This window comes from Enhygromyxa salina (genome assembly GCF_002994615.1).
GTDB classification, from domain to species: Bacteria; Myxococcota_A; Polyangia; order Nannocystales; family Nannocystaceae; genus Plesiocystis; species Plesiocystis salina_A.
Window position 1 is genome coordinate 1 of record NZ_PVNK01000166.1, and the last position, 57,671, is coordinate 57,671.

The following is a 57,671-nucleotide window of genomic DNA, read 5'->3' on the forward strand; positions in this document are numbered from 1 at the left end:
GCCCGACGTGGCCACGGCCGCGTGACCTGCGGCGAGGGACTCGATGTTCCCCGTGCGTTGCGCCTCCCATGGACGCAGCAAACAAGCGCCCGAACACGCGTCTCGAGCCCCCTTCTAGCAGCCCGGGCTGCTAGGGGGCCACGCATGCCGCCGCGCGGCACATACCAGCCCACCGAGAGAGGGAGCGCAGCGACCGAACGACCGGCCGCGCAGCGGCCGTGCGTGGCGAAGTTGCTGCCGCCCGTGGGGGTCAGGCAAACTTCCGGTACTTGATGCGCTTGGGCACCATCGCGTCGTCGCCGAGCCGGGCCTTGCGGTCGCTCTCGTAGTCGGCGTAGTTGCCCTCGAACCAGGTCACCTTCGAGTCGCCCTCGAACGCGAGGATGTGGGTCGCGATGCGGTCGAGGAACCAGCGATCGTGGGAGATCACGACGGCGCAGCCGGGGAAGGCGAGCAGCGCGTCCTCGAGGTGGCGGAGGGTGTCGACGTCGAGGTCGTTGGTCGGCTCGTCGAGCAGCAGCAGGTTGCCGCCGCGCTTGATCAGCTTGGCGAGGTGCACGCGGTTGCGCTGGCCGCCCGACAAGGTCCCGACCTTTTGCTGCTGCGAGGTGCCGTTGAAGTTGAACTTGCCGACGTAGGCGCGCGAGTTCATCTCGACCCCGCCGAGGTCGACGGTGTCCTTGCCCTCGCTGATCTCCTGCCACACGCTCTTGTTGGGATCGAGGGCGTCGCGGCTCTGGTCGACGTAGGCGATGTCGACGGTCTCGCCGATCTTGAGCTCGCCGCCGTCGGGCTGCTCCTGGCCCGTGACCATGCGAAACAGCGTGGTCTTGCCGGCGCCGTTGGGCCCGATGATGCCGACGATCCCGCCGCGCGGGAGCGTGAAGTTGAGGTCGTCGAAGAGCAGCTTGTCGCCGAAGGACTTGCGCAGGCCCTTGGCCTCGACCACGACGTTGCCGAGCCGCCGCGAGAAGGGCACGTGGATCGAGGTCGTGTCGCGCTTGCGCTGCTCGGAGCTGTTGACGAGCTCCTCGTAGGCGCGGATGCGGGCCTTGCTCTTGGACTGGCGGGCCTTGGGCGACATCCGGATCCACTCGAGCTCGCGGGCGAGCTCGCGCTGGCGGGCGCTTTGCTTCTTCTCCTGGTCGGCGAGGCGCTTTTGCTTCTGGTCGAGCCAGCTCGAGTAGTTGCCCTGCCACGGGATCCCGCGGCCGCCGTCGAGCTCGAGGATCCAGCCCGCGACGTTGTCGAGGAAGTAGCGATCGTGGGTGATCGCGACCACGGTGCCCGAGTACTCGTGGAGGTGGTGCTCGAGCCAGGCCACGGACTCGGCGTCGAGGTGGTTGGTCGGCTCGTCGAGCAGCAGGATGTCGGGGCGCTCGAGCAGCAGCCGGGTCAGGGCGACGCGGCGGCGCTCGCCGCCGCTGAGCTTGGTCACGTCGGCGTCGCTCGGCGGACAGCGCAGGGCGTCCATAGCGAGCTCGAGGGTGTGGTCGAGCTCCCAGCCGTTGCCGGCGTCGATCTTGTCTTGCAGCTCACCTTGCTCGGCGAGCAGGGCGTTCATCTCGTCGTCGGTCGTGACCTCGCCGAACTTCATCGAGACCTCGTTGAAGCGCTTCAAGATGTCGCGCATCTCGGCCACGGCCTCTTCGATGTTGCCCTTGACGTCCTTGTCGGGGTCGAGCTCGGGCTCCTGGGGCAAGTAGCCGATCTTGACGCCCTCGGCCGCCCAGGCCTCGCCGATGATCTCTTTGTCGACCCCGGCCATGATCCGCAAGAGCGTGCTCTTGCCGGCGCCGTTGTTGCCGAGCACGCCGATCTTGGCCCCGGGGAGGAACGAGAGGTGGATGTTCTCGAGGACTTTCTTGCCGCCGGGGTAGACCTTCGAGAGGCCCTGCATCGTGTAGATGTACTGGTAGGAGGCCATGGCGCGCGGATGGTACTCTTTTTTGCCCGCGCTCGCCCGGGCCTTGATGGTGGCGGGTCGTGCGGTGATGACACTCCGGGCGCGCCCAGCGGGGCCGCGAATCCTGGAGCGAGACCGGCGAGTCCAGCAGCGACGCGGGGGCCCCGTGCGTTGACAGGGCAATCGTTGAGACGTAGTCGTGGGCCCATGGCACTTGAGAGGCCATCGACTGCGCTGCTCTTCACGATCTGTCTCGGCCTGCTCATCCCCACGGGATGCGACAAGGACAAGGGCAAGGGTGAAGAGGAGGTCGCAGGCAAAGATCAGCGCAAGGATGGGGACGAGGGCAAGGGCGAGGGCGAGGGCGAGGGCGAGGGCGACGATGATGACGCCGCCGTCGAGGACGAGGGCTCCGTCGAGCTCACGATCGGTGATGCCGGCGCCAAGTGGATCGCAAAGCGAGCGACCGCCGAGCCCAACGGCAAAGGTGCGATGCGGATCCAGGCGAGCGTCCACGCGCAAGACAGCGAGAGCGCCAGCGGGGCCCAGTTCAAGCTGCTGCTGTGGGACTTTGAAGGGCCAGGCGAGTACGTTCTCAGGGGGCCGAACTCCACGCTCGCCGGCCTGAAGATCGACCTCGACGAAGACGGTAAAGCCACGAGAGGCGCGGTCAAGTCCGGCATCTCGGGCGGTCGCGCGATCGTGTTTCAAAACGCCAAGGTTCAGGTCACTCGCGCCACCGACGACTTCGTCGACGGCACCCTCACCTGGTCCGGCGTCGCGCTCGGTGGGGCCACGAAGGTCGACGGCAAGTTCCACGCCCGCATCGAGGGTTGAGCAGTTCGACGCCGTGATCGCGGCCGAGTACGGGCGCACTGTCAGCGCGTCCTCGGTCGTCGGCCTCTACGGCAACTTCGGCAGACCAATTACGTTGCCGCCAAGTCTGGGGTCATCGGCATGACCAAGGTCTGGGCCCGCGAGCTCGGGCGCTACGGGATCACCGTCAACGCGACGCGCCGGGCTTCGTCGCGACCGACATGGTCAAGCAGATGCCCGCCCACGTGCTCGAGGGCATGGTCGCGCGCACCCCCGTCGGGCGCATCGGTGAGCCCATGGACATCGCGCGGGCCTACCTGTTCTTGGCCGACCCCGGGGCGGACTTCATCAGTGGGACGGTGCTCAGCGTAGACGGTGGAATGGTCGTCGGCACCTGAAATCCGCGAATTTCTCGCGCGCTTGTTGGCTTGGTGAGCGGGATCGCAGGGTCGTCAGATGAACGTGAATGGGGTCATTCGACTGAGCTACGGCCCGAGGGTGACGACACTGTAGGTCCGTGGATACGCGGACGACGACGGGCCTCCTGACGACGATCACCGCCTTGACCCTGGCCGCCTGCAGTGACGACGGCGTGACTCCAGGCGCTGACCCGGGCGATGCGGACGACGGCATCTTCTTGACCGAAGACGGCGAAGAGGGCGAAGAGGGCGAAGACGGCGGGGACTCGGGCGGCGACGGGCTCAAGCTCGACGTCCTCAGTCCAGGTGACGGGGGCGAGAACATCGGTGATTGTGGTGGGGACGGTGGCGGGTCTGAGGCCGCGTTCTCGATCATCTGGATCGCCAACAGCAGCGAGGGCACCGTGTCCAAGGTCGACACGGCCACGGCCACGGAGCTGGCCCGCTACCGGACCGGGCCTGGGCAAAATCCAAACCCCTCGCGGACGAGCGTCAACCTGTTCGGCGACGTCGCCGTGGCCAACCGCTCGGGCAGCGTGGTCAAGATCGCCGCCAAACTCGACGACTGCGTCGACCTCGATCAAGACGGCGTGATCACGACCTCGGAGGCCGCCGAGGATGTGCTCGAGTGGGGCGAGGACGAGTGCGTGCTGTGGCACCACGAGGTCGGCTTCGACTCCAGCGTCGCCGGGCACCAGGGCGGCCCGCGGGCGGTCGCCTGGGACCGCGGCGAGGACGGGCCCGAGGGCTGCAAGCAAGACCCCAAGGTCTGGGTCGGCTGGCGCGCGCAGCCCGATGACAGCGTGATCGTGCGGCGGCTCGACGGTGCGACCGGCGAGCCCGAGGGCGAGGTCGAGATCAGCGCGTGGGACCAAAATTGGGGCCACGGGACCTACGGCGGCGCGACCGACAAGGAGCGCAATTTCTGGGGCCTCGGGACCGGCGGCTCGCTGATCAAGGTCGACGGCGAGAGCTTCGAGGCCCAGCGCTGGGACAACCCCGAGGGCGGCCGCGTCGTCTATGGCATCGCGCTCGACGCCGCGGGCGAGCCCTGGCTCGCGGGCTGGGACGGCGCGCTGTGGCACTTCGACGTCGACAGCGAGAGCTGGGAGGACCACGGTGAGGTCGGCGAGGCCGGGCGCCTGCGCGGGCTCGCGATCGATCAGGACGGCCACGCCTGGATCGCCGGCAACCAAGATTGCGGCCTGATCCGCTACGACACCAACAGCGCCACGGTCCTGGCCCCGCACATCGAGCTGCCCGGCTGCGACGAGCCCGTGGGCGTCAGCATCGACGCCGAGGGCTTCGTGTGGGTCGTCGACCGCGGCGCGAACATGGCCTTTCGGGTTGATCCCGACACCCAGACCGTGAGCGCGACGGTCTCGGGCTTCGTCAATCCCTACACCTACTCGGACATGACCGGCGCCGGGCTCGCCGTCGTCGTCTTCCCTGGGGTCGGTTGAGCGGGCTCGGTGATCGAAGCGCTCGGATCAGTCGGTCAGTCGGTCAGTCAGCCAGTAGAACCGCCCCCGGCCGGGATCGGGCAGGCGGAGTCGTGGAGTTGAGCGAGCACTTGGCCCGTCGATGATCTGTCGACCCCGGCCATGATCCGCAAGAGCGTGCTCTTGCCGGCGCCGTCGTTGCCGCGCACGCCGATCTTGGCCTCGGGGAGGAACGAGAGGTGGATGTTCTCGAGGACCTTCTTGCCGCTGGGGTAGACCTTCGAGAGGCCCTGCATCGTGTAGATGTACTGGTAGGAGGCCATGGCGCGCGGATGGCACTCTTTTTTGCCCGCGCGGGGGTCCGACGAGGGGGAGGAGTCAAGGACGCGGCCCGTGGCTGTGAGAACATGGGCTCGACACCGATGCGAGCCTCCGACGAAGTCCGAGCCGCCGCCGCCCGCACGCTTGGGTCCAAGCTTGCGCTGCCGTGGACCCGCGCCTGGCCGGCGCTCACGCTGTTATCGTTCACGCTCGCCTGCCCGAAGAAGGCCCCGGACCCTGGGGCGGCGGCCGAGGCCGAGGCCGGCCAGCCCTCGACGGTCCGGAGCCCAAGGGGCGAGCTCGACGACCAGGCGATCGAACCCGCCGCGGTGACCCCGCTCGAGGTCCTCTACCTCGCAGAGCCCGAGGGCGAGGGCTACGCGCAGGTGCCGATCAAATTCGGGCCCTCGCTGCATTCGGGCAAGTGGCTGGGCCTCGCCAACGGCGACGCCAGTTTCATGGGCCCCAAGCACGTCATCGTCAATCACTTTCGCAGCCGCCCCGACCATCTCGGCGAGGGCGAGCTGATCAACAACGTGCTGCTCGACGTCGAGACCGGCGAGGTCGTCGCCGAATTCGAGTACGGGCGCTACGTCCAATGGCACTACGGCCTCGCGATCGTGTTCAAACAGGGTGACGAGCAGCCCTACCTGCTCGACGCGGAGTCTGGCGAGTTGGTGCTCGCGATCCCGGCCGGCACCCACGACTACGTTTACGGCGAGAACTACTGGCTCCGCTTCAGCCCGATCGCGAAGCGAGTTTGGATCTACGCCCAAGATGGCGAGGACACGGTCCACCTCTACGAGTGGGAGGAGCTCGGCGCGCCGCCCGAGCTGCCCAACAACCCCTTCCCCTTCCTGCCCGAATTCTGGGACCCGATGTACTCCGACGGGCGCAGCCTCGCGGACCACGAGGAGGTCCAGCCCAAAGACCGGTACTGGAACGACTGTCCTCGGGCGATCTTGAAGCCGCCCAAGGGCTACGAGTGCCTCGACGAAGACATCGAGGAGACCCTGCCCCTGACCGACGGGTGGCGCCTGGATGTCGCCCACAACTGGGTGTTCAACCGGCGCGACGGCCGGGCCGCGGATCTGTCCGGGTTGTGTCCCGAGGCCGACCCGGCGTTCTCGCACATTTTGAGCCGCGCTCCGGCTCGGGTGCGGGTGACCTGCGGGGAGGACCCGGACGTGTGGATGCTGTGGACGCCGCCCGATCGCGTGCGACGCCTGGACGCCGAGTACGCGCGGCAGGTGAACGCGGCGGAGCTAAGGACCTACTTTCATGGTGACACCGGGCGGGTCGTACTCAAGAGTCCAAATCCTCCTGACACGCAGACGGAGTTTGACCCCAAGACCCTCACCCGTGAATTGATAGGCACCGACTACGCCTGCTCTGACTTGAACTTCAGAGCCGCCAGTAAGTCCTCTGTCTACGGGATTGGCTGCAAACGTGACGGGGGGCGTTGGATATGGTTCGAGCTGGTTGACACCGACCAGAAGCTGCGCTCGCGGTTTCAGGCGACAGAGATGGTCGTGGGCCAGAATGATGTCGCGGTCGCCATCGTTCGTCGCGGCGGCATCGATCGGGTCGTACGTCTGGGTGTGCGCTCGCGGTAGCTACTCGCAGGCGCCGTCATCTTTGCGCCGCAACGTCAAGCGGATCTCTCCATTAACATGAACGTTCGATCGCGCCGCCCACCATCAGCGCGACACGAGGAGCGTGACGTCTGCGCTGCCACGGCGCGACTGTAGCAACCTGCCCGTGACAAGTGAAGCGCCTGGCTCAGCCGCGCGCGGCTGTTCTTGGCCGAAGCCGGGCGCGCTTCATCAGCGATGCGAAGCTCAGATGACCGGCGCCGGGCTCGCCGTCGTCGTCTTCCCTGGGGTCGGTTGATCGGGCTCGGTGATCGAAGCGCTCGGGTCGGTCAGTCAGTCAGCCAGCCAGCCAGTAGAACCGCCCCCGGCCGGGATCGGGCAGGCGGAGTCGTGGAGTTGAGCGAGCACTTGGGAGTCCGCCGCCTGAGGCATATCGTCTGTATGTCGCGATTTCATCGGTGCGAATTCGCGCTGTGGAATCGAGGGTCGAGGTCGAACGTCAGGCGAGCACATCATGAAGCGAAGCAGTCGGAGTTTGAAGTTCAGCGTTGGGATCGGGGTGACAGCGGGCGCCGCCGCGCTGCTGTGCCTCGGGTTGAGCGCCCAGGCCATCGGTGAGCTCCGCACGGCAAAGGTCGGCCTCGACCGGGGCACGCGGATGCAGGGCCCGGCCGTCGCCAGCCACCGTCGGCCAACCCAGGCCGCGCCGGTCGGCAACCATGGCGGAACCCTCGTCGTCGATGACCACGGCGTGCTGGTCGTCGAGCGCAGCGAGGGCCGCTTGATCCGCGCGAGCAAGGCGGGGGAGCCGGTCGCGAGCTTGAGCTTTGATGGCGCGCTCGGTGAGCTGGTTCACGACGGTCGGGGGCAGGTCTTCCTCGCCGACCGCGGCGGCGATCGAGTCGTCCGGATCGCGGCGGGCGACCGCGCGGGTGAGGGCCTGGCCGAAGCTGGCGCGGTCTCGGTCCGCGAACCGCACGGCCTGGCCTTGACGCCCGACGGGGGGACCTTGCTGGTCACGAGCGTCGCCGAGCACGAGCTCGTGGCCCTCGACACGGCGACCCTCGAGCCTCGCTGGCGGCTCGAGCTCGCGCCCGAGCCCCGCGGCGTCGCGGTCTCGAGCGACGGCGAGCACGCGGCGGTCGGCTTCTTGACCTCGAGCTCGCTCGCGATCGTCGAGCTCGCGCGCGCGGGCAGCGAGCGGCCCGGGATCGTCTGGCAGGCCCTCGATCCGCGCGATCACGTCAAGACCATGAAGGTCCATGACGACTGGGGCGAGATGATCACCGTCGCGCGGATCGGCGAGCCCCGCAGTCGCTTTCAAGTCCCGCACGAGACGGGTCGTCGCTACGCTCGCAGCAGCTTCGCGCTCGCGTACATCGGCGGCGACACGCTGGTCGCCGCCCACCAGCTGGCCACGCCGCAGATGCGCCGGGTCCCCGATCGCGTTCGCCGCGACACCTACGGCGGCGGCGGCGGGACCGAGGAGTCGATCGAGCCGATGGTCCACCGCCTCGGTCTGGTCCAGCGCGCGGGCGCGCTCGACTCTGCGATCAGCTTCGTCGAGCTCGACCTCCACCAGCCCCGCTCGCTCGCCTACGATCTGCAACACGACGTGCTCTACGTCGGCGGCTACGGTGACGACCGCGTCGTCGCCCTGGCCCACGCGACCCAGCAGGCGCCCTACGTCGACTGGTTCGCCGATCTCGGCGACGACTGCGGCATCGACGGCCTCGCGGTCGACGAGGACGGGGTGTGGATCCACTGCGAGCTGCGCCGTCAGCTGCTCCACCTCGGCGGCGGGGCGGGGCTGGGCGCCGACAACCCCGAGGCGCTGCCGGACGAGTGGGTCCAGGGCCCGGAGCTGACGCCGAGCACCCGCGACGAGCTGGTTCAGCGCGGCGCGGATCTGTTTCGCCGCAGCAACCCCCAGACCTCCGACAGCGGGACCCTGGCCTGCTCCAACTGCCACCCCGAGGGCCGCGCCGACGGCCTGACCTGGCGTCTGGGCCAGTCGATCTTGCAGGTGCCGATCCTCGCCGGTCGCGTCGGCGGGACCGGGCCCTACAAGTGGGACGGCCAGGATCCGACGCTCCTCGACAGCTTGCACCACACCATGGAGCGCCTCGGCGGCAACCCGCGCGCGCTGCCCAAGCGAGACTTCGACGCGCTCGTCGCCTACCTCGAGCAGCTGCCCGCGCCCAAGACCAAGACAGCCAAAGACCCGGCCGCGGCGGCCCGCGGGCGGGCGATCTTCGAGCAAGAGGCGTGCGACGGCTGCCACGCGGGCCCGCAGCTGACCGACCGCAGCCAGCACGACCTCGACACCACGCTCGAGCAGGTCGACACGCCCTCACTGCTCGGGCTCGGCCACTCCTCGCCCTACTACCACGACGGCAGCGCCCAGACCCTCGAGGTCCTGCTCACCGACCGCGCGTCGGTCCACGAGATGGCGGATCTGTCCAAGCTCTCGGACGATCAGGTCCTGGATCTGGCCGCCTACCTGGGGTCGCTATGAACACGAAGACAACGACGATCGCTCACCCACGCTGGCTGACCGCCCTGTCCCTGCCCCTGTTGTTGGCGGGTCTGAGCTGCCAGGGCTCGGGCTCGGGCAAGGTGCTCAGCGAGCCGAGCCCCTCGGGCGACCCGACCACGACAAACTCGCCCGACGCGGCCCAACCCGCGGGGCCGCGGACCCTGGCCTTGACCCGCGGCGTCGCCCCTCGCGGGCAGCTGACCGAGGCCGTGCTCGACGCGCGCGGCGAGGTCGCCCTGAGCCTCGATCGCTTCGGCGGCGTGCTCTTGTGGCCCTCGATCCGCTCGGGCGACGCGAGCGCGAGCAGCCCGCTCTCGCTGCCCGCCCGCGAGCCGCTGTGGATGTCCGTCGGCCAAAACGGTGCCGGGCGCTTCACGGTCGCGCTGCTCGACTCGTCCAACGCAGGTCAGTTTGGCCTCGTCGAGCTCGGTCAGGGCGGCGAGGGCCCGCGCTACACGGAGCTGTTCACGACCCCGCCCAGCGACCCCCTGCTCGAGGTCCACGTGCTCGACGGCGGCGAGCGAATCTTGGCGCTCGGGGTCGACCACAGCCTCCGGCTGTACGACCGCGAGGGCGCGCTGCTCTCGACGATCGACGAGCGCGGCTTCATCCCCTGGCAGCTGCGCGTGACCGGCGGGGTCGGTGAAGCGCCGCACATCGCGGTCGTCCTCGCGCAGCCGCTGCGGGTCCAGATGATCGAGCTCGACGAGGATCAGCTGCGCGCCGTCGGCGAGGCCCGAGCCGTCGAGCTCGATCGCGGCCCCAACCGCAACGACCTCGCGCTCTCGCCCGACGGGACCACGGTCGCGGCCCTGCGCCGGCCGAAGGCGAAGACGCGCAAGTGGAGCATCGAGCTGCTCGATCTCGCGACCGGCGCCCGTGAGCTGATCGCCGGGCGGACCGACACCTTGGTCCGACCGCGCATGCACTTCGTCACCCCGGACAAGCTCCTGCTCGAGAGCGGCAGCGGCAAGGGCTTTTGGGTCGACCTCGACGAGGCCGTCACGCCGCCGAAGCCGAGCGACGTCGACCCCGACTCGAAGTTCGCCAAGCGGCTGTCGCTCTCGCTCTCGCACACCAAGATCCGGCTCCCGGGCTCGGCCGAGGAGCTGTGGCAGGGCACCGTCGAGGACGACCGCGGGGCGCGGATGCACGCCAGCGTCGTCAATGGTGTCCGGGTGACCTTCGAGCACGGCAAGGAGGGCGTGCTGATCGTCGAGCCGCTCGACCCCGAGCAGGCCGCGAGCGCGGGCACGCACCTCGAGCTCGGGTTCCCGCCGCTCGAGCTCCACGCCGCTGCGCTCGACGCCAAGGGCGAGCGCGTGGCCTGGGCCAGCGCCGACGCGCTGCACGTCGAGCCGACCTCGGGGGACGCGGGCCTCCGCTCTCTCGGGCACAGCCTCGGCGAGCCGCTCGCGCTCTACTTCGTCGGCGATCGCCTGCTTCACTTCGGCGGCCCCGACAGCTCCCGCGCGGCGACCCTGCTCGCGGTCGGCGAGGGCGAGCTCGGCGAGGTCGTCGCGGCCGAGCGCCTCGACCTCGACTGGGGTGTGCACGCCGTCGACTACCAGGCCCTCGGTCCCGACAAGGGCGTGCTGGTCTACGTCGACGACAAGCCCTCGGCGCCGATGCGGGCGATCGAGGTCGCTGGCGACACCCTGTCCCCGATCCGCAGCGTCGAGGGCGACGCGCGCGACGCCTGGGTCCACCTGCGCAAGCTCCGAGCCGAAGCGGTGACCAAGCTCGTCGAGGACGCGGTCGGGGAGCTGCCGACCCAGTTCAGGGGCGAGGGGATCGACGAGTGGGCCCGGGACAGCCAGGGCCGGTGGTTTTTGACCGAGCACTCGCAGCGCACGCCGCTGTCCGTGCTGCGTCCCGATGGCACGATCGAGGCCGAGGTCGAGCTCCCGGCCGGGCAGGGTCGCAGCCTGGTCCTGAGCCCCGACGGCTCGCGCCTGGCGGTGGTCCAGTTCCGTGGGGACCGCTTCGAGCGTCAGGATCTGCTGGTCTCGATCTACACGACCGACGGCTTCGAGCGGCTGTGGACCCGGGGGCTGTTTAGTCGCAGCCAGCGCAGGAGCGACGAGCTCGTCGACGTGCGCTGGTCGGGCGATGGCAGCCGCGTCGCGGTGCTCAACTCGGGGGACGGCGAGGTCTACGACACGGCCACGGGGGATCGCCTGGCCGAGCGGGAGACCGCGACGCTGAGGGTCGAGGAGGTCGCCGACTGAGCGTCAGAGCCTGCAGCTGGCGCCTGCAACTACTCCTGGGGCTCGTCGAGCCCGGTCGTCACGCGGATCCACCGCGCCAGCTCGTCGAGCACCGCGGGCTCGATCGTCATCTCGATCATCCCGTACTCGTCGGGCATGCCCGTGGTCGCGGGCTGAAACAGATGGTTCAGCCCCGGCAGGAGCACGAACTCCGCCCCCTTGTTGCCCCTCAGCGCGGCCTGGACCGGCGCCAAGTTCTGCTCGACGTCGACCTGAAGATCCAGGTCGCCAAACATCGCGAGGACCGGGACCTTCACCCGGGCCAGGACCGGCGCGGGATCCCAGGCCAGGAAGTGGCGAAACCACGGGCTGTTGAGGACCTCGATCTGCCCAGCGATCACCGCGTCGAGGTCCCCGGCCTTCTTTTGTTCGTCGGTGAGCTCGTTGTTCTCCGCCCGCAGCAGGGCCTCGAGCGCGGCCGGGGCGGCCTCGGCCGAGTTGCCGAGCACGGCCGCGTGGAGCTCGCGGGCCGACGCCTCGGCCTCTTCGATCGTGGCCTTGTCGGCCCCCTTCGCCGCCATCAGCAGGCTCTGCTGATGAATGACGATCTCGGACCCGGTCACGCCCGTGCCCGCGAGCAAGACGATGAAGTCGATGTCGTCCGGGTGCTCGGCGGCGACGAGCGGGGCGATCACGCCGCCCTCGCTGTGGCCGATCAGGCCCACGCGCTCGCCGTCGATCTCCGGGCGCGCGGCGAGGGCCGCGGCCGCCGCCCAGCTGTCGCTCGCGAAGTCCTCGAGCGTGGCCTTGGTCCCGTCGCCGGTCGACTCGCCGAAGCCGCGATCGTCGTAGCGCAGGACCGCGACCCCGTTGCGCGAGAGGTGATCGGCGATGACCCAAAAGGGCTTGTGGTTGGCGATCGTCTCGTCGCGATCTTGCAGCCCCGAGCCCGAGATCATGACCACGGCTGGGTGCGGGCCTTCGCCCTCGGGGATCGTCAGCGTCGCCGCCAAGGTCACACCCTCGGCGTCGGGGTTGGGGATCTCGAGCTCCGCGACCGCGTAGGGGAAGGGCGGCTCGGGGGTCTGTGGGCGCTCGGGGCTGGCGATCGCGGCGAAGTCATTGACGTCAGTCGAGCTGATCGTGCACGGGAACTCGGCGCCCTTTTGCGCGAAGCTGCAGGTCGGCGTCGCGCCGGGCACGATCGTCCACTGGGCCCCGACCGCGGCGAACTCGACCTTCATGCTGCCGTCGGCGCCGACCTTCACCGGGCCCAGTGAGGTCCCCGTGATCATCTGCGCGGGGATCCACAGCTTGGCCTCGCTCAGGCCGTCGCCGTCTTGACTGGGCTGGACCGACACCGCCCACTCGAGGGTCTGACCGCCGGGCAGCGAGAGCGAGCCGACCCACTGACCGATCGTCGCGGGCCCAGCGGCGGACTCGACCTGCTCGTCGGGCGCAGGTCCGTCGGCCTTGGCCTCGGACTTGGTCGCCGCCGGGGCTGCGTCCTTGGCGGGGGTGTTTGACTTGCACCCAGCCGACAGCACACACAGCGAGACGAGGATGAGCGAAGAGCGCATCGCAGGGCTTTACCAGGTCGGGCCGTGGCCCGACAATGCCCCCGCATGGCCGAGCAGGATCCAAGCGGCAGGACCAACCCCGAGGCCTCGACGGTCACAGAGGCACCCGCCAACGGTCGCGCGTTCAGGTCCTGGGCGCTCGAGAACTCGCTCAAGCGCTACGGCGCCGACAAGTGGGGCCGGGGCTTCCTCACCGTCAACAGCCTCGGCCACCTCGGCTTCGTGGCGCCGGGCTTGCCGGAGCTCGATCTCCACGAGCTCGTCCTGCGCCTGCGTGAGCGTGGCATCCACACGCCGGTCGTCGTGCGCTTCCCGAGCATGGTTCAGCGCGCGATGCAGCGCCTCCACGAGGCCTTCTTGCGCGCGGCCGAGGACGCCGAGTTCAGCGGCCGCCACGTCGGCATGTACCCCCTGAAGGTCAACCAACGGCGCAGCGTGGTCGAGTCGGTGGTCGCGGCCCGTGAGGCGTGCGGCTACGGGCTCGAGGCCGGGTCCAAGCCCGAGCTGCTCCTGGCCATGGCCCAGCCCGTGTTCGAGGGCGCGCCCTTGATCTGCAACGGCTACAAGGATCGCGAGTTCATCCGCCTCGCCTACCACGCCGCCGAGCTCGGTCACGAGGTCATCCTCGTGTTCGAGAGCCTGCGTGAGGTTCGGCGCTACCTCGCCGTCGGCAAGGAGCAGGAGTGGACCGCCAAGCCGCTGATCGGCGTCCGGGCCAAGCTCTACAGCCGCGGCAGCGGTCGGTGGCAGAGCTCCGGCGGCGAGCGGTCCAAGTTCGGGCTCACGACCAACGAGATCCTCGAGGTCGTGCGCCAGCTCGAAGCCGCCGAGCAGCTCGACGCGTTCGCGCTCTTGCACTTTCACATCGGCTCGCAGATCACCCAGATCAAGCGGGTCAAGACCGCGGTCCGCGAGGGCGTGCGGATCTGGGGCGCCCTGCGCTCGCGCTGCGCCGGGCTGAGCTACATCGATCTCGGCGGCGGGATCGGCGTCGACTACGACGGCAGCCGGACCTCGTACCCGAGCTCGGCGAACTACTCGGTCGAGGAGTACGCCAGCCAGGTCGTGTTCGAGATCTGCGAGGTTGCGAGCGAGCTCGAGCTGCCCCCGCCGACGATCGTGACCGAGAGCGGTCGCACCCTCGTGGCCAAGCACGCGGTCACGATCGCGGATCTGCGCGAGGTCCAGGGCGAGCTGCTCCCGGTCCCCGCGCCCACGGAGCACGAGGACCGCCTGATCAGCGAGCTGCGCGAGACCCTCGACGGGATCAACGTCAAGAACCTCGAGGAGTACTTCCACGACGCCGTCGACTACCGTGACGAGGCCCTGCAGCTGTTCTCGCGCGGGTACCTGAGCCTCGAAGATCGGGCCAGCGCCGAGGGCCTGTTCCATCGCATCCGCCTCCAGTGCGCGCGGATCGTCCATCAGCTCCAGCACCCGCCCGAGGAGATCGTCAATTTCCTCGACCGCGCGCAGGTCAAGTACCTGGCCAATTTCTCGATCTTTCAGTCGCTGCCCGACACCTGGAGCATCGACCAGGTGTTCCCGGCCGCGCCGCTGTCGGGCCACGGCCACGTGCCCGGGGTCAACGCCGAGGTCGTCGACATCACCTGCGACAGCGACGGCTGCGTGAAGACCTTCGCCCACCCCGACGACAACCTCAAGACGCTGCCGCTGCACGAGCCGCCCGCGCGCGGCGGCGAGCCCTACTACCTGGGCTTCTTCATGACCGGCGCCTACCAAGACAGCCTCGCCAACACCCACAACCTGTTCGGGCGCTGCCATGAGGTCATCGTGCGCGGGGCCGAGGACCCGGCGCTGATCGTGGGCAGCCAGCGGATCGACTACGACGACAAGGTCTGGCTGGAGGTCAAGCGGGGGGCGTCAGTCCAGGACGTCCTCGGCGACATGGACTACGACGTCGACTCGATCACGCAGCTGATCCGCGACCGCCACCTCGGCAAGGACACGACCCTGGGCCGGCCGTGGGCGATGGGCGTGCTGCAGGCCTACCCCTATTTGGTCCGGACCTGAGCCGCTCGAGCTGGGTCGTCGAGCGTCGCGATGGCGGCCGCCAGCAGCTGATCTTCGTTCGCGCGCAGCCGAGCGATCGTGGGCTCGACGGGGACCGAGGGGCGCACGCCCTGGGCCCACAGCCGGCTGCCGTCGCCGCGTCGCAGCTCGCTGGTCGTGAAGCGCAGGCCCCAGCCGCCGGGCAGCCAGGCGTGGGCGATCGCGCCGAGATCACCCGCGCTGGCGCTGCCGACGAGGGTCGCGCCGAGGAGGTCGAAGCCGGCGAGCTCGAGCTCGGCGCGGCCGCGGGTGCGGGGGTCGGCGAGCACGAGGACGCGGCAGCGCAGGCGCGGCCCGTCGGGCTCGACGAGGCGATCGGCGAGGGGCTCGAGGCTGAGCTGGGCGTCGGCGTTGGGCCCGGCGGGCACGCGCTCGGTCAGGACGCCGAGGGGCTCGTCGATGAAGTGGGCCAGGAGTGAGGCCCGCGGGTGCGCGAGGGGGCCACGCAGATCCACGATCACCGCGTCGGCCTTGCGCAGCCTTCGGGCGGCGGCGTCGAGTCGGCGCACGCGGGTCGCGTCGAGGTACCACAGGCCCTCGCGCAGCTCGTCGAGGGCGCGCTCGGGCCGGGGGTCGGCGAGCATCGGGCGATCGCTGCGCTGATCCGCGCTCACCGTCAGGGTGACGGACTGCTCGGTGTCTTTGCCGTCGCGCAGGACCTCGAGCGCGATCGTGGCGCCCCTTTCAGGGCGGGCGAGGAGCCTGGTGACGGTCCGCTCGATCGCCGCGCTCGCGGTCGCCGCGGGGCTGAGGCTGAGCTCGCGGGCGAGCAGCTCGTCGATCGCAACGCCGTCGATCGCCGTGATCACGTCGCCCGGGTGAGCGGCCTCGGACTCCGAGCGACCCACGACCACGCGCTCCTCGACCCAGCGCAGCGCCAGCGCCGGGACAAAGCGGCGGGCGCCCGCGCCCGCGTCCACGCAGAGCTCGCCGTTGCCGTCGCCGAAGTCACGCAGGAGGGTCGAGAGCGCGGCGTGGAGGGTCGTCGGCGAGTCGTCCTCGGCGACGGCGCACATCGCCTCGAGCAGGCCCTGGCGCGGCTTGGCCACGCGCTCGCGGTGGGCGAAGAAGTGACGGAGCAGGGACCAGGTGCGGATGACGGCGAGCAGACGGGTCCCGCGATCGCGCAGGTCGTAGTCCCACGCGCGCCGCTCGTCGAAGGTTGGGGCCGGCTCGAGATCCGGGGTCTCGGACTCGGGCAGGGTCCGACCGTCGCGGGTCCACAGCGCCGTCGGGACCAGCCCGCTGAGGCCACGAGCAAGCTCGACCGGCGCGGGCGCGCCGGGGGTCAGGGGGCGGAAGCTGTCGCCGTCGCAGCGCGAGCACGGCGTGTCGGCGGCTCGCCGACGCTTGGGCTGCGGCGCGCCGCAGTCCGGTCGAGCGTCGGGGGTGTGCCGGATCCGACGCGCGCAGCCAGGTTGCTCGTCGCTGCCGTCGCTGTAGCCGCGGCGATGCCACTGGGTGATCTCGAGCCCTTCGCCCTCGGCGAGGAGCGCGTCGGGCAGCGGCGGTCGGCCCTCGGGCTCGGTCGGTTCGGGGTCCGGCTTGGGCGCTGGCGGGTTGGGCTCGCCCTCGTCCTCGTCCTCGCCCTCGTCCTCGTCCTCGGGGTCGTTGTCGTCGGCTTCGGTCTCGTCGTCGTCGGTCTCGCCCGCGTCGTCGCCCTCGGCCTCGTCGGTCTCGTCCACGTCGAACTCGGGCTCGGCCTCGAACTCGGGCTCGGCTTCGAACTCGGGCTCGGCCTCGAACTCGGCCTCGTCGTCTGATTCTTCGAGCTCGGCCTCGCGCTCGGCCGCCTCCTCGGCCTGCTTGCGATCGCTCGCCGCGCCAGCCTTGGTCCGTGCGGGCGGGCCCGGACGATCGCTCATGAACTTGCCCGCGAGCTTGTCGGCGGGCGGTCGCGCACGGCTCTGTTTGGCGTCGTCGTCCTTGGCGTCGTCGTCCTTGGCGTCGTCGTCGTCGGCGGCGTCGTCCGTGCCCGGCTCGGTCTCGCCCGCGCGCGCGTCGTCGGGCGCGTCGTCGGGCTCGGCGTCGGGCTCGGCGTCAGGATCGGGGCACGCGGGTTCGTCGAGGCTCTCGTCGTCGTCGTCGTCGTCGTCGCTCGCCCAGATCGAGACCGTCGGCGCGACCTCGGCGACCAGCCCGCGGAGCCCCTCGGCGAGCTCGGCCTGGGTCCCGGCCGACTCGACCCCGCGGATCCCCGCCAGCAACAGAGGCTCCCACTCGCACTGCTGGGCCTGGTCGCTGGGGTGCAGCCACCGAATCACGCCGCCGAGCTCGGCCAGCGCGATCAAGTTCTCGGCCCCTCGACGGGTCAGCGCGCGCGCGGGCTCGGGTCCGCCCTCGGGCAGCTGCGTCGGCTGCGGTCGCGCGCAGGCGGCCGCGAGCGCGGTCGTGCTGGTCCACAGCCAGGCTCGCCGGGAGATCCCGCCGTCGTGGGTGGTCTGCGGCTTGGACGAAGTCGCGCTCGGCTCGGGCGCAGGGACGGCGCGGCTCACCGCGGGATTGTCGTGGAAGACCCGGTCCGGGGCAACTCGGCGCCCACGCGAGCCGGCCCCGCGGCGGCGTCAGAGGGTCTTGAGGTACTCGAGCACCGCGCTGCGCTCGGCGTCGCTGAAGTGATCGCCAAAGCGGTGGCCGCCGCCGCCGTGACCGAGGATCGTCGTGTCGTAGATGTGCTTGGCCTCGTCGACGGGCGCGCCTGACTGCCCGACGTCGAGCGCGATCCACGGCCAGCCGAGGGCGCTCGTGTCGTAGTTGGTGCTCTCGTAGTCCTCGCGTCGCCAGAAGGTTGGCCGCGCGCTCGAGTTCAGGACCAGCTCGAGGGTCGGGACTGAGCCGTTGTGCAAGAAGGGCGCGGTCGCCCAGATACCGTCGAGGGGCGGGGCGGTGTAGCCGAGGAAGGGCTCGGTCGCCGTCAGCTGCGTGACCGTGCCGTACCAGGACTCGTTGTACCAGTCGATCATCGAGGCGACCTCGCCGTCGAGGGCGGTCTCGGCGAGGAGCGGATCGGTGTCGACGATCGCGAGCGGGATCAACAGGTTGGGGAAGGTCTCGGCCTCGGGGTCGTCGTCGTAGGTCCCGTGGCAGCCCGCGCAGTTGCACTCGAACAGCTCCTGGCCCTCGGCCGCGAGGGCCTCGTCGATCGGCCACGGATACTCGGGCGCCTCGATGGTCTCGAGGAAGGCGTTGATGTCGGCGAAGTAGCCGAGCATCTCGCTGGCCTGGGCCGCGCTGTCGATGCACAGCGACGACGCGAACATCATCGTCCCGCGGTGATCTCCGCGCGACATGCCGTTGTAGAAGTGCCCGGCCTTCTTCTTGACCCGCCACCACGGCGGCGGATCGGTCGGGACCAGGGGCGGATTGACCTGGATCAGCTGCTCGTCGGACCACGCCAGGGTGTAGGGGTTGCGGTGAGCCGCGAGCACGATCGCAACGTCGTCGGCGGGGTTGGTGCCGACGGTGTAGGTCCGGGTGTAGGGCCCGAGCGCCTCGTAGCGCGCGCGGAATTTGTTGAGCTCGACGGCGCTGTCGGTCAGCGGGGGCAGCGGCGGGAGCAGGCTCAGGAGCGAGCCGATGTCCTGGGTGTAGTCGGCGTCGTGACGGCCGAGGCCGATGACCAGCTCGCCGTTGAACTTACCCGCGTGACAGGTCAGGCAGTTCAAGGCCGCGAGCTCGGTCCCGCCCTCGGACACGACCAGGTTCCAGTTGTAGGGCAGGTTCGCGGCCTTGCCCTCGCGCCACGGCAGGGTCTCGCCGTCGGCGTAGGTGCCCAAGAAGCCCTTGCCGAGCATGAACAGGTCGTAGGGGATCCCGCAGCTGACGTAGTCCTCGTGGACCAGGGCCCACTCGCCGGCCTCGGGATCACCGTCGAGGGGGGGCGGCTCGGGGATCGCAAAGCCGGCGTCCCACGGCCCGCTGGCGTCGAGGCAGCTGGCCTCGCCCGTCTCGCCGGTCTCGCCGGTCTCGCCGGTCTCGCCCTCGCTGGTGCTGGTACTGGTCTCGGCCTCGCCGGTGTCTTCGTCCTCGCTCTCGCCTTCGGTGCGGGTCTCGGACGCGGGCAGATCGGGCGGCTCGCCGCAGCCGAGCGCCCAAATCGAAGCGAGGGGACAGATCGCGGTGGTCAGTACCAAGCTGAAATTCAGACGCGCCAGGCTCATGGCGCGAGGATAGCAGCCGCCTGAGCCGTTCGGGTCAGGCGGGCGCTTCATGTCGATCATGCGCGAGCTGGCCGAGGTGCAGTCGCAGTGGGTCCACGACGAGTCAGGTACACGGAGGCGAGCCCGACTCGTGGCAGGTACGCGTGAGCGCGATCTGCGGTACGTTCAATTTCCGGAGCACACGAAGATGACCAACCCAAGCCTTCCCCAACACGACGACCCCGAGCAACAAGCCGAGCGAGCCCGCGATCTCGCCTGGGCCCAGACGCAGTACACGTGGGCCCACTCCCACACCTACGACGTCGGAGACGGCAAGCAGCTCGTGCTCGAGCCGATCGCGGTGCTCAACGTCGATGACGATCACCCGCTCCCGAGCAGCCAGAAGCTCAGCCTCGTCCAGCTCTTGGATCTCATCACCACGGGCCTCGACCTCGTCGGCAACATCGTCGTCAGCTTGACCAACCTCGTCGACGTCGGCTCGGTCGAATTCGATGGTCCCCCGCCGGACTCGTTCTCGGCCTCGGGTGAAAAAAAGCCCCGAGTGATCTTGGAGCGCAAAGGCGAGAAGATCGCCGGCAAGCTCCGCGGCGCTGCCGATCGGGTGGCCGAGAAGGTCGAGGACGCGGTCGAGGACGCGGTCGAGGACGTCAAAGCCGTCGAGGACGACGCCCTGGACGTGGCAGACGTGGCCGACGCGATCAAAGAACTCGTCGCCAAGCTCGAGGACCAGCGCGAGGCAGGCGAGAAGCTGCTGTCGAAGGCCCACCGGGCCGCCCTCGCCAAGGGCCAGGTGAAGCGCGAGCTGGTCGACGACCTGACCGCAAGCCTCGGGGACATGATCAAGGGCGTGCTCGAGGCGCTGTTCGAGGACCTCGCCGAGGCGGTCCTGACCGCGGCCGGCCTCTGGGGCCAGGCACAGGCAATTGGAGACTTCGCCCGACAATTTCAGACCCTCGTCGTGCCCAACGTCGTGTCCACGACCATGACCGACGCCTGCTTCGCGCGCATGCGCATCGCGGGGCCCAACGCGCTGGTCATCGCCAAAATCGAGGCGCTCCCGACCGGCTTCCCCGTCGACGCGGCGCGCTTCGAAGCGCTGACGGGCCAGACCCTCGACGCCGCCCTGGCGAGCGGGCGCGTGTACCTCACCGACTACGCGGCCCTCGCCGATGTCATCGGCGGTGTCGAGCCGGCCGGGCACAAGTACATCAGCGCCGCGTTCGCGCTGTTCGTGCTCGGAGAAGATCGCCAGAGCCTGAGCCCGGTAGCGATCCAATGCAGCCAGGAGCCGGGCAACTCGAGCCCGATCTTCTACGCGGACGACGGCGAGACCTGGGAGCTCGCCAAGCTCCACGTGCAGTCTGCCGACGGCAACTACCACGAGCTGATCAGCCACCTCGGGCTCACGCACCTCCTGATCGAGCCCTTCGCGGTCGCGAGCCACCGCCACCTCGCGCAGCAGCACCCCGTGTATGTGCTGCTGCTCCCACACTTCCAGGGCACGCTGTTCATCAACAGCTCGGCGATCACCTCGTTGATCAACCCCGGCGGGGTCGTCGACCAGCTGCTCGCGGGCACGATCGAGTCGGACTGGAGCGTCGTCTCGACCGCGCTCACGAGCCTCGACTTCAACGCCCACATGCTGCCCAACGACCTCGAGGCCCGGGGCGTCGCGGATCCGAAGCTGTTCCCGAACTATCCCTACCGCGATGACGCGCTGCTGGTCTGGGCGGCGATCGAGGCCTGGGTCCGCGACTACCTCAGCATCTACTACAACAACGACGACGACGTGGTCGGCGACCCCGAGTTGCAGGCCTGGTACCAGGATCTGGTCTCGCCCGACGGCGGCTGCGTTCAGGGCCTCGGTGAGCGTCGGGCGGACGGCAGCGTCGGGCTGTTTACCTTCGACTATCTGACCAAGGTCCTGACCATGGTCATCTTCACGGGCAGCGCCCAGCACGCGAGCGTCAACTTCCCGCAGCGCGGGATCATGAGTTACACGCCAGCGATGCCCTTGGCCGCCTACGCCCCGGCCCCCACCCAGGTCAGCGGCTCGTTGCCGCCAGACACCGAGCTCGCCCACCTGCCCCCGCTGCAGATGGCGCTGCTCCAGCAGCTAGTCGGCCAGCTCCTCGGTGGGATCTACTTCACGCGCCTCGGTGAGTACGACAGGCACCAGCGCCAGCCATGGTTCTCGGATCCGCGCGTGGCCGAGCCGCTCGCAGCGTTCCAGACCACGCTCGTGAGCGTCGAGAACACGATCGGCGCGCGCAACCGCGAGCGGCCCGTGTACCAGGCGCTGCTGCCCTCACGGATCCCGCAGAGCATCAACATCTGAGCCTCGCCGCGCCGTCACGAACGAGGAGGCAGCCGGTCCCGTAGGGCAAGAACATGCCCTTGTGGGGGTCGAAGCACAGCGAGTCGGCGGCCTCGATCCCGCGCAGGCGCGGGCGCCCGCTCGGCGCGAGGACGAAGGCGCCGCCGTAGGCCCCGTCGACGTGAAGCCACAGATCTTCTTCGCGGCACAGCGCGGCGAGCTCGGGCAGCGGGTCGATCGCTCCGGTGTTGGTGGTGCCGGCCGTCGCGATCACGCAAAAGGGCCGCAGCCAAGGCGCGGCCCGAGGTCGTCCCAGGCCCCGAACTTCAGCGCGCTGAGCCGACGCAGCTCCCGTTGTCGCTCGCGGGCGATCCGACCGCGCTCGAGGGGCTCGCCAAGCAACCCTCTCGACATCCATGGGCGTGGCTGCTCGCGCGGGTGTTCGCGGTCGACATCATGACCTGCCCGCGCTGCCGCGGTGCGACAGGCCCGACGACATCGCACGGGCGCTCGGCGATCTGAGCCTCGGTGCCCGTCCGCCTCCGCGGCCAAGGCCAGCCCCAGCTGGCGAGCGTTCGTTCGACTTCGCGGCGTGACCGACCCGACTCTGAACGGGCCGTGATGGTCGAGCCGTGCCTCGGGTTCACGGAGCTGGGCAAGTTCGGGGGCGAGTTCGGGCCGAACGGGTCCTGTCCGGGAGCTGGCCCGTCGGGGATGCGCCTCGCCGGCCGCCGAGCACGCCAAGCGCGGGGTGGCGCGAGGTGGCGGGATGTTCACGCATCCCGCGACCCCGCATCGGATGTCCTTTCCGCTAGGTATTTCTATCTGTCGTTTTTCATGGTTGGCCAGGAGGCGGCGCCTTCATGAAGCCCACGCGGGCTGGTGATGAGCCGCTCGAGCGCGAGCTCCTCGTCCGCCGCTACGCGTACCAGCGCTGTCGAGCACGGATCTCCCTGGACCGACGCGTGCTCCTGAGGCGTCCGCGCGCCAGCGAAGACCGGTAAATGCTACCGTGGGTGTGATGACAGCGCAGCGAAGGTCTCGACTCCTTGCTCCTCCCTTTGTGCTGAGCGTCGCCGCCGTTGTTGGCTGCGTCGAGCCGGGCGGCGAGGTCTCCGATTCGACATCCGAGACCAGCTCTGACACCAGCAGCACAGGCGAGACCGACTCCGACACCGACTCCGACTCCGACTCCGACACGAGCACAGGCGACTCCGACTCCGACACCAGCTCGAGCACAGGCGACACCGAGACCGACTCGAGCACCGACGAGTCGGGCGACACGGAGTCGGGCGAGTCGGGCGAGTCGGGCGAGTCGGGCGAGTCGGGCGAGTCGGGCGAGTCGGGCGAGTCGGGCGAGTCGGGCGAGTCGGGCGAGTCGGGCGAGTCGGGCGAGTCGGGCGAGTCCGGCGAGACCGACACGGGCGAGGAGCCCGAGGGCCCGTGTGGCTGGGAGCCGGGGCGTGGGATCATGACCCTGCTCGACGAGGACACCCTCACGGTCTCGCTGCTGCGCAACGACGCGGTCACGATCGAGCTCGACACCAGCTTGCCCGCGGCGGCCGACGACGCCGTCCTCGACCTGGTCATGGACACGCGCGGTGAGTCCCTGTTTGTCGGGGTCTACGATGACCTCGGCGGCGGCGTGGAGCACACCCGCGCGCACTACCGCGTCTACGACCGCGACACGGGGGCGGTCGTGTGGGAGTTTGCCGATGACGTGTGGGAACCCGAAGGGCGACCGCCCTTTGTGGCCTCGGATGGGCGCGTGGCCTTCTTCGGCTATTCACCCGCCAACGAGTCGGACAACGGCTACTCGCGTGTGCTCGGGCCCGACGGGTTGGTCGATCATTTCGTCGGCGTGGCCGTGGGCCCCGTCATGCCCGACGACTGGATGGCGATCGAGGTTGGCGAGAGCTACCCCCGGTTCCGCAACGTGGTCACCAAGCAGGAGGCTGGCATCGCCCACACGATCTGGGCCGACCACATCGGCACATGGCTGCGCTCCGAGTCGCTGTTCATCTACCTCAGCTCAATCAACGGTGAGCTCCACGTCGTCGAGCAGCACGCCAACGATGTGACGCTGCGGCCGTGGCCGGAGCTCGAACCCTACCTGTTCGGCGACTGGACCGTCAGCTACCTGGCCCTGCGCGGTCATGGCCACGACGTGCTGGTCCGGGTGAGCAACAACGACCAGCACCGCTGGTTGCATCTGGCCGAGGACGACACCAGCAACGACGTCTTGATGATCCCGCCACAGGGGCACTCGGCCACTGGCTGTGTGACGCAGCCTGTCGTCGGGACGCAAGGCGAGCTGTTTACGGTCTGGCGTGACGCCGCGAGCGCGAACATCTGGGAGCTGGTTGGCCCCAACGATGCTTGGGCGCCAGCCGAGCTGAGCCTGCCGGTCAGCCAATTCGCCGGGCTCTACCTCGGGATGCACGAAGGCACCTATTGGCTGACCGCCAGCGAGACCGGCAGCTGCCCCGGGGTCTGGGATCCGCCGCCGATGGAGGCCCTGCTCGGCGGCTCGTCCCAGATCATGCGGCCCCAGGACAACGCCTACGTCTCGCTCGGGTACGCGGCGGGCCTCCAGATCGCTCCCGAGGGGCGCTGCTACGCGCGCCTCGGTCCGTCGCCCGACGACCCTTGGGTTGTCGAGGATCTGCTCGGCCCGGAGACCATCGAGGTGCCTGATTTGGGCACCCCGAGCTGGATCCCCAACGATTAGGCGCCGAGCTCGCTCGCGCCGGGCGAGCCACGCGCTCGGCGAGGCCACGGCGCCAACGCGAGCGACGAGCGGAACAATATCGACACGCAGCAATGCGTGACACCCGGCGCATCATCGGCTCTCGATGCCATGTTGCCGCCGGATCGATTGGCACTTAACGGCTCATGGCCGCCTCATTGACGATGGCTCGAGTTGCTCGCCCATCGCCTCGCCATGTTCCGCCTCATGCACCTCATCCGCATCCCGCTGACGGTCTCGCTGACCCTCGCGCTTCCCGTCACCACTTTGGCGCGGCAGCCACTGGCGGTGACCACCCCGGCCAGCAACGCCCAGCTCGACGAGGACGAGAGGCTCGAGCACGCCAAGAAGCTGTATGTCGCGGCCGAGAGGTTGACCCGGCGGGGCAAATGGGCCGAGGCCGCCGATTACTACGAGCAGGCCTATTACCTCGTCCCCAGCAAGCACGGCTTCGCCCACAAGGTCGCCGTCGCCGCCTACGAGGCCGGCGACTGCGACCGCGCCCAGGAGTACCTGCTCCACTTCCTGACCTACGGCGACAGCGACAAGCACCTCGACGAGCTCGACGAGGCCCAGCGCTTGATCGAGGAGATCGACGCGAGCGGGTGCGCGAGCCAGGCGAGCTGGACAAAGCTCAACGCCGTCGCCTAGCAGCCCGGGGTGCAATGCATCGTGTCGCCTCGCGCCGGAATTTTCGCCGAGGGCGCGAAGCCAAAACGCCGCTGTACCGGGCGTACTGCAAGATTTGGCGACAAAGCCCTCGGCGAAAAGGCCAAGCGAGGCGGCGCGAGGCATTGCACCCCGGGCTGCTAGCCCGCCGAGAGCGAAGATCCCTTCAGCTTCGACGAGGACGACAAGCCCAGCGAGGACGACAAGGACGACAAAAACCTGCTCGTGATCGACGGCGTGTACGTGAGGGGCGAACGAGGTGCGCTGCGCTTCCACGAGTTCGGCGCTCCCACCCACGAGGAGCTCACCGTCGTAGCGAGGTGGACCCACGAGCGACTCGGCCTCGTGCTCGAACGTCACGGTCGCTCGCTCGACGAGCTCGCGGGCGATGACGCCGCGACCGACCTACTCGGGCAAGAGCAGCCGGTCCTCGCGTCGTGCTATGGGGCCTCGGCCGCGGACCGACAGCTGCTCGGCGACGCACCTGGGCAGCAGACTCGCAAGCTCGCGCACGCGGTGCGAGAAGTCGCCAAGCCCAACGACGCGCTCGCCGAAGTTGGTGGCGTAAACGTGCACGCGGGCGCGGCCGTGCCTCGCCGCGATCGCCAACGGCTCGAGCGATTGTGTCGCTACGTCGCGCGGCCGCCGATCGCCCAAGAGCGGCTCGAAACCACCGCCGACGGCCGCTGCCGCTACAACTTTCGGCACGCGTGGAAAAATGGCGTGCACGCCGTCTTGCTCGAGCCGCTCGATCTCCTCGCGCGGCTGTGCGCCCTGATCCCGCCACCGCGCTTCCACATGTTGCGCGATCACGGCGTGCTCGCTGCCACGCCAAGGCGCGGCCCGAGGTCGTCCCAGGCCCCGAAGTTCAGCGCGCTGAGCCGACACAGCTCCCGTTGTCGCTCGCGGGCGATCCGACCGCGCTCGAGGGGCTCGCCAAGCAACCCTCTCGACATCCATGGGCGTGGCTGCTCGCGCGGGTGTTCGCGGTCGACACCATGACCTGCCCGCGCTGCCGCGGTGCGATGCGCTTGATGAAGATCGCCAACAGGCCCGACGAGATCGCACGGGCGCTCGCCGATCTGAGCCTCGGTGCCCGTCCGCCTCCGCGGCCAAGGCCAGCCCCAGCTGGGGAGCGTTCGTTCGACTTCGCGGCGTGACCGACCCGACTCTGAACGGGCCGTGATGGTCGAGCCGTGCCTCGGGTTCACGGAGCTGGGCAAGTTCGGGGGCGAGTTCGGGCCGAACGGGTCCTGTCCGGGAGCTGGCCCGTCGGGGATGCGCCTCGCCGGCCGCCGAGCACGCCAAGCGCGGGGTGGCGCGGGGTGGCGCGATGTTCACGCATCCCGCGACCCCGCATCGGATGTCCTTTCCGCCCTCGTCGACATCGATGGCGAGCCGCGCCCGGCGATCGAAGGCAGCCCGGACTTCGCAGGCGCCGATCGGCTGCCATGAGCTCTCGTCACCGAGAGACTCGACGCAGAACACACCCCCCAAAGTCGCCTCGATCCGAGACGGCATACACGAGCGCGGTCTCGCGAGGAGCGAGGTAAAGGCGCGGCGAAGGATTGAGTTCATCCATCGCTTGCAAGATCGCCACGGCCCCGGCAGCCGCTCCAACGTCGCCAAGCTCGGCTCCGACATCTCGATGGTAGAGGGGCTCGGGCATGAAGGGGGCGTTGCGCAAGTACGCGTAGCTAAACTCGCGCCCCCAGAATTCCCCGTGAGGTTGACCGGAGAACACTCCCTCGACCCGACCATCGAGCCCTCGACTCAGGCGCGCGAACAACTCGGTGAGACCGCGGGCGTGGGCCGATGCTTGTCCATGTAGGTAGGCCGCGAAACTCTCGGGATGCTGGAGATGGTCGAGCGCGAGTATCTGAGCACGGGCGGATCGGTGCTCGTTGCTGACGAGCAAGAACACGGCCGCCTCACCCGGTATGCGCCCGTCGGGACTCTCGGGGGACAGCAACAACCCTGCGCGATCGAACTGCTCGACGGTGACAGAGTCGACTAGAGAGTCCATCGCGCCCACGAGCACAAAGGGGACCTTGTCGCCGTCGAGGAGCTCGCGCGCGAGACTGAGAGCGTGCATCGTCCCCGCTCGTCCTGCGACGACGCCGCCGCGATTGCTCACGTCGATCGGGGGCGCGCCGTTCTCCGCGCTCATCCGGGACAGCGCCTTGCTCGCCTGAGCCTGGATGGTTCGGCCATGTTCCTCGGGACTGGGCAAGGCCAGGACCAACGGAATCGACGTCAGGCCCAGCTCGACCAGCGCTCGCAACATCTCTGCAAAAGCGATCTCCATCAGCGCGAGGGTTCGTTGAGCCCGGCTGGCCCCGGGCTCAAGGTACGAGCTCTTGCTGATGCTGAAGTCGATCTCGTCGTCGAGTTCAAACTGGGTGAGACCCGCGCGCATGGCCGCCAGCGCTGCCGCCGAGTAGAGCCCAACGGGACCCGCCATGCCGACGGCGTTGATCCACAACCCGTTCACGTCGAGCTCCGATCGCGAAGCATCCGAATGATGATGTCCTCGAGAATGAAGATGTTCGGACGCAAGATGATCTGTCTCTTCCAGATCATCGTCAGGGCCATCTCCGTCGTGTCGATTGCGACTGTGTCGAGCGCGAGCGGCAAGCGCAGCGTCTGAGCGGCCGTGCGTAGCTTCGCTAGGAAGCGGTGTCGAGGAAGGGCGAACTCGATGGTCCCGTCTGGATGAAGCCCGACGAGGCGGACCGGTTCTCCACCGACGAGGTGCTCGGGAGCTTGCAGCCCAGGCGAGGCCGCACGAAAGAAGCGCTCGTCCAGGTCGGCGGGCCACAGGGGGGCGTGCTTGGTCGCCCACGCGTCATCGTAGGTGCCGGCAAAGACTCTGCGCGGGCCCCAGTGGCGGGCGATGGGGCCGAAACCGGCAGGGATCGGAAGATCGGATGGGCTCTGGATGAGCTGGTTTGGGTCCTCGATGTTGGGCAGCGCTCGATCGACCGCCGACGTGAAGCTGGGCACGAGTCCCTCGCCCACGGGGTTACGCTCGGAGGCGTCTCGGATGGCCCGACGACGCGCGCCGTCGATGAATCCGCCGAAGCTACGCTCGTAGGTCAGCGATACGCGCTCGAAGGGCAGAGGAGCGCTCGGGCGCGGACCGGCGAGCCCGCGTCGCCAGTAGCGATCACCGTAGACCACGGCCCTGCGCTTGCAAGGCCCGACCCGAACCTCGACGACCGTCTCGGTCGCCGGCTGCCCGCCGAGGGTCCAGGCCTCACCGCAGACGTGTACGTCCGTCCCTGACCGCGGGCATGAGCCCAGACCATCCCGCTTCAAGCTCGAGCGGCTCGGTTCCCCGTGGTACTCGTCCTCGAGTGGCGGGAGGATTTGGTGCTCGCTGATTGAAGCGCCCACGCGTGATCGGGGCTCGGGTAGATCGAAGCGACCCGCGACGACGATGAGCGCCGCCTCCAGGTTCTTCGGCGTCATGAAGGGCATGCAGGTCGCCGCGAAAGGGGTCAGGTTGTTCATTCTTCGTCTCGATCGACGAACCAGTTGCCCGGGTTCGCCATCGTGGGGAACTCGTCTTTGAGCTCCTCGACCACCGACAAAACGCGCTTGCGCTCGTTCGCGCCGACGAGGATTCGGATCATCCCTCGGTGGTTCATCTTCACGTCGAGAGAGAGCGGTTCGGCATGCTGCCCAAACCAGGTGCTTTCGCTTCCAGGCAGACACTCCTGCCACCCCATCGCTTGGAGCTGCTCACGGAGCCGCTGCCACACGGCGGCTGTCTTCTTCTTCGAGAACTGAAGGCTGAACCAGTACTGGTACATGTTCTTGATTCGCTCGTAGTTCGCGTATGCGTTCGACTGGATCAAGTCAGTGAAGCGAAGGGCCAAAACGCTCTCAGGCCCAGGGTCGTCTGGCTCCTCGTCATAGAAATCGTGCGCGATGACTGGCGGATCGTCCCGATCGCCGTCCTTCATGTCGAGGTAGAGATCGCCCCAGTAGCTGTCATCCTCTTCGTTCTTTTGACCGGCGATCCAGAGAAGCCGAGTCTCGGGGTATGGGAGCTGTGAGTCTTCGGTGGGAGTGCCGTTGGCGAGGAGATCGTCGATGGTCGAATAGTGCTCCCAGCTGAATTCGAAGCCCCCGTGGTCCTCACCCATGAGCGCCAGGAAATCGACGTAGGCTCGGGGGAGCTTCGCTACGTGTATCGCTTGGAGTTGTGCAATCCGCTCTGCGGTCGCGCCTCGTATGCGACCGCGGAACCCCGGGTCGCGCTCATCGATGAAGTCGATGATCTTCTGCCAGTCCTGAGCGTTCAACATTTCCAGTTCCCGAGGTCACACAAGACCAGAGGCAAGAGCAGCTGACAGGACTGGCAAGAAGCGACGGACTTGTCCGTCGCGCCAGCCGCAGCGTCGGCCGTGGTGTAGTCACTGAAGGGCATGTTGATCGTGCGGGTATTGGTTGGCTTGACCACCTTCACGCGATATCGACCCGTCCAACGACCCTTCGGGCGCCACATGACCTCGGTCAACGACAACAACTCATGCCCTCGCGCCCTCGCAAGGAGCTTCTGGGCAGCACACTCCCCAGGCTTGTTGGTCTGTTGTCGACGTTCAATCTCCTCGCGTGTTCCTCCTGCTGTCCGCCGAATTTCCTTGAGTTGCTCGACGCGGTCCATGAAGAACCCGTAGGCGCGGCTGTCGTCGCCAACGAGGATCGTCGAGTTCACGGCTCCGCCTCCGATCGTCACGCAGCCTTCGGCGGCCTCGTGAAAGTGCTCCTGCGTCGAGCCTGAGGTTGTCGCCCAGACCGTGCAGTTGCACACGAGCACACCGACCATGTAGCCCTTGAGCCGGACAGTTCCGTCTCTGTGGCGGGCGGTCTTGGCATAGCGTCGGGGGGTGGCGTGAAGGCGCTTCAGGATGTCTGAGGCGATCTTCGCGCTCGACTCCTTCATCTCCTTGATCTGATGTTTGTCCGGCGACTTCTTGCACAGCGGACACGGGCCATCGAAGTCATCCCCGTAGGCCATCCCGGTCCCGCCCTGCTGGATGAACGAGGTGTTGAAGGTGTTGCCGTTGTGCAGGGCGGTGTCCATGAACCGGATGACGCCCTTGCCCTCGAACTTGACGTTCGGGCTCTTCGTCGCCCAGGTCAGCTTGCCCTTGGTCTTGGACGAGAGCAGCCCGCCGCCAGCGGTGCCCGCCTCGTTTCCAGTGCTGGTCGAGATCTTGGCGCCGTCGATGGCCACTGGCTTGCCGTCGATCTTCGTTCTCTTGGTGCCACCGGTGAGGTCCTTGCTCTTGGCGACGTTGACGTAGGGGGTGGGGACTGGGCCCCCGGGGGAAGGTGTCTTGCACACGTCGGGGGGAGCCGACGCGTTGGCCTGGCCATCTCCCTTATGAACGATGGTGCGACCGTTGGCGTAGACCTTGTTGTTGCTCACGCTCGGACCTCTGACGACGGGGGTCCCACAACTGTAGCCGAGGTTCGGGTGCTCGATCTAGCACTGGAGCGCGGGGGTGGGATAGTATGCCGGCCCGTGAACAGCCGGCCCATCCACGAGCTCGTCTCCGAGAATCTCCGCCGCTTGACCGAGGAGAAGGGCGTGGCTCTGGCCGTCGTCGCGGACCGGGCCGGTCTCGATCGTCGGGAGTTCTTCGAGGTGATCGCGGGCGAGCGCGAGGGCGACTTCGAGTGGCTGCGCAAGGTCGCCGAGGCGCTCGACGTCGAGATCGCGGAGTTGGTCGTCGACCGCTCGTCGCCGCCTTCGTGACGCGCGCCTCGGTCTACTCCACGGCAGCCTGGATGTGCAGCGTGCCGAGCACCGCGTAGGCGACCTGCTTGTGGGTCTCGGGCAAGCTGCGGATCACGGTGGCGAGCTCGCGGCCGCGTGGCTGCGGAAGCGCGGGGCCACGCTGTAGAATACACCGTGGGCCGGACTCACAAGCGACCGTGGTTTTTGGTGCTCGGGTTCGCTGCCATCGCGTTGGGTGCGTGCGGCCCGTGGGTGCTCGCGAGCGCGACCGCGCGCTTCTCGAGCCTGGTCCGAGTCGAGGACATCGACTCCGTGACCTACCTGCCCCCGCAGACTTGGGCCGAGGCGCCGACCGGCAGCGTCGACTTCGCGCCGATCCACGCGGGGGGCCTACTGTTCGCCAGCGAGACCGACGGGCTGGTGAAAGTCTGCCCCGACCCGTGACTCGGGGTACTCCCGTGCAATAGGGCGGGTAGCGCATCCGCGTGCAGACATCCTCGTAGATCGCCTTGGTCTGACTGTGCCTCACACCTCGGGTTCGATCGCGTCGGCGCAGAAACAACTGAGAGCAACGTTCTGTCGCGCGTCAGTCGAGTGGGACCCACGCGCGCTCGCCTGCTTGCGTGGGGGTCTCGTCGTCGCCGATGCAGCAGCGCGGATCGACCAGGCACGACGGGCCAATCTCCAGGCCGGCGCTGCACGCTGGCGCCATCCCGTCGCCGAGCAGACCAAAGAAGCTGCCGCCCCAACACACGACGCCCCCGCTCTCGGCCAAGATGCAGGCCCCGGCGCTCAGGCCGACGAGATCGCGCGCGGGCTCGGGCAAGTCGACAGGACCGGCGGCGAGCGGGGTCTCGTCGTCGCCGATGCAGCAGCTCGGATCGGCGCTGCATGAGTAGAAGGCGGGTCCGTAGACCTCGCACGAGGGATGCCAGGGATGGCCCATCTTGCCGTAGCTGCCCGAGCCCCAGCACATGATCTCGCCGCCCTCGAGGCGCGCGCAGCTCGACTCGACCTGCGCGACGATCTCGACCGCTCGCCCGCCGATCTCGACTGGCTCGAGCGAAGCGCTGGGGCTCGCTCCCGCGATGCCCGGCCGGCCCAATGCGCCAAAGGGGTCGAATCCCCAGCACTTGACCTCGCCGTCGCCAACGATCGCGCAGGCGTGGCCATCGCCGACGGACACGGCGTGGATCGTCGCGCCAAGCTCGATCAGGGGCCCGTCCGCGGGATCTTCATCGTCTCCGATCTTGACGCCTCCCGCGAGCGAGGCGTTCCCCCAGCAGCGCAGCGCGCCGTCGTCGAGCATCGCACATGTGCCCGCGCCGCCCGTGTCGATCGCCACGGCCCGTCCGCCGAGCTCGACCGGGCCGATCTGTGCGGGTGTCTCGTCGTCGCCGACGATCATGATCCCCGGGTACCCCAGGTTCGACCCGAAGCCCCAGCAGTACACGTCGCCCGACTCGCCGAGCGCGCAAACCTGAGAGGTCCCGATGTGGCTCGACGCGCCGCTGTCGAGCGCGATGATGGGCTCACCAATGGCCACGCCGCCACGCTCGAGCGCCTGCTCGAGGGTGATCTCGGAGTCGCCGAACCCATAGCCGAGCCGCCCGTCGCCGTGGTCGCGGCCCCAGCAGTACACGTTCCCTTTGTACAGCCCGCATGCGTTGCCCACGACCTCGAGGTGTTCGAAGGGTAGCGAGGGCGGGTCGAGTCGGCCCTCGGACGCGGGCTCGTCATCACCGATGATCTCGTAGTGAGCTCGCCCGCCCCAGCATGTCGGGACGTCGTCGGACCGATGAGCGCACACGGTCCCGTGTGCGCCCTCGATCCGAACGATGTTGTCTAGTGGCGTCTCGTCCGGGCTGTGGGGGTCGGCCGAGTGACACGATGTCCCCAGGAGGGCGAGCGCGCCACCAACGACTACCCGAGCTGACCTGCGTGTACCCATTGTTGTTCGCACCACGGGCTCCTAGGGGCTCGACCAGGCTGCGCCAACGGGACAGGAGGTCGAGTCCACGCAGTCTACGGCGGCCTCGGCGTTCGCGGCCGAGAACCAGGGTGCGGTGGTGTGCAGCACGATCTCCCACATGAGCGTGTGGGAGTACTGGCCCATCAGTTCCTCTCCATCATGCTCTGGACCTACGAAGTTGTGGCTGAACTTGTGCGCGCTCACGAGACCCCCGAGCTCGGTCCCGCTCGATGCGACGCTCCGCCCGCGAAGCTCGCTCCAACCTACCATCGGGTCGGTGTTAGGCCCATCGCCGATGCCCTGGGTTGTTTCCAAGTTCGAGGGATCGTAAATGAGGGCCCCGGTCCGAACCTGCACGAGCTCGATATCGGGCATGGCGAGGTGGAGATCGGCATGGTCGACGGTGTCCCAGGCCACGTCTCGGAGGTCGTAGAGGTAAAAGAGGCCGCTGAGGTTCATCGTATCGCGGAATGGATAGAGATGGCCCTCGGCATCGTAGCAATAACTAGGAGTGGCGCCGCCGCCGCCGGTCTTCGAGCACGTCATGGCCTGATCGATAGAGTCAAAGAAATGGCACGTGCTGAACACCAGCTGCAGGTCTCCCCCGGTCGCGGAGTTGAAGTGAACCGTGCGCACGGTCTGACCATGGTAGTGCAAGATCGCCTTCCAGTCATCGACATGATTCATGCAGAATATCCCTTCGCCCATGTAGGACAAGCGCGTGATCGTTCCGGTGTTCGGGATTTTGTGGCCAGGGCCGGGAGGAATCTCGCCGAGCGGGCTGACGACAATCGAGTCGCCCGCAGCCATCGGCGGAGCCAGCGCCGTGTCGATGTAGTGACGAGATTGCAGCTGCAGGATCTCGAAGGTCTCGTTGGACGAGTTCTTGACCAGACCGTAGAGCGAGTCATTGTCCGCGATGACCACGCGTCCGTAGTGCTCGCCGTTTTCGTCCTCCTTCTCAAACGTGTCGAACAGGACCGTCTCGGCATGGTGTGACATGCTCGTGGTGTAGGAGATCGTGCCAAACGAGCCGCTCTGGGCGTTCGTGACTCGGATGAGGGTGAGCGCCTCCGTGTCACCGTCGCCGCGGGGGAGCAAGACCGTGGCCGAGTTCTGGCCGTAGCGGAGGCCAGCCGTAGCGTGGCGCTCGACGAGGTAACTTCCCGGCGCCCAGTCGTTGCGCGCGAGCTCCTGCGAGGTCGCTCGTCGGTAGGACAAGCCGCCTGACGTCAACCACTGCGTCGGCGCCGATGACGACCGCAGAACATACGCACGATCGTCGTCGTCCTCCTCCGAGTGAGGACCGTCAGCAGTGCAGGATAGAGTGAAGAACAAGACCACAATCGCCGCGATGAACCTGCCCATATGTATTCAGTTGGCTAGGCCCCTCGAGCCAGGGCATCAAGGCACATGCAAGAAATGCAGCGCGATGACCCCCGTGCAAGACCAGCGCTCAAGGGCTCACGGACGCCGCCCCGCTGAGGAACTCTTCGGCCTCTGCGAGCGTCCGCGCGACGGTCGATGCAGGCGCGCCCCGGTGCTCCGATCGTCAAACGCAACGACAGATCGCAGACCCGGTCGAGCCAGGGCTCCACGACGATCGTCCCTTGTCGAGCGAGGGTCCGACGAATCCACGCGCGCTGTGGATCGGGGATCGGCCCCGCCAGCACCCGGATCGTCCCGCGTCCCGCTGTGCCCCAGCTCGCCTTGCAGGCGACCGTCGCGTGGCCGGCTCCGCGAAACTGTTCGATCGCGTCGACGACCGCGCCTGCGTCGTGCGCGACCACTCCGATCGTCTCGATGTGACTGAGGCGCTCGCCCGGCAGCAACCGGCGAAGCACCGAGACGCCCAGCGCCTTGGCGAGCAGCTCCGGGGGCCAGCCCTGCGCGGGAACCGGATCGTCGGACGCCCGGGCCCGCAGCGGTGCCAGCCGCCGCGCGAGCCGGGGCGTCCACCCCCACGGCTGGACCCGCGCGAGGGCCCCAAGATCCGGCGCGTCGATCGTTGGCGCGTCGAGGTCGGTGACGACGATCTCGGGCAGCGTCACCCCGGCCCGGCACAGCGCGGTCAAGAACGCCTCCCGCGGCCGCTGCCGGACCAGGACCACATCGTCGGGGCGCGCGAACAAGCAACCCTCTCGACATCCATGGGCGTGGCTGCTCGCGCGGGTGTTCGCGGTCGACATCATGACCTGCCCGCGCTGCCGCGGTGCGACAGGCCCGACGACATCGCACGGGCGCTCGCCGATCTGAGCCTCGGTGCCCGTCCGCCTCCGCGGCCAAGGCCAGCCCCAGCTGGGGAGCGTTCGTTCGACTTCGCGGCGTGACCGACCCGACTCTGAACGGGCCGTGATGGTCGAGCCGTGCCTCGGGTTCACGGAGCAGGGCAAGTTCGGGGGCGAGTTCGCGCCGAACGGGTCTTGTCCGGCAGCTGGCCCGTCGGGGATGCGCCTCGCCGGCCGCCGAGCACGCCAAGCGCGGGGTGGCGCGAGGTGGCGCGATGCTCACGCATCCCGCGACCCCGCATCGGATGTCCTTTCCGTGGGCGACCTCCAAAGGCCGTGAAGACTAGTCGTCCTTGGGGACGCAGCAGTGGGGCTGCGAGTACCCCCACAGTTGCTCCCAGTACTCGTCGAGCATGCACCGAACTGCATCTCCCTCGATGAGGTAGTTGAACTCCGACAAGAAGCCCGGGTACAGGTTGTCGGATCCCACGACATAGGCCTCGTCGTCGATGATCATGATCTTGGCGTGATTGCCCGGTGCCGAAGGCACCTTCTCGTAGACCATGCCACTGCCCTTGAGGACGGAATTGGCGGCGCTACCGATGATCCCCTTCTTGGGTGGGTTCTCCGCCAGCGACTGTTCTTTGACCGTCGCGGTGTAGCCTGCGCGATCGAGGTCGGGCCAGAAGTAGGTGTCCCCCTCCGTGGTCTTTTCGTCGGGCACCTGGTCCGTGTAGTATAGCGGTGCGATATGGAGGCGCCCGAGAGCGTGCTTGCGTTTTCGTAGCTCCTCTGCGTCCGCGATCTTTTCGTCGGTGTCGACCTCGTGGGTGAGGTAGTACTCCATCAGCCCGTAGGTCCGCACCGCGCCCGAGCCGAACGAGTAGGGGTCGCCACCGGCACCAGCACCTGCGTCGAGCGGCGACACCACGACGTACACGTTCAGGGCTTCGTTGGCGAGCAGCGCTTCGATGATCCACTGGCAGACCACGTGGTCCTTCCAGGACTCCTTCCAGGTGCTCACCAGGTCCATCTGGGACATCTTGATGGTCCTTCGGGCCCCCTTGATGAGCGTCTCCTTCATGATCTCCGAGGCTTTTTGGTAGTTGTCGAGCCCCGGACCGTTCCAGTACTTGCCCACGGAGAGCACCCGCGTCGCCCGCTTGTACTCGTCGAATCCCGTGTAGTGTTCGCGGAAAACACGGACGGGGAAGTCCTCGTACACCTCCTCGACCGTCTGGTGATCGTTCGCCTTCATCGCCGCCTCCGCCGCCGGCAACGTCTCCGCGGGAGGGGGGGCTCCGCCCTGAGCCCGCGCCCGGTGCATGTCGACGAGGCGTCCCTGGGCCTCCTCCACCGCCGCCATGACCCCGCGGTCGGCGAAGGGGTCGACGATACTCGACCTCGCTCCGTTCTTTGCTTTCCACTCATTCGCCGGAAGCTCGAGGACCTCTTTGCTCAGCAGCGTGGTGTCGCACGTCCACATCCCATTCATGAACATCTGAACCCCGTAGGCGGCGCTCCCGTGGACGACCACGGAGACGTCGTGGACCGGCGGGTAACTACGAAACAGGTCCATGTTCAGGTTGTGGCCCCCGACCAGCGCCTCGCAGCCGTCTGCCGCCACCGCCTTGGTGTGGTTCCAGGTCATCCGAGTGTCGCCCCCCATCATGCGTGAGATGGCACCGTCGGAGATTCGACAGAACTTTCCGATCCAGATCTCGGGTTGCTGCTCCCAAGCATCCGACCGACCTCGCACGAGGCGGACGAGGGCCGCCTTGATCTCGCCATAGAAGTCGTTTTGGGACAGATCGACCTTCGTCGGGGTCTCGCCGAACAAGAAGCGAAACTGCACGGACGCCCTGCGGTCCATGACCGTGCTGAGGCAGGTGTCCATGGCCCCGAGGATCACGCGGAGCCAGTCGACATCAGGCGGGTTGAGCGACACGATGTCGACGCGGTACTTCGCCTTGTGGATGATCTCCTCGATCGCATGCTGAAACTCGAGCTGACGCGCCTGGGCCCGAGGCATGATTTCACGCCCGAACCCCAGCCCCCAGACACGGGGCGTGTCCATCAGACGAATGTAGTTCTCACCGGCGTCGTGGTGGAAGTAGGCCCCGATCTGCTCAATGACGTCGTCGATCTTACTCATGGTGCTGAATCCCCGCGACCTGGTCCCGTGACTGGTCCCGTGACCCGACTATAAGAACCGCCACTTCACCCAGCCCGCCTTCGCGCGTTCGCTCGTGACCGGATACGCCATGGTGTACGGAGGGTCACCGACGACGTCGTCCATGTAGGAGTATCCGAGGGGGTTGCGGCCGCTGGTCGCGGATATCGTCCGAACCCAGGGTCGCCCCGATCGCATGCTCGTCCGGGTGGCGCCGCCCCCCATGCTGTCGAACAACCCATGATCGAGGTTCATCTGGTGGCGCAACGCGAGCGCGGTTTCTTGCACGGCGCTGCGCTGGCGAAAGTCGGTCCCCCACTCGCTGAGGTAGCCGCGCGCCATTCGGTAGACCAGCTTCGGCACCGACTTGACCTCCTCGGCGAGGTAGTTTGGATCCCTGTCGGGATCGCTCAGCACACCGGTGCCGGGGTCTGGGATGTTCCCAGCGTCGTTCGGATCGTAGTCGCCGTTCGAGGTCGCGTTGCCGGCGACGGTGCCGTGGCGACCGCGGCAGGCGAACAGCTCGTACTTGGCCGGCTGGTCGCGAGCGAGCGGCATCAACGGGTCTTGGCGTTGCCAGGCGGCCGCGAGATTGTGCCAGGCGGCTCGTCGCACCTCGGTCGCACAGGGTTCCTTGTCATCTGGGAGCTCGGGACCCATCCCCATGTTCGGCCGGGGCACGAGGGGTCGGAAGCCGACGTCACCATTGCGCGAACACATGTCCCAGGCGTAGACGCCCACATAGTGCGCGACGTTTGGGGCGAGCTGCGTCATGATGCTGTACCAGTTGCCGGGTCCAGGCACCGGGTCGATCGCGAAGATGTTGACCGGCGTGTTCCTCACAGCCCGGGAGCCGTACGCAAAGAGGAACCACGCGGCCATGATCGCCGAGACACCCCCGCGACTATGGCCGATGAAGTTGATCGTCTCCGCGCTCGCGTCTGCCGCGAGGTTCGCAGCGTGCAGCGCCAGCGCGGTCACGGCATGGCCCTTGAGCTGCTCACCCGAGCTGAATTGGTCCCCGCCGGAGTAGCTACTACAGTATTTGACCAGGCTCGTGGGCACATCCAAGGGCCCGTCGAGCAGTAGCGCCTCGCTCTCGTTGTCGGGTTCGGCCCAGTCGTTCTCGCCCACCCCGCGGACCGTTATGCTCGGCGAGGTCGCTGTTAGCTCACCCGAGATCTCGAGGTGCATGCGCACCGGGATGTAGCCCGTCTCGTCACAGTAGATCCTCTTGTCGCAGGCGCCGCGCTCACCGGTATTCCTGCGAGCCTCCCGAGTGACCTCGCCTTCGTCGCGCGTGCAGGCCGTGCCCGAGAAGCAGATTGTGAAGGCACCCTCGGGGACCGCCTCATCGAGAACGTTGGGCTCTTCTAATCGAACGAGGCGTTCCCGCGGCGCCTCCTCTTCCTCTTCCTCGTCACACATGTTCGCCTCGTCCTTCCCCCCATGGGTGCTCGCGTCCCGCCTGGAGACACGCTCGCTCGAAGCTCACCCTTGCCAGCTTGTACTCGTCCTCGAGGGTCGTGGTGGTCGTCATTCTTTTCGGGCTCCTAGCGCTCCGCGGCGTAGGCGGTCTTCAACGCAGAGATGGTCGGGTCGTCGAGTTCTCCGGTGACGTCGAGCTCGTGGTCGGCCTGCAGCCGTCGAATCGCCAGTCCCGTCAGCGTGTCGAGCTTGCCGTGCACCTTCCCGTGGTAGTAGCCGAGGTTCGCCAGCCGGGCCTGCGCTCCCCGGATCGTCTCGGCCGGGTCGAGGGACCTCGGCGTCACGTCGTAGACGCGATCGCCCACGCGCAGAATGGCCTTGGGGGTGTAGGGGGGGATGTAGACTTCGACATGGCCCTGGGCATCGGTCGCGCCGAGGAACTCCTGACCGCTGTGCTCGAGTATGTAGCCCACCTCTGCCAGGGGTTCTCCGCCGACGCACAACTGCAAGGACAGCTTGGCAGGGACGCCCTTGCGCCGAAAAGTGTGTCGGACCCCGGTCTGACACGTCTCTTTGCGCTGGCGCAGCGGGGGGATCGAGACGATGTCCCCGGCCTCGAGCACGAAGGGGCTCTCCCGCTCGCTGCGCAGCTCCTCGTTGTCAGCGTCCGACCACAACGTTTCCCAAAAGAACCCGTGGGCATGAGCGATGCTCGACATGCACTCGCCCTGCTTGACCTTGTACTTTTTGGACCCCATGGCTCGTCTGAACGCCGTCGGATGGTAGCACCAGGACCGCGCAGGTGGGAGAGGTTGTCAACTGTCGTGGATCGGAGATCGTCGAGCAGCATGATCAGGCGGCGGCCTCCTCGCGATCTTGCTGGATCGCGCTCGGGTGCGCGCGCGCGGTCGAGACACCCATCCCGAGGCGGGTGTCTCGTGCGGGAAGTACCTGCCTCGCCACCATCGCTGGCCAAGCGAGGTCGGCTCGAGGCGCTCGAGCAGCTTCGCGGCGACGCGGCGCCCATCGAACAGGAGCCAGCACCGACCCCATACGACTGTCCCTTCGCAAAACCCCATCCGTGGCCTCGCAGCCTGCCTGGCGAAAGCGTGCCGCGAGCATGCCAAGCATCGGGCCACAACCATCTTCGTAGGGCCTCGCGCCGGCGACGGCCCACACACCGACAAGATGAAGATCAGCTGGAGCGCGCGAGGAGCCCTGAGCCTCGCCGCCTCGACGCTTCAGGAGCTCGCCCGCAGCGCGAGGTCGAGGTCCTCGAGCAGGGCCTCGATCTGCGCGCGGTGGGTCCGAAAGCTCATCACGCAGACCCGCAGCGTGACCGCGTCGCCGTCGACGACCGGCAGCAGCGTGCTCGACAGGTAGGCCCGCTCGCGCGCGTTGATGCGCTCGAGCAGCCCGACGTTGCGCGCGTTCCAGTCCGCGAGCGCCTCGTCGGGTGCCCGAGCCAGGCGAAAGGCCACGGTCGACAGCTGCGGCCGGGCGACGAGCTCCAGGGCCTGCCCGGCGGCGATCCGCTGATCGAGGCCCTCGGTGCACAGCTGCGCGAGCGCGAGCTTCTCCTCGAGCGCGTCACGAAAGGCCGCGGCCCCGTGGAGCATCAAGGGCAGCCACAGGCGCAGGCCCCGGAAGGGCCGGCTGAGCTCGGGCCCGAGGTGGCCCGGGCTCGGCGTCTCGCTTGGATCGAAGTCGCGGAGGTAGTCGGCCTCGGCCATGTGCGCGGCGGCCAGGCGCGCGCCGTCACGAACGAGGAGACAGCCGGTCCCGTAGGGCAAGAACATGCCCTTGTGGGGGTCGAAGCACAGCGAGTCGGCGGCCTCGATCCCGCGCAGGCGCGGGCGCCCGCTGGGCGCGAGGACGAAGGCGCCGCCGTAGGCCCCGTCGACGTGAAGCCACAGATCTTCTTCGCGGCACAGCGCGGCGAGCTCGGGCAGCGGGTCGATCGCTCCGGTGTTGGTGGTGCCGGCCGTCGCGATCACGCAAAAGGGCCGCAGCCCGCGGTGACGATCGGCCTCGACCTGGGCGCGAAGGTCATCGAGCTCGAGGCGCAAGAGCCCGTCGACCGCGACCGCGCGGAGGTTGGCCGCGGGCACGCCGGCCATGCGCGCGGCCTTGGCGATGCTGTGGTGGGCCTGGGTCGAGGTGTAGACGATCGCCCGGGAGTAGTCGCCCGTGTCGCCGAAGTGATGGTGGCGGGCGGTGCAAAGCGCGGTGAAGTTGGCCATCGACGAGCCCGTTGTCAGGAGCCCGCGCGCGTCCTGGCCGTAGCCAAACTCGTTGGCGAGCCACTCGATCACGTCGTGCTCGAGCCGGACCCAGCCCGGGGCCGCCATCGCGTAGCCGGTGAAGCGGTTGGCGACGTCGCTGATCAGATCGGCGAGCGCGGCGGCGTAGAGGCCCCCACCGGGCACGTAGGCCAGGTAGCCGGGCCCGGCGGCCTCGAGCGAGGCGTCCATCGAGCCCGCGATCAGCTCGAGCGCCCGGGGCAGGCCACCGTCGAGGGCGCGCTCGCCGATCGGCGCGCGGTGGCGTTCGGCGAGGCGCTGCCCGGCCGCGCCGACCTGGCCCTTGGCCGAGCGGGTCGGGATCGTGCGCAGCAGCTCGAGGACGTGCTCCGAGACCTCGCGCATCCACTCGCCGCGGGTCCCGGCGTCGGGCTCGAGCGCGCCGCTGTCGAGGGGCTCGCCGAGCGGCGCGTGGAAGGGGTGCGGGGCCGGGCCCTCGGGGATCGGGCCCCGCTGCGAAGCGGCTGCGATGCTGCGGTCGTCGAGCTGATCGATGAGCCGCGGGGGCAGCTGGGTCGGTGGTGGGTCCGAGGCCTCGCGCTCGGCCTCGGACGGCGCCTCGGCGGGCTCGGGTGCCGGGGGCGTGCGCAGATCATCGGGGTCCAGAGGCATTGCGCCCGGAATCTATCATTGCGGCCCCCCCAGCCAAGTGCGAGCGTGGGGTGATGCCGAACACCAACCATGACTCCAGCGATGATCGTGAGATCAACCGCGACGTGCGGCGGGTCGAGTCGTCGGAGACCGCGAACCGCGTGCGCGCCGAGATCGAGGCCCTCCACGAGTTCTTCGTCTCGTGGTTCACGGGCGCGGTCGAGAACGATGACGACGTGTTTCAGCGGGGCTTCGCCCGGCGCTTCGACCCTGGCTTCGTGCTGGTCCCGCCCGCGGGGACGCTGATGTCACTCCCGCGCCTGACCAGGGCGATCCGCGAGGGCTACGGGCAAAACCCAGACTTTCGCATCGCGATCCGCGAGGTCGTGCTCCGCCGCGAGATCGGCGACCTCGTGCTGGTCACCTACGAGGAGTGGCAGCGCAACGCCAAGGCCTCGACGCCCGCCGACAACGGGCGCGCGGCGACGGCGGTGTTCAAGGCCGATCGCGTCGCGCCCGGCGGGCTCGCGTGGCTCCACGTCCACGAGTGCTGGCTGCCGCGCGAGGTCATGGCCGCGGGGCCCTACGACTTTTGATCGGGGGGCTCGGGGGGCTCGCCGTACTCGTCGGCGATCGTGATCACGTCGGCGACCAGGCTGTCGATCGCGGCCGCGGCCTTGGCCTCGACCCCCGGGCGCGCGAGCAGCCACCGCAGGGCCTCGCCGATGTCGCTGAACACCTTTTGCTTGACCGGCGAGCGCGAGACTAGCTGGAGGCTGGTCAGGACCGAGCGGAAGAACACCGCCCGGAACCCGCCGCTCTCGACCACGAGCGCCGAGCCAAGGGTGGTGGTCGCGAACTCCCGCATGTTGCGGGCGCTCCTCTCGCGGACCTCGTCGGTGACGGTCATCTCGAGGCCCGCGCGGATGATCGTCAGGGCCACGAAGTGGCCCCACTCGTCGCTGAGCTCGCGCTGAACCTTGGCGATCAGGTCGAGGTCCACGGTGTCGACGACCCGGCCGCAGACGACCACGACCAGGCTCTCGCACGCGGCGACGCAAAAGTGCGTGCCGCGATGGCGAATCTCGAGGGGGGCGGAGGGCGGGGTCACCGCGGTCGAGTCTACCCGCCTTTTGCCCGCGGGGGTCAGTCCGCGAATTGTTGAAGGTCCATGTAGCGGTCACGCAGCTGGGTCTGGCGCGACTTCATCTCGAGCTCGTGACCGCGGACCCAGACCTGCTCGGCCGAGGTCGACAGCTCGAAGGGGTCGGCCCCGTCCCAGACGACCAGGCTCGCGACCTTGCCGACCGCGATCGTCCCGTACTCGTCGTCCATCCCGTAGGCCCTCGCGGCGTTCAGCGTGATCGCCTCCAGGGCCGCGGCCCGCGGGAGCCCGTTGGCCACGGCGACGCCGGCCTCTTGGGTGATGTTGCGGGCGTTGTGGCTGTCGAAGGTCGCGATCCCGACCTCGACCCCGGCGGCGTGGAGCAGCGCCGCGCTGTCGAGGCGCGCGCCGAGGGTGTCGAAGCTGCCCGGGAGGTTTTGGGTTGGCTGGACGACGACGGTCAGGCCCGCGGCGGCGAGCTGTTCGGCGACCTTCCAGCCCTCGGCCGCGCCGACGATCGTGAGCTCGATGTCGAGGCTCTCGCCGAGCTCGATCAGCGCGAGCAGATCGCTGGCCCGGTGGGCGCGCACGACCAGGGGGATGGTCTTGTCGAGCACGGGCCACAGCGCGCGCAGATCGAGGGGGTGGGCGACGAGGGCCCGGGCCTGGTTGCGCTCGTAGCTGCGCTGGTTGGCGCGGTACCACTTCGCGTCTTCGAAGGCCTCGCGGAGCTCGGCGAGCGAGGCCGCGCGCGAGCCCGCGTAGCTACGGCCAAAGTTGGTAGCGATCGCCACGCCCTCGGCCGCGACGATGTTGGCGTGGTCGCCCGGGAGCAGGTCGATCCACGCGACCGCGCCCGAGATCAACCCACCGCGCGGCGCGACGGCGGCCGTGGTCACGCCCTCGATCGCCTGGATCGGGATCAGCGCGGAGTCGGCGTTGACGGCCGAGGCCGGGTCGTAGCCCGACTTGATCGGGCCGTCGCCGTCCCTGCGCGCGTCGTCGCGGGTGCTGGCCTCGGCGCCGATCTCGATCAGACCGATCGAGGTGTCGGCCGCGATCAGCCCGGGCGTGACGACCTTGCCGCCGAGGTCGTGGGTGGTCGCGTCGGGCCCGGCCGCGATCCTGCCCTCGTCGACCTTCGAGATCTTGCCGTCCTCGATCAGGATCGAGCCGCCCTCGATGATCGTGCCGTCGCCGACCTGGATCGTGGCGTTGGTCAGGAGCACGGTCTCGGTCTCGGCGTCGACGTCGACGACCGGCGGCGCGGCCTCGGCTGGGGCCGGGGGCAGGGCGGTGAGCAGCAGGGGGAGGGGGGCGAACAGCGGGATCAGCAAGAAGGCCGGCCGCAGCTTGTCGGTGAAGATCTTCATGGCGCGCTCCGGAGCTCGTCGCGCAGGCCGAGGTCGAAGTCGGACTGCGGGCGGTTGTCGAGGGTCCGCTCGTAGACCAGCTCGCCGTCGATGAACACGAGCATGGCCTTGGCGTAGACGCTAAAGGGCGTGGTGTTCCAGACCACGAGGTCGGCGGCCTTGCCCGGCTCGAGCGAGCCCGTGCGCGCGTCGATCCCCAGCGCCCAGGCCGGGTTGAGGGTCAACCACGCGAGGGCCTGCTCGTCGCTGATCTCGATCCCGGCCTTGCGCCCGGCGAACAGCGCCTTGGCGGCCTCTTGATTGAGGCGCTGGATGCCCGAGGCCGAGTCCGAGTGGATGATCGCCCGGGCCCCGGCCTTGGTCACCAGCGCCGCGTTCTCGCGCACGCCGTCGTAGGCCTCGACCTTGAACCCCCACCAGTCGGCCCAGACCGAGGCCGCGGTGTCGTTGGCCGCGAGCCGGTCGGCGATCTTGTAGGCCTCGACCGCGTGGTGAAAGCTGCGGATCGAGAACCCGTAGCTCTGCGCGAGCTCGAGCATCAGCGACATCTCGTCGGCCCGGTAGCAGTGCATGTGCACGAGGATCTCGCCGTCGAGCACGCGGACCAGGGTCTCGAGCCCGAAGTCGCGGCTCGGGGGCTCGGGTCGCTCCTTCTCGTCGCTGTGATCGCCCTCGTGCCCGCGCTTGGACTTGGACTTGGACTTGGACGCTTGCTCGCGGTCCTCGCGGGTCTCCCACCGCGCGAGCTTGCGCTCGTAGCTGGCCCACTTGCGCTGGTAGTCGAGGGCCTCCTCGAAGGCCTTGCGGTAGCCGGCGACGTTGCCCATGCGCGTGACCGGCCCGCCCTTGTCGCCGTAGACGCGCTTGGGGTTCTCGCCGCAGGCCATCTTGAGCCCGGCCGGGGCGCCGTCGAAGCGCAGATCTTCGGCCGAGCGCGCGCCGGGTCGGAGCTTGATCGTGAAGCTGCGACCCCCGATCAGGTTGGCCGAGCCGGGCAGGATCTGGGCGCTGGTGATGCCGCCCGCGAGGGCGTGACCGAGCTGAGGATCCTGAGGCCAAAACCCGTCCTCGGCCCGGACGTAGGGCGTGACCGGGCCGGTCATCTCGTTGCCGTCGCCGTGGGCCTCGAGGCCCGGGGACGCGTAGACGCCCATGTGCGAGTGGGTGTCGATGATGCCCGGGGTGATCACGTAGTCGCCGAGCTCGACGACCGTCGCGCCGTCGGTCCCGGCCGGGACCTCGACCTCGTCGGGCGCGCCCACGGCCGCGATCTCGTCGCCGACCAGGAGCACGGCGCCGGGCGAATAGCTGGTCCCGGTCGCGGTCATGACCGTGCCCGCCCGGAGCATGACCACGCTCGCGTCTTCGTCGATCTCGTCGTCCGGGTCGCCGGCCGCGTCGGTTTTGCTGGCGTCTTCGGGCGCGGTGGTCTCGCTCGGCTTGTCGCAGCCGAGGCCGAGGCCGAGGGCGAGCGCGAGCGCGGGTAGCATCGCGCGCAGGGCCATCGTCGATCGCATGGTGAGGACGCTACGCCCCCGAGCCCACCGCCCGCAACACGCCAGCGGCCGAAACCCAGGCCTGGACCGGTCTGACGCGCCCGCACGGGGCCTCTCGGGCAAGCGCGGCTGGCTCTGCTACCTTCCCGGCGTGCACCCGGCCTCGCGCAGCCTGATCGACCGCTGGATCTACGCCGCCAAGGTCGACAGCTGGCCCAAGCTGCTCGTGCCCACGATCCTGGGCCAGGCGCTTGGCGTCGCGGCCGCGGGCCGCGTCGATCCGCGGGCCTTCGTGCTCGGCTTGTGTTTCACGATCTGCCAGCTCCTGTTCGTGGTGTTTCTCAACGACTGGGGCGACCGCCGCGTCGATCGGATCAAGCGCCAGATGTTCCCCGAGGGCTGCTCGCCCAAGACGATCCCCGACGCGATCCTCCCGGGGTCGGCGGTCTTGACCGCGGGTGTCGTCGCGGGCCTCGCCGGGTTGGGGGTGGCGCTCTACGCCGAGCTGTCCCTCGCGCGCGCGGGCGCGACCTGGTCCGCGCTCGCGCTGATGGCGATCTTCTTGGCCTACACCTTCTGGCCGCTGCGGCTCAACTATCGCGGCGGCGGCGAGTGGCTCGAGGGCCTCGGCGTCGGCCTGGTCCTGCCGTGGTTTCACCTCTTCTTGCAGAGCGGGGAGTCGGGCCTGGTCCGCGAGCTGTGGCTGCTGCCGGGCTTTTGCCTGCTCGCGCTGGCCAGCGCCGTGGCCAGCGGGCTGTCCGACGAGCAGAGCGACCGCCGCGGCGGCAAGCGGACCTACGCGAGCGAGTACGGCAACCGGGCCGCGCGGGCCCTGGTCGAGCGCCTGGGCCTGGCCGCGGCGCTGGTCTGGGCCGTGACCGTGCGCGTCAGCGGCGTGGTCCCGGCCCCCGTCGGCGCGCTCGTGGTCATCGTCGTGCTCGTCAACTGGCGGCGCCTGCGGAAGCTCAGCCCCGAGGCCACGACCAACGCCTTCGACGCCCAGCGCGCCTACAAGCGCGTCCTCCACCAGGCCCAGTGGCGCAGCGCGACCTTGATCGCGGTCATCTTGATCGCGCTCACGATCCTCGGGTGGCGGCGCTGATGGTCGACGCCCCGCTCCGCGCGGCGACCGAGGCGCTCGCGCGCGGAGTCACGGGGCCGCTGCGCACCCTCGATCCGGCGCGCGAGCACGCGACGCCGCTGGTCGAGGTCCACCGCCGCGCCCTCGCCGAGCTCGAGCCTTCGCTCGCCGCCGAGCTCGCCGCGCCTGTCGCCGAGGGCCTGTGCGCCCTCGCCCTCGCCCAGCTCGACGCGTTCCCGGGCAACCTGTTTTGGGACCTGGATCTGATCGCCCTCGCGATCGTGGACCAGGCCCGCGCGCAGGGCCCTGGCGCCGCCGCCTGCGTCGATGATCGCTTCGCGCGGATGGCCGACCTCCAGCGCCTCTACGGGCGCGCGACGGTCATCAACTTCTCCTACGTCCACGACTTCGTCTACGGCTTCGACTGGGCCAAGTGGGTCGCGCGCGAGCCCGCGGTCCAGGCCGAGGTGCCCGCGCCCTTCTCGCTCACCTTCTTGACCTACATGGACACGCGCGGGCGCGAGCTGATCGAGCTGATCGCCCGCGATGATCACAAGTACCCGAGCCTGCCCGACGACGAGGCCCGCAACCCCTTCCCCTTCTCGCGCGAGCCCGAGGCCGAGGTCATGCTCCACCGCGAGCTCGCCCGCCGTGGGCTGATCCCCGTGCCGACCTGGAGCGCCGACGCGCTCGGGCTCGATTGGGCCGCGCGCTGGCGGGTGCCCTACTACGCGCGCCGGGTCGAGGTCGCCGCGGAGCTGGGCCTGTTGGTCGACGGCGATCAACCCCGGCGCTGACGAAGGAGCGCCAGGGCGAGCAGGGCGCTCAGCACGACGCTCGCGGGGCCGGGCTCGCTGTCGGTCGAGCACCCGAGGGACTCGTCGGCGCCATCGTTGCAGTCGAGACCGCCGCTGTTCATCCAGGCGTGGTCATCACCCTCTGCGAACGAAAGGCCAGAGGTCCACGCTCCCGCCAAGTAGTTCTCCTCGCAGTCATCCCAGTCAAAGCCGCCCGAGAACAGATCCACCAGGCGCGTACACTCCGCGAACGCCAGGTCATTCAGCTCCTCGTTCCGGGCCCCCGACAGCACCTCCTCATCGGTCAGGCAAAGGCACGCCGTCCCGGACGAGCCGGTCTCTTCGTTGATGATGACGTGCTTGTCCCCGTTGTCCCAGTAGCCCCATCCGGTGATGACGACACACGCGACCCGTGTCGGCGCGGGGTCGTCGAAGTCGGCGGTCCTGTCGGCACACCCGGCGAGCGCGACGATGAGCGCCAAACTCGAGATGCGCGCGTTCATGGTGACTGGACCCCGCCCATATCGCCGGCGGGCGCGGGCGAGTCGCCGGTCTCGGTCCCTGCATCGTAGACGGGGCGGCGCGGTCGAGGAGGTGATTCCCCAAGCCTGTGACATGGCAGCGGATTTTTGGAGGCGATGCACGCCGCGAGCCGTGGCGCTGTGTGCGCGGGTTCACGAGTCGCGAGCCGGGTCTGCGGCAGGTTTCGGAGCCGCGGGCCCGAAGTGAGAAACAAATTTGCCCCCCAGGCCCCTGCAGAGCTCACTGCGCTCAGCCCCGCGACCCCCGAGGCCCCACCCGAGAGGAGCCGGAACCCTTCGACGACGCCCTCCTCGCCGCACGATCCTCAACTCGCTCGTCCCCCGCATGGCCTGGGCCCCTCGATCCCTCGTCGCTCAGCTTCTGACCTACTTCGATACCCAAGGCTGTCGCGTACTGCCGGCGCCCTTCGACATTCGCCTCCCCGAGGGCGACGAACTCGATGAGGAGGTCGAGACGGTCGTCCAGCCCGACATCTCGGTCGTGCGTGACCTGGCCAAGCTCGACGACCGCGGCTGCCGTGGCGCACCCAAGCTGGTCATCGAGGTCTTGTCGCCATCGACAGCCGGGCGCGACCACCTGGTCAAGCGGGCGGTCTACGAGCGCCACGGTGTCTGGCAGTACTGGCTCGTTCACCCGATCGATCGGCTCGTGACGATCCACCGACGAACAACCGACAAAGGGTTCGGGCCGCCCGAGATGTTCGAGGCTCGCGGGGCCCTCGCTGTCGAGGGATTCGACGAGCGTTCGCCGACATCCCGCCGATCGCTTAGCTACGAGTGGACGGGCGCTTGGCCAGGCATGCGCCGAGCGCCGAGCGCCGAGCGCCGAGGGCAGGAGCGGGCTGCTAGACAAGGCCCGCGAGGGGCTCCGGGCGCACGAAGTCGTAGCCGAATTCGGCCTCGGGATCGGCGAGGTAGCCGGTCAAGGTCGCGAGCAGCGTCGAGCTCCGGACCTGAACCTCGGCGCCGAAGGCCTCGAAGTCGCGGGGGGCCCACACGGAGCGGTGAGCCTCGGCCGCGCGCTCGCGCCAGCTGTATTGAACATACTTTTGCGGCGCGACCACGAGGCAGTAGTGGCAGCGATAGATGAGGTAGTTGAGCAGGTCGATCCCCTCGGACTTCTTGAGGTGCTCGATCACGTCGCCGATGAGCACGACGTCGGCGGTGAGGTCGGGGAGGGCGTCGAAGGCGGTCTCGATCCGAGCGCGCGCGACGACGTCGTAGATCCCCTCGAGCTCGAAGTAGGAGATATAGGTGTCGTCGCATTCGACCGCGGCGATCAGCGCGTCGGGGTTGACGCGACGAATCATGCGTCCGTACTTGCCGGCGCCGGGTCCGAGGTCCAGATAGGACTGCGCGTCGTGAGTACGCAAGAAGGCCTCGATGTCGGCATCAAATACATCGCTCGAATAGGGCACGCGCGCTCCTTTGTCGGGCTTCCGCGCCAGCGTTCGACCAAGCTATCACGGCCCTCGCCAAGGGTCGACTCGCCGCGCGGTCGGGCCGCGCGGTCGGTATGCGCTCACTCTTGGGGCCGCACGAACCACGCGGAGGGGACGAGGCCGGCCTCGGGGAACCCCGGCCCGTAGACGCCCACCTGCAAGCGCTTGGCGTCCTGCGCCTGGAAGAACGCGAGGCGGAAGGGGTGAGCGCCCGCGGCGAGGGCGACCGCTCCCTCCTCCCTCGCCGGACCGTGGACGCCGTCGTTGTCGACAACCATCTGGTCTCCGATCCACAGCACGCTGCCGTCGTCCGAGATCAGCACGAAGGTGTAGATGCCGTCGGAGGGGACGCGGATCCAGCCCGTGAACTCGAAGCCGAAGGAGTCCTCCCCTTCGTCCCCGCCCAGCTCGGGCGCGGGCACCACGTCCTTGGCCCCGGGCTCGGTCGCGAGCATCTCTTGGACCGAGCTCCACTGCCCCTCGTAGACGGCTCGCTCGAGCCCCGGGCTGGTCGCGGGGAGCTCGGCCGCGGGCCTCAGGCTCGTGCGTGTGTAGGTCGCCCGGGCCAGCTTGGTCATGCGGCCGTCGGGCAACACGCCGCGGGCCGAGACCGTGATCGACTGCCCGAGCTCCGTGAAGCTCAGGTGCAGGGGCTCCTCGTAGCGTTCGCTCTTGGCCTGGGCCTGGCCCTGGCCCTCGCCTGGGTCCGTACCGTCCAGGGTGTAGCGGATCTCGGCGTCGCGGAGGGGCACGGCCAGCTCGATCTCGAGCTCATCGTCGAAGGTCAGCTGATCGCCGTCGAGCCCGTAGACATCGGGGACGCGGTAGTTGACGTCGAGGTGGTCGAGGTGGACGAGCGCGGCGGGCAAGCGCGTGAGGAAGTCGGACCAGTCCCGGGCTTCGGCGGGGCTCCATACGACCTCCGACAGGGCGAGGGCGCGGGGGTAGGCCATGTACTCGGCGTGGTCCCAGGTTGAGATGTACTCGGTCCAGAGGTTGGCTTGGGCGCCGAGGATGTGGCCCGCCTCCTCGCGCGAGAGCTCGCTCGGCACGGGCTCGAAGGCGTAGACCTGCGCCAGCGGGATGTAGCCTCCGATCGCCAGCGGCTCCTGGCTCGGCGGCCCCTGGTAGTAGTCGAAGTAGACGTGGCTCACCGGGGTCATGATCACGTCGTGGCCCATGCGCGCGGCCTCGATCCCCCCGGCCGTGCCCCGCCACGACATCACCGTGGCCTCGGGCGCGAGGCCCCCCTCGAGGATCTCGTCCCACCCGATGATGTTGCGATCATGGCTGCGCAGGAAGGACTCGATCCGGTGGATGAAGTAGCTTTGGAGCTCATCCTCGTCGGCCAGGCCCTCGCGCTGGATCAGCTCCTGCGCGACCTCGCTTTCTTGCCAGCGGAGCTTGGGCGCCTCGTCGCCCCCGATGTGGATGTAGCGGCTCGGGAACAGCTCCACGACCTCGGCGAGCACGGCCTCGAGGAACTCGAAGGTCGACTCCTTCGGGCAATAGATGTCGGTGAAGACGCCCCAGGTCGTGCCGACCTCGAAGGGCCCCTCGCTGCACGCGAGCTCGGGGTAGGCGGCCAGCGCGGCCGTGGCGTGGCCAGGTAGCTCGATCTCCGGGATCACGGTGACGAAGCGCTCGGCGGCGTAGCGGACGACCTCTCGGATCTCGTCTTTGGTGTAGTGACCACAGTAGGGCGTGCCGTCGCCGACATAGGGGTCGAGCTGATCCCCGACGACCGTCTGTGCCCGACACGATCCGACCTCGATCAGGCGCGGGTAGCTGTCGATCGGGACACGCCAGCCCTGGTCGTCCGTGAGGTGCCAGTGGAAGGTGTTGAACTTGAAGCGGCTCATCAGATCGATGTAGCGCTCGACTTGTTCAACCCCGTAGAAGTGTCGGGCCGCGTCGAGGTGGAGCCCGCGATAGGAGAAGCGCGGAGCATCAGAGATCTCGAGCTCGGGGACCACGACCTCGTCGCCCGCGTCATGCACGAGCTGACGCAGGGTCTGGAGGGCATAGAAGGCCCCGGCCGGCGAGGCGGCGCGGACGTGGACCTGGCCGTCGGCAGACTGGAGCTCGTAGGACTCGGGATTGGTGAGCGCCGGGTCGATCTCGATCGAGATCGCGGCCTCGTCCGAGCCGGCGGGCGCGAAGATCATGTCGCCCTCTTCGCGCCGCTCTTCGATCCAGGCTGTCAGGGCGGGGCTGAGCGCCTCGGCGGGGTCCCCCGTGACGTGGATCCCGACCGGCTCGGCCAGACGGACCAGACCCTCGCCAGGCTCGAGTTGGGCGGGGAGGGGCAGCACGGCGTTCGAAACGCTGATCGCCGCGGACGCCGGCGCCGGCGCCGGGGCCGAGGGGGGAGCGGGGCGACACGCGATCAGGGCGAGGCCGAGCAAGGCCGGGGTGATGCGAGCTGCTTGGGTCATGCTGTATTCGCGTGACACATCCGGGATCGTAGCAGAGCTCCTGCCTGGCCCTGCGCTCGCCGCTCGGCTTCTTCTGCGGCAACTGGAACGCGTGAGAGGCGCGAGCTCAGGCCAGCTCGGGGCTCTCGGAACTCGCCCTTCGACCTCCCCGCGGCCCAAGGCGCGCTCGAGCTCGCTCGAGGTGGAGGCGAGCACCGCGAGTTCGCACCCAACTGCCCTCGACAAAAATTTCCGGCGCGAGATGACACCATGGGTTGCACCACCATGGGTTGCACCGCGGGCTCTTGGGCTCGCCCCTTGATGCTGGACCTTGGCATCACTCGGAGTCGTTGAGGCGGACCACCCGCAGGAGACCATCACGCAACAAACTCGCAGCGAGGCTCGTCTGCTGTTCGGCGTCGAGCCCGGGCAAGTCCTCCACGCAAAATGGACCGTCGGCGTCGAGGATGAACAACATCGCCTCGCGATATTCGTCAGGCGCTTGCAGCAGGGACTGACAGAACTGCAGTCCAATCCCCGTCTGCGTCGGGACAAGCCGCGCATGCAGGTGGCGCTTTCGCTCCAGTCGAGTTTTGGGGGCGAGAGCCTGTAGGCCGTCGATCGATGCAACGAACTCACCGGTGCCCGCGCTGCGCCCACGACTGATAAAATCATCCTCGAGCAGGCTAAAGGCGGCTTCCGCGGAGCCGTCGGTCCCCACCAGTTCGATGAGCCTGTCGAGGACTGAGCTGAGTTGATCGAAGTCGACCGGCCGCCGCAGGTACCCGAATGGCAGGGGGGCACGGAATTCCGGGTGAACACGGCAGAGCGCGTCGATCGCTGTCCTCAGCAGGTCCCGACCTGTGGGCGCGTGAACTCCGAACGTCAGGTGCAAGGATGAACCGTCTTCGGTCTCAGCCTCGTGAATCCATCCGCGTGGGATATAAAGCACGTCCCCAGGTTCGAGTTGGATATTATCCGGGGGCGGAAGCTTCTCCCGCCGAAAGGGATCTCCGTTGGTCAGTTGTGGCAGCGGGCAGGCCGCGTCTGCCCCGTAGACGCGCCAGAGCTTCTTGCCCGCAACCTGGGCCACGATCACGTCGTGGGTGTCGTAGTGAGGCTTAAAGCCCTGCGCTCCCGGTGGGGTTAGGTATGCGTTGGCCTCGACGGGATAGCTCATTCGCTCTTGCATGGACTGTATGAGCAGCCCTACCGTAGGCGAGTAGTCCTGGACGTTGTTGACAATGATAGTGTGGCCGTTAGCGTAGAGTCGTCGAATTCGGTCGATGTCCAGGCGTCCGCCTCGCCCAAAGGGAACCTCGACAGCTGTGCTGGCTCGACTCGATGCGAGACGAATTGATGGCGGCTTTGGCTGGCCGTACTCGAGCACCAACTCGAGGTCCCGGAAGCTGAACAGTGGATCGAAATATCCTGGCCGTTTGGTTGCGAGCAAGCTTGGGTGTTTTTGCCACACCTTCGCGCTGAACTCGTCGACAGAGAACGGCGAGAACAGCCAGTCAAGGGAGAACGTTGTCGGAGTTGTCACCGAACCTCCTTGCGATCTCCTCTGCAGGGTAGCCGTTTTGCCGCAGCAGGTCGCACATTTTGGCGTAGAAGACTTTGTACGAGTCGCAGTAGATTGATGGGTTGTTGAAGCCCGTCTGCCGGGTGTAGCGGTTCTCGAGATCCCCGCCCCGACAGATCGTTCGCCAGCGACACGAGCGGCAAGCCTCGGGGAGTTCGTGACTCAAAGACTCGATCTCGAGGAAGATCGGATCGGACAGAACCTCGCGGACCGTAGAGGAGGCGATCGGGTGCACCGCGGTCGAGGAGTACCACTCGAGTGCAGGGATATACGAGTCGTCTACTGTGACTGTGCCGTCGCTGCGGGCGATGAGCACCTGAACATCCTTGCGTGGCCGAACGACGGGGCCTGGCGCTACGCCAACGAGGAAATGCCGGAGCGCATTGTCGATAAAGCGAATCCGGATCCGCGGGTTGTCCTCGGCCAGCCATGACTCGAACAGTTCGAACATGCGATCACCGTACTTGGCCGCATGCCCGCTCGCGCGAAACTCAGTGTCGTCGGCGTTTCGATCGGGCAACAAAAAACCCATGGACTCGACCCCCAGTTCGCGGAAATAGGTGTAGGACTCATGGTAGTCTACACGGTGGTCCATCACGCTGATCGTCGACGGGAGGCGTGCGGGGTCGCCGGCCGCAGAGTCGACGAGGGTGCGAATGGTCGCTTCGGTGACGGCGAAGGTCGAGCGACCGGCGTGATCGAGTCGATGACGGTCGTGTGCCTCGCGCTTTCCGTCCACGCTGACGCCGACGGTGACCTCGTGTTGCCGAAACAAGTCAACCCAGTGCTGGTTTAGAATCGTGCCGTTGGTCTGGATGGAGAAGGTGATGTGCGCTACGGGGGCGACCTTGCGACGAAGGGTGGCGCACATCTTGTCGAAGACCGCGGGTTGCACGAGCATCGGCTCACCGCCGTGGAAGGCGATCTTGACCCGCGTGACTCCCAGTTCAGCGCATCCGTGGGCGAGCCAGTCTCCAAGCTGTTCGGTGAGGCGGACCGACGCCCTCGCGGGACGCGAGAGGGCGGTGTCTTCGCCCATGTTGAAGTAGTAGCAGTACGTGCAGTTGATGTTGCAACGCTCGGCGACTTTGTAGACGATCTGAAGGCACTCGATTGAATCGGGCTCCGCCGGGTTCCAGTTCCCGCGTGCGCGCAGATCGTTCGATGCTTGCTCAGTCATCATGGTTGTTCTGGCGGTAGGACGATGTCCAGCGCCTGGAGGCCCGCTTCTCGCTCGTAAATCGGCTCGAGACCGAAGATCTGCAACAGCTCGATCGTCGCCGTGTCTGGATCGGTGTGCGACTCGCTTGTGAATCGCTGAATCGCGGCGAGGATCGTCTCGTCGATCCCCTCTTTGCGCAGAACGTAGAGGTAGAACGAGGTGTCAACCCTCGCGCCCTGGGACTCGGCGCCCGCTAGCAGGTCACGCCAGAACCCAAAGAAATCATGGTTCGGGATGATATTCAGGGTGCCGAGCGAGAGTAACTCGCCGCACGCGTGGGCGCCTTGGAGTTGGTCGAGGGGCCCCTGAGCGAGTTCCTGCGCACATTGGTGCTGCACGCGAGCATATCGTCGCTGCAGCCCACGCTGGTCGATTAGGCTGAGGTCCGCAAGAACGATGGTCGCCATCATGTCTGCCGCGCCTTCGAGCGGCCACTCCTCGATAGGGACCCCGGGACGCAACTGGAAGTGATGCGCTCGCTCGTGCGCGAAGAACCAGATGAGGTCTGCCAAGACCTCTTGATTTGGCTGCAGGTATCGAGTTCCCAGGATGGACATCGCTATTTGCGAGCCCTCGGCCCGCCCGGTGTTGTGCCATTCTTCTCCGGGACCCTCCCACGCGAGCAGATTTACCGCATCGGGGATGTCAGTCTGCCAGCGACCTTTGAGTGCCTCGTCCACTGCGGCCAGGTTTTTTGGGACTCCGACGCGTAGCCACTCCGGCAGGCCGGGGTCGACCACCATGATCGACGCGTCGGTGCGAATTACAGGAATCGGACCGTCGTAAATATAGGGCCCTGCGCCGAGGTGTGCAGTCACTGTCACCCGCTCGGGCGTTTCCCTTCGATCCGTCACGATCGGCCCGTTGGCCTCAAATGTTACGAATACCGGTGGTTGTTGACCATGCCACAGGCTCAAATCTCCATGTAGGGCCTCAGCAGCCACGCGGCTGTCGACGGTGAGCAGCGCCAATTGTCCAGAATAGAAAGCCAGGCTGTTGTCCGAGAACTTCAAAAACGGCCGTGTACCGGCTACGCGCGAGCTCGGTCGCCGAATTTGCAGGCGAACCTCTTGTGCGGGGACTTCGAAAAACAGCCCGTCGAGGCCGTCGAGGTTCTCCAGTTGGACTCCCTCGTCCAAGGGCGTCCAGTACGACGTCCGATAATCCCCGTGCGCCGTGTCGAACAGCAGAGCTGTCTGTGGCTCGGAGAACCGGTAGTGAACGATCCAGACGTCGCCCTCTCGGGTGAGCGTCGCAGCGAATCCTTGCTGTTCTTCCGCCGGCGCCCGATTTGCGGGGGTGTCGGACGCGACCCGAGCGTGGTCGCATGCAACCACGGACGCCATCGCCAGCCAACCAGTGGCCAACGCTTCGACGTAGAGTCGTGCACGACGCGAGCGCAACACTGTGATCAGCTGTTTCGACTCTTGAGCACCTTGGACAGAGTGACAACGTCCAGGATGCCACGCTCGACCATGGAACTGGCCGATTGGTTGTAGTCGCCACTGTTTTGGTTGTGGTTGCCTCCCCCCGACTGGGTGTAGCCGCCGTCTCGATCTGCTGTGGAAATGGTTTGGAGTTCGTCTTTCCTGCCGGCAGCCATGCGTGTCTTTCTCAGGCTAGAGTTTGCACGGGGTTTGCGCACCCTGTCAAGAGGTCCTTCGCGTTATGCGGGGGTGTGGCACTGTTGCGGTCGAAGTCATGATGGAGCGTACGGCGCCGTGCCCGGCGGCTTGGATGCCTCACCCAGGCCGTCGTGCCCGGTCGGAGGTCGGGGCGGGCTCCTGCCAGCACCACCCGCACGCGGTGGTGATCGTGTTAGGGTCGCCATTCCTCGCTGAGGAGGTATTTCATGGCTGCATCCAATCGTCCCTTCATGTTCTCCTTGATCCCGCTGCTGTGCCTGACCGCCTGCCCCAACGATGGCGGCGCGGGTGGTTTCACGGCGGGTCTCGACACCAACAGCGCTGAAACGGGCAGCGCTGATGCGGGCAGCAACAGCGACGGCGATGCCGATACCGGCGACGGCGATGGCGATGGCGATGGCGATGGCGATGGCGATGGCGATGGTGACCCCGGCGACGGTGATGGCGACGCCGACACCGGCAACACGAAGTTCGACCTCGCGCCGGTCGGCGACGCCGGTGGGGGGCAAGGCGGCTTCGGACCCGGCTCGTGCCGCTCATCCGAGACCTACGGGGCATCCGGCAATTTCCCCGCGTTCGAAGACCCTGCCTATGCAGACTTCCTCGACCGGACCGTAGCGATCGTCACGCACAACAACTGGGACGGGCCGCCCAACAATTTCTCGCTGACGATCGTCGACATCTCGGGCGACCCGCCGCCGCCCAACATGAACTACCTCGCGCCGCTCTACCACCGACCCGAGTGGACGCTGACCGGGGCGCTCGGCAAGAACTTCGGACTCACGCTCGACTCGTACGGCAACATCTACCTCGCGGCCACGACGGTGTGGGGCGCCAACCCGACGCCCGACGAGATCAAGCGGATCGACGGCGTCACCGGTGAGATCACGGTCTTTGCGACCTTGCCCAACAGCGGTCCCGCGTTCGGCAACATCAACTACGACTGCGTCAGCGAGAGCTTCTACGTGTCCAACCACGAAGACGGCCGCATCTACCAGATCGACATGGACGGCGACATCGTCAGCACCTACAAGCACTCGACCGGCGACGTGACGATCGGCCCCGCCAATGACCCCGGTGAGCCCGACGGCCAATTCGTGCCGCGGGGCGAACGCCCCTGGGCGGTCCAGTCCCACGCCGGCCGGCTGTATTACAGCATCTGGGGCAACTCAAACGACCACTCGGTCTGGTCGGTCGCCTACGAAGGCGACGACGGCATCATCGATCCTGGGACCGCGAAGATGGAGTTCATGAGCCCGGGCTCACAGCCGGTCTCGGACCTCAGCTTCGCCCACTCCGGCTGGATGCTCATCGCCCAACGAACGATGAGCGGCGACATGCAGACCGGCGCACACCAGTCGACGACCTTCGAGTACGACTATCAAGATGGCGAGTGGGTCTCGCAAGGCACCACCTACATCGTCGGCGAACTGTTGCCCTATAGCGCGACGGGCGGGGTCGATCACGACTTCGTCGACAACGGCTATGTGTGGATGACGGGCGACGCACTCGACTTCTACACGCCCGACGTCGTTTACGGTCTACAGGGCACCCCCTATGGCGGTGGCGGCATCGAGGTCAGCACCATCATCGACCTCGATCACGAGGTCGCGCAGCAGGACAAGACGGTCTACGGCGACGTTGAGCTGCCGATCCCCGGCGACGTCAGCCCGGTTCCGCCACCCGGCTGACTCGAGCGGACCCCCAAGCTCAGCCCTT

44 protein-coding genes and 3 pseudogenes are annotated in these 57,671 nt (G+C 68.1%); 20 read left to right on the plus strand and 27 right to left on the minus strand.

Features of this window, described 5'->3' with window-relative positions; all coding sequences use genetic code 11:
• Window positions 1-250: 250 nt before the first annotated feature.
• Entirely contained in the window at window positions 251-1,927 is a 1,677-nt protein-coding gene (ettA, locus tag ENSA5_RS18560) for an energy-dependent translational throttle protein EttA (protein ID WP_106393021.1), read from the minus strand.
• Between the two features lie 186 nt (window positions 1,928-2,113).
• Between ettA and ENSA5_RS37825 the strand changes: the two genes are divergently transcribed.
• The 3 genes and pseudogenes from ENSA5_RS37825 to ENSA5_RS18575 all read left to right on the plus strand — a co-directional run bounded on the left by ENSA5_RS37825 (window position 2,114) and on the right by ENSA5_RS18575 (window position 4,604).
• Window positions 2,114-2,743 (plus strand): hypothetical protein, encoded by a 630-nt coding sequence (locus tag ENSA5_RS37825; protein ID WP_181197901.1) that lies wholly within the window; start codon window positions 2,114-2,116, stop codon window positions 2,741-2,743.
• Window positions 2,744-2,771: 28 nt separating this feature from the next.
• Window positions 2,772-3,120, plus strand: a pseudogene (locus tag ENSA5_RS39240) (SDR family oxidoreductase); the annotation flags it as partial.
• Window positions 3,121-3,239: 119 nt separating this feature from the next.
• Complete coding sequence (locus ENSA5_RS18575; protein WP_106393022.1) at window positions 3,240-4,604, plus strand: Vgb family protein; 1,365 nt, start codon at window positions 3,240-3,242, stop codon at window positions 4,602-4,604.
• 101 nt (window positions 4,605-4,705) lie between these two features.
• On the opposite strand, the pseudogene ENSA5_RS18580 reads toward ENSA5_RS18575, so the two are convergent.
• Window positions 4,706-4,906 (minus strand): annotated as a pseudogene (locus ENSA5_RS18580) (ATP-binding cassette domain-containing protein); the annotation flags it as partial.
• Between the two features lie 99 nt (window positions 4,907-5,005).
• Here ENSA5_RS18580 and ENSA5_RS18585 point away from each other — a divergent pair.
• From ENSA5_RS18585 to ENSA5_RS18595, 3 genes are all read left to right on the plus strand, one after another.
• The gene (locus tag ENSA5_RS18585) at window positions 5,006-6,520 is read left to right on the plus strand and encodes a hypothetical protein (RefSeq protein WP_106393023.1); all 1,515 of its coding nucleotides are present in this window, start codon (window positions 5,006-5,008) and stop codon (window positions 6,518-6,520) included.
• A gap of 538 nt (window positions 6,521-7,058) precedes the next feature.
• Window positions 7,059-9,017, plus strand: coding sequence for a c-type cytochrome (locus ENSA5_RS36085; RefSeq protein WP_181197902.1), 1,959 nt, complete (start codon window positions 7,059-7,061; stop codon window positions 9,015-9,017).
• Window positions 9,014-11,269 (plus strand): hypothetical protein, encoded by a 2,256-nt coding sequence (locus tag ENSA5_RS18595; RefSeq protein WP_106393024.1) that lies wholly within the window; start codon window positions 9,014-9,016, stop codon window positions 11,267-11,269. The genes ENSA5_RS36085 and ENSA5_RS18595 overlap by 4 nt, the downstream gene beginning before the upstream one ends.
• A gap of 29 nt (window positions 11,270-11,298) precedes the next feature.
• Here ENSA5_RS18595 and ENSA5_RS18600 read toward each other — a convergent pair whose 3' ends face one another.
• Window positions 11,299-12,828 (minus strand): alpha/beta fold hydrolase, encoded by a 1,530-nt coding sequence (locus ENSA5_RS18600; RefSeq protein ID WP_106393025.1) that lies wholly within the window; start codon window positions 12,826-12,828, stop codon window positions 11,299-11,301.
• 45 nt (window positions 12,829-12,873) lie between these two features.
• On the opposite strand from ENSA5_RS18600, the gene speA reads away from it, so the two are divergent.
• Window positions 12,874-14,862 carry a biosynthetic arginine decarboxylase gene (speA, locus tag ENSA5_RS18605; RefSeq protein ID WP_106393026.1) on the plus strand — a complete coding sequence of 663 codons (1,989 nt, stop codon included), beginning with the start codon at window positions 12,874-12,876 and terminating at the stop codon, window positions 14,860-14,862.
• On the opposite strand, the gene ENSA5_RS37830 is transcribed toward speA, so the two are convergent.
• Together ENSA5_RS37830 and ENSA5_RS18615 are read right to left on the minus strand one after the other, a co-directional pair.
• The gene (locus ENSA5_RS37830; RefSeq protein ID WP_181197903.1) at window positions 14,844-17,396 is read right to left on the minus strand and encodes a S41 family peptidase; all 2,553 of its coding nucleotides are present in this window, start codon (window positions 17,394-17,396) and stop codon (window positions 14,844-14,846) included. The genes speA and ENSA5_RS37830 overlap by 19 nt on opposite strands.
• 69 nt (window positions 17,397-17,465) lie before the next feature.
• Entirely contained in the window at window positions 17,466-19,061 is a 1,596-nt protein-coding gene (locus ENSA5_RS18615) for a c-type cytochrome (RefSeq protein WP_146155852.1), read from the minus strand.
• A gap of 187 nt (window positions 19,062-19,248) precedes the next feature.
• Between ENSA5_RS18615 and ENSA5_RS18620 the strand changes: the two genes are divergently transcribed.
• Window positions 19,249-21,399 carry a lipoxygenase family protein gene (locus ENSA5_RS18620; protein ID WP_106393028.1) on the plus strand — a complete coding sequence of 717 codons (2,151 nt, stop codon included), beginning with the start codon at window positions 19,249-19,251 and terminating at the stop codon, window positions 21,397-21,399.
• Here ENSA5_RS18620 and ENSA5_RS39245 read toward each other — a convergent pair.
• Entirely contained in the window at window positions 21,389-21,652 is a 264-nt protein-coding gene (locus ENSA5_RS39245; protein WP_258182913.1) for an aminotransferase class V-fold PLP-dependent enzyme, read from the minus strand. The two genes, ENSA5_RS18620 and ENSA5_RS39245, sit on opposite strands and share 11 nt — an antisense overlap.
• Before the next feature lie 589 nt (window positions 21,653-22,241).
• Here ENSA5_RS39245 and ENSA5_RS37835 point away from each other — a divergent pair.
• The 5 genes from ENSA5_RS37835 (at window position 22,242) to ENSA5_RS36090 (ending at window position 25,956) form a co-directional block, all read left to right on the plus strand.
• The gene (locus ENSA5_RS37835; RefSeq protein ID WP_181197904.1) at window positions 22,242-22,382 is read left to right on the plus strand and encodes a hypothetical protein; all 141 of its coding nucleotides are present in this window, start codon (window positions 22,242-22,244) and stop codon (window positions 22,380-22,382) included.
• Between the two features lie 59 nt (window positions 22,383-22,441).
• Entirely contained in the window at window positions 22,442-24,109 is a 1,668-nt protein-coding gene (locus ENSA5_RS37840) for a hypothetical protein (protein ID WP_181197905.1), read from the plus strand.
• 213 nt (window positions 24,110-24,322) lie between these two features.
• Window positions 24,323-24,778 carry a hypothetical protein gene (locus ENSA5_RS18640; protein ID WP_146155853.1) on the plus strand — a complete coding sequence of 152 codons (456 nt, stop codon included), beginning with the start codon at window positions 24,323-24,325 and terminating at the stop codon, window positions 24,776-24,778.
• A gap of 606 nt (window positions 24,779-25,384) precedes the next feature.
• Window positions 25,385-25,798 carry a transposase gene (locus ENSA5_RS39770; protein ID WP_373422446.1) on the plus strand — a complete coding sequence of 138 codons (414 nt, stop codon included), beginning with the start codon at window positions 25,385-25,387 and terminating at the stop codon, window positions 25,796-25,798.
• Window positions 25,693-25,956, plus strand: coding sequence for a hypothetical protein (locus tag ENSA5_RS36090; protein ID WP_146155854.1), 264 nt, complete (start codon window positions 25,693-25,695; stop codon window positions 25,954-25,956). Before ENSA5_RS39770 ends, ENSA5_RS36090 begins: the two co-directional genes overlap by 106 nt.
• A 302-nt stretch (window positions 25,957-26,258) precedes the next feature.
• Here the strand turns inward: ENSA5_RS36090 and ENSA5_RS18655 are convergent, their stop codons facing one another.
• Genes ENSA5_RS18655 through ENSA5_RS18670 form a run of 4 tightly spaced genes read right to left on the minus strand, consistent with a single transcriptional unit; the run spans window position 26,259 to window position 30,239 of the window.
• The gene (locus tag ENSA5_RS18655; protein WP_106393033.1) at window positions 26,259-27,290 is read right to left on the minus strand and encodes a hypothetical protein; all 1,032 of its coding nucleotides are present in this window, start codon (window positions 27,288-27,290) and stop codon (window positions 26,259-26,261) included.
• Entirely contained in the window at window positions 27,287-28,312 is a 1,026-nt protein-coding gene (locus ENSA5_RS18660) for a DUF2169 family type VI secretion system accessory protein (RefSeq protein ID WP_106393034.1), read from the minus strand. The genes ENSA5_RS18655 and ENSA5_RS18660 overlap by 4 nt, the downstream gene beginning before the upstream one ends.
• Window positions 28,309-29,112 carry an SMI1/KNR4 family protein gene (locus ENSA5_RS18665; RefSeq protein ID WP_106393035.1) on the minus strand — a complete coding sequence of 268 codons (804 nt, stop codon included), beginning with the start codon at window positions 29,110-29,112 and terminating at the stop codon, window positions 28,309-28,311. The genes ENSA5_RS18660 and ENSA5_RS18665 overlap by 4 nt, the downstream gene beginning before the upstream one ends.
• Window positions 29,106-30,239, minus strand: coding sequence for a DUF4150 domain-containing protein (locus ENSA5_RS18670; RefSeq protein WP_219906809.1), 1,134 nt, complete (start codon window positions 30,237-30,239; stop codon window positions 29,106-29,108). Before ENSA5_RS18670 ends, ENSA5_RS18665 begins: the two co-directional genes overlap by 7 nt.
• A gap of 96 nt (window positions 30,240-30,335) precedes the next feature.
• On the opposite strand from ENSA5_RS18670, the gene ENSA5_RS18675 reads away from it, so the two are divergent.
• Together ENSA5_RS18675 and ENSA5_RS18680 are read left to right on the plus strand one after the other, a co-directional pair.
• Window positions 30,336-30,569 carry a helix-turn-helix domain-containing protein gene (locus ENSA5_RS18675; RefSeq protein WP_106393036.1) on the plus strand — a complete coding sequence of 78 codons (234 nt, stop codon included), beginning with the start codon at window positions 30,336-30,338 and terminating at the stop codon, window positions 30,567-30,569.
• Window positions 30,570-30,725: 156 nt separating this feature from the next.
• On the plus strand, window positions 30,726-30,995 hold the full coding sequence (locus ENSA5_RS18680; protein ID WP_146155855.1) for a hypothetical protein: 270 nt from the start codon (window positions 30,726-30,728) through the stop codon (window positions 30,993-30,995).
• A 142-nt stretch (window positions 30,996-31,137) separates the two neighbouring features.
• On the opposite strand, the gene ENSA5_RS18685 is transcribed toward ENSA5_RS18680, so the two are convergent.
• The 7 genes from ENSA5_RS18685 to ENSA5_RS18715 all read right to left on the minus strand — a co-directional run bounded on the left by ENSA5_RS18685 (window position 31,138) and on the right by ENSA5_RS18715 (window position 41,267).
• Complete coding sequence (locus tag ENSA5_RS18685) at window positions 31,138-32,361, minus strand: RCC1 domain-containing protein (RefSeq protein WP_181197907.1); 1,224 nt, start codon at window positions 32,359-32,361, stop codon at window positions 31,138-31,140.
• Between the two features lie 162 nt (window positions 32,362-32,523).
• Window positions 32,524-33,891: a hypothetical protein gene (locus ENSA5_RS18690; RefSeq protein WP_106393039.1), complete on the minus strand. Its 1,368-nt coding sequence runs from the start codon at window positions 33,889-33,891 to the stop codon at window positions 32,524-32,526.
• A gap of 14 nt (window positions 33,892-33,905) precedes the next feature.
• Window positions 33,906-34,655, minus strand: a complete 750-nt coding sequence (locus ENSA5_RS18695; RefSeq protein WP_106393040.1) for a hypothetical protein — start codon at window positions 34,653-34,655, stop codon at window positions 33,906-33,908.
• A gap of 439 nt (window positions 34,656-35,094) precedes the next feature.
• A complete protein-coding gene (locus ENSA5_RS18700; protein ID WP_106393041.1) occupies window positions 35,095-36,906 on the minus strand; it encodes a phospholipase D-like domain-containing protein in 1,812 nt (603 codons plus the stop codon).
• A 48-nt stretch (window positions 36,907-36,954) separates the two neighbouring features.
• Window positions 36,955-38,352, minus strand: coding sequence for a Tat pathway signal protein (locus ENSA5_RS18705; RefSeq protein WP_258182916.1), 1,398 nt, complete (start codon window positions 38,350-38,352; stop codon window positions 36,955-36,957).
• A gap of 125 nt (window positions 38,353-38,477) precedes the next feature.
• The gene (locus tag ENSA5_RS18710) at window positions 38,478-39,071 is read right to left on the minus strand and encodes a peptidoglycan-binding domain-containing protein (protein ID WP_181197908.1); all 594 of its coding nucleotides are present in this window, start codon (window positions 39,069-39,071) and stop codon (window positions 38,478-38,480) included.
• A gap of 522 nt (window positions 39,072-39,593) precedes the next feature.
• Window positions 39,594-41,267 (minus strand): pyridoxal phosphate-dependent decarboxylase family protein, encoded by a 1,674-nt coding sequence (locus ENSA5_RS18715; protein ID WP_106393043.1) that lies wholly within the window; start codon window positions 41,265-41,267, stop codon window positions 39,594-39,596.
• A 53-nt stretch (window positions 41,268-41,320) separates the two neighbouring features.
• Here ENSA5_RS18715 and ENSA5_RS18720 point away from each other — a divergent pair, with 53 nt between their 5' ends.
• Window positions 41,321-41,842, plus strand: a complete 522-nt coding sequence (locus ENSA5_RS18720; RefSeq protein ID WP_106393044.1) for a hypothetical protein — start codon at window positions 41,321-41,323, stop codon at window positions 41,840-41,842.
• Here ENSA5_RS18720 and ENSA5_RS18725 read toward each other — a convergent pair.
• From ENSA5_RS18725 to ENSA5_RS18735, 3 genes are read right to left on the minus strand one after another with little or no spacing between them, the layout of a single operon-like run.
• Window positions 41,830-42,357: a hypothetical protein gene (locus ENSA5_RS18725; protein WP_106393045.1), complete on the minus strand. Its 528-nt coding sequence runs from the start codon at window positions 42,355-42,357 to the stop codon at window positions 41,830-41,832. The genes ENSA5_RS18720 and ENSA5_RS18725 overlap by 13 nt on opposite strands.
• A 35-nt stretch (window positions 42,358-42,392) precedes the next feature.
• The gene (locus ENSA5_RS18730; RefSeq protein ID WP_106393046.1) at window positions 42,393-43,724 is read right to left on the minus strand and encodes an amidohydrolase family protein; all 1,332 of its coding nucleotides are present in this window, start codon (window positions 43,722-43,724) and stop codon (window positions 42,393-42,395) included.
• Complete coding sequence (locus tag ENSA5_RS18735) at window positions 43,721-45,214, minus strand: amidohydrolase (protein ID WP_444843371.1); 1,494 nt, start codon at window positions 45,212-45,214, stop codon at window positions 43,721-43,723. Before ENSA5_RS18735 ends, ENSA5_RS18730 begins: the two co-directional genes overlap by 4 nt.
• A 157-nt stretch (window positions 45,215-45,371) precedes the next feature.
• On the opposite strand from ENSA5_RS18735, the gene ENSA5_RS18740 reads away from it, so the two are divergent.
• Entirely contained in the window at window positions 45,372-46,322 is a 951-nt protein-coding gene (locus ENSA5_RS18740) for a prenyltransferase (RefSeq protein WP_258182918.1), read from the plus strand.
• Window positions 46,310-47,098, plus strand: coding sequence for a ferrochelatase (locus ENSA5_RS18745; RefSeq protein ID WP_106393049.1), 789 nt, complete (start codon window positions 46,310-46,312; stop codon window positions 47,096-47,098). The genes ENSA5_RS18740 and ENSA5_RS18745 overlap by 13 nt, the downstream gene beginning before the upstream one ends.
• Here the strand turns inward: ENSA5_RS18745 and ENSA5_RS18750 are convergent.
• A complete protein-coding gene (locus ENSA5_RS18750) occupies window positions 47,083-47,601 on the minus strand; it encodes an MYXO-CTERM sorting domain-containing protein (protein ID WP_181197909.1) in 519 nt (172 codons plus the stop codon). The genes ENSA5_RS18745 and ENSA5_RS18750 overlap by 16 nt on opposite strands.
• Window positions 47,602-47,965: 364 nt before the next feature.
• On the opposite strand from ENSA5_RS18750, the pseudogene ENSA5_RS39775 reads away from it, so the two are divergent.
• Window positions 47,966-48,283, plus strand: a pseudogene (locus ENSA5_RS39775) (Uma2 family endonuclease); the annotation flags it as partial.
• Window positions 48,284-48,485: 202 nt separating this feature from the next.
• Here ENSA5_RS39775 and ENSA5_RS39260 read toward each other — a convergent pair.
• From ENSA5_RS39260 to ENSA5_RS36110, 6 genes are all read right to left on the minus strand, one after another.
• A complete protein-coding gene (locus tag ENSA5_RS39260; RefSeq protein WP_146155858.1) occupies window positions 48,486-49,058 on the minus strand; it encodes a hypothetical protein in 573 nt (190 codons plus the stop codon).
• A gap of 104 nt (window positions 49,059-49,162) precedes the next feature.
• Window positions 49,163-51,538 (minus strand): family 20 glycosylhydrolase, encoded by a 2,376-nt coding sequence (locus ENSA5_RS18760; protein WP_181197910.1) that lies wholly within the window; start codon window positions 51,536-51,538, stop codon window positions 49,163-49,165.
• Window positions 51,539-51,836: 298 nt separating this feature from the next.
• A complete protein-coding gene (locus ENSA5_RS18765) occupies window positions 51,837-53,045 on the minus strand; it encodes a cupin domain-containing protein (protein WP_181197911.1) in 1,209 nt (402 codons plus the stop codon).
• Window positions 53,017-54,267, minus strand: coding sequence for a radical SAM protein (locus tag ENSA5_RS18770; RefSeq protein WP_106393053.1), 1,251 nt, complete (start codon window positions 54,265-54,267; stop codon window positions 53,017-53,019). Before ENSA5_RS18770 ends, ENSA5_RS18765 begins: the two co-directional genes overlap by 29 nt.
• Window positions 54,264-55,673 carry a hypothetical protein gene (locus ENSA5_RS36105; protein ID WP_146155859.1) on the minus strand — a complete coding sequence of 470 codons (1,410 nt, stop codon included), beginning with the start codon at window positions 55,671-55,673 and terminating at the stop codon, window positions 54,264-54,266. The genes ENSA5_RS18770 and ENSA5_RS36105 overlap by 4 nt, the downstream gene beginning before the upstream one ends.
• Before the next feature lie 44 nt (window positions 55,674-55,717).
• Window positions 55,718-55,909: a hypothetical protein gene (locus ENSA5_RS36110; protein WP_146155860.1), complete on the minus strand. Its 192-nt coding sequence runs from the start codon at window positions 55,907-55,909 to the stop codon at window positions 55,718-55,720.
• 249 nt (window positions 55,910-56,158) lie between these two features.
• Between ENSA5_RS36110 and ENSA5_RS18780 the strand changes: the two genes are divergently transcribed.
• Window positions 56,159-57,643 (plus strand): hypothetical protein, encoded by a 1,485-nt coding sequence (locus tag ENSA5_RS18780; RefSeq protein ID WP_146155861.1) that lies wholly within the window; start codon window positions 56,159-56,161, stop codon window positions 57,641-57,643.
• The last annotated feature ends 28 nt before the right edge of the window (window positions 57,644-57,671 follow it).

Bases quoted from the DNA above. Each gene is read 5' to 3' on its own strand.
- ettA (WP_106393021.1), bottom strand. From the start codon at position 1,927: ATGGCCTCCTACCAGTACATCTACACGATGCAGGGCCTCTCGAAGGTC.
- ENSA5_RS37825 (WP_181197901.1), top strand. From the start codon at position 2,114: ATGGCACTTGAGAGGCCATCGACTGCGCTGCTCTTCACGATCTGTCTC.
- ENSA5_RS18585 (WP_106393023.1), top strand. From the start codon at position 5,006: ATGCGAGCCTCCGACGAAGTCCGAGCCGCCGCCGCCCGCACGCTTGGG.
- ENSA5_RS18595 (WP_106393024.1), top strand. From the start codon at position 9,014: ATGAACACGAAGACAACGACGATCGCTCACCCACGCTGGCTGACCGCC.
- ENSA5_RS18600 (WP_106393025.1), bottom strand. From the start codon at position 12,828: ATGCGCTCTTCGCTCATCCTCGTCTCGCTGTGTGTGCTGTCGGCTGGG.
- speA (WP_106393026.1), top strand. From the start codon at position 12,874: ATGGCCGAGCAGGATCCAAGCGGCAGGACCAACCCCGAGGCCTCGACG.
- ENSA5_RS18615 (WP_146155852.1), bottom strand. From the start codon at position 19,061: ATGAGCCTGGCGCGTCTGAATTTCAGCTTGGTACTGACCACCGCGATC.
- ENSA5_RS18620 (WP_106393028.1), top strand. From the start codon at position 19,249: ATGACCAACCCAAGCCTTCCCCAACACGACGACCCCGAGCAACAAGCC.
- ENSA5_RS37835 (WP_181197904.1), top strand. From the start codon at position 22,242: ATGAAGCCCACGCGGGCTGGTGATGAGCCGCTCGAGCGCGAGCTCCTC.
- ENSA5_RS18640 (WP_146155853.1), top strand. From the start codon at position 24,323: ATGTTCCGCCTCATGCACCTCATCCGCATCCCGCTGACGGTCTCGCTG.
- ENSA5_RS18660 (WP_106393034.1), bottom strand. From the start codon at position 28,312: ATGAACAACCTGACCCCTTTCGCGGCGACCTGCATGCCCTTCATGACG.
- ENSA5_RS18665 (WP_106393035.1), bottom strand. From the start codon at position 29,112: ATGTTGAACGCTCAGGACTGGCAGAAGATCATCGACTTCATCGATGAG.
- ENSA5_RS18690 (WP_106393039.1), bottom strand. From the start codon at position 33,891: ATGGGCAGGTTCATCGCGGCGATTGTGGTCTTGTTCTTCACTCTATCC.
- ENSA5_RS18700 (WP_106393041.1), bottom strand. From the start codon at position 36,906: ATGAGTAAGATCGACGACGTCATTGAGCAGATCGGGGCCTACTTCCAC.
- ENSA5_RS18705 (WP_258182916.1), bottom strand. From the start codon at position 38,352: ATGTGTGACGAGGAAGAGGAAGAGGAGGCGCCGCGGGAACGCCTCGTT.
- ENSA5_RS18710 (WP_181197908.1), bottom strand. From the start codon at position 39,071: ATGTCGAGCATCGCTCATGCCCACGGGTTCTTTTGGGAAACGTTGTGG.
- ENSA5_RS18715 (WP_106393043.1), bottom strand. From the start codon at position 41,267: ATGCCTCTGGACCCCGATGATCTGCGCACGCCCCCGGCACCCGAGCCC.
- ENSA5_RS18720 (WP_106393044.1), top strand. From the start codon at position 41,321: ATGCCGAACACCAACCATGACTCCAGCGATGATCGTGAGATCAACCGC.
- ENSA5_RS18730 (WP_106393046.1), bottom strand. From the start codon at position 43,724: ATGAAGATCTTCACCGACAAGCTGCGGCCGGCCTTCTTGCTGATCCCG.
- ENSA5_RS18735 (WP_444843371.1), bottom strand. From the start codon at position 45,214: ATGCTACCCGCGCTCGCGCTCGCCCTCGGCCTCGGCCTCGGCTGCGAC.
- ENSA5_RS18750 (WP_181197909.1), bottom strand. From the start codon at position 47,601: ATGAACGCGCGCATCTCGAGTTTGGCGCTCATCGTCGCGCTCGCCGGG.
- ENSA5_RS18770 (WP_106393053.1), bottom strand. From the start codon at position 54,267: ATGATGACTGAGCAAGCATCGAACGATCTGCGCGCACGCGGGAACTGG.
- ENSA5_RS36110 (WP_146155860.1), bottom strand. From the start codon at position 55,909: ATGGCTGCCGGCAGGAAAGACGAACTCCAAACCATTTCCACAGCAGAT.
- ENSA5_RS18780 (WP_146155861.1), top strand. From the start codon at position 56,159: ATGGCTGCATCCAATCGTCCCTTCATGTTCTCCTTGATCCCGCTGCTG.